The sequence below is a fragment of the Microvirga splendida genome (assembly GCF_016427565.1).
In the GTDB taxonomy this organism is placed as follows: domain Bacteria; phylum Pseudomonadota; class Alphaproteobacteria; order Rhizobiales; family Beijerinckiaceae; genus Microvirga; species Microvirga splendida.
Genome location: NZ_JAELXT010000004.1, coordinates 110,239 through 167,909, shown reverse-complemented (window position 1 = coordinate 167,909; position 57,671 = coordinate 110,239). Strand labels below are relative to the sequence as shown.

General features: G+C 63.9%; 42 protein-coding genes (2 of these 42 only partly in view). 13 read left to right on the top strand and 29 right to left on the bottom strand.

Annotated features, from left to right (window positions below; all coding sequences use genetic code 11):
• Positions 1–4,572, bottom strand: partial view of a peroxidase family protein gene (locus JAO75_RS06370; protein ID WP_199047621.1) — the 5' portion only. It extends 2,412 nt beyond the left edge of the window; only the first 4,572 of its 6,984 coding nucleotides appear in the window; its start codon is at positions 4,570–4,572; its stop codon lies beyond the left edge, outside the window.
• A gap of 505 nt (positions 4,573–5,077) precedes the next feature.
• Between JAO75_RS06370 and JAO75_RS06365 the strand changes: the two genes are divergently transcribed.
• Positions 5,078–5,746 (top strand): LuxR C-terminal-related transcriptional regulator, encoded by a 669-nt coding sequence (locus JAO75_RS06365; protein WP_199047619.1) that lies wholly within the window; start codon positions 5,078–5,080, stop codon positions 5,744–5,746.
• Positions 5,747–6,067: 321 nt separating this feature from the next.
• Positions 6,068–8,932 carry a peroxidase family protein gene (locus tag JAO75_RS06360; protein WP_199047617.1) on the top strand — a complete coding sequence of 955 codons (2,865 nt, stop codon included), beginning with the start codon at positions 6,068–6,070 and terminating at the stop codon, positions 8,930–8,932.
• 129 nt (positions 8,933–9,061) lie between these two features.
• Here the strand turns inward: JAO75_RS06360 and fdhD are convergent, their stop codons facing one another.
• The 3 genes from fdhD to JAO75_RS06345 form a co-directional block, all read right to left on the bottom strand.
• Positions 9,062–9,877, bottom strand: a complete 816-nt coding sequence (fdhD, locus tag JAO75_RS06355) for a formate dehydrogenase accessory sulfurtransferase FdhD (RefSeq protein WP_199047616.1) — start codon at positions 9,875–9,877, stop codon at positions 9,062–9,064.
• Positions 9,874–12,186 (bottom strand): FdhF/YdeP family oxidoreductase, encoded by a 2,313-nt coding sequence (locus JAO75_RS06350; protein WP_199047615.1) that lies wholly within the window; start codon positions 12,184–12,186, stop codon positions 9,874–9,876. Before JAO75_RS06350 ends, fdhD begins: the two co-directional genes overlap by 4 nt.
• Positions 12,187–12,289: 103 nt before the next feature.
• A complete protein-coding gene (locus tag JAO75_RS06345) occupies positions 12,290–13,372 on the bottom strand; it encodes a D-TA family PLP-dependent enzyme (RefSeq protein WP_199047614.1) in 1,083 nt (360 codons plus the stop codon).
• Between the two features lie 341 nt (positions 13,373–13,713).
• Here JAO75_RS06345 and JAO75_RS24665 point away from each other — a divergent pair, with 341 nt between their 5' ends.
• The 5 genes from JAO75_RS24665 to JAO75_RS06320 all read left to right on the top strand — a co-directional run bounded on the left by JAO75_RS24665 (position 13,714) and on the right by JAO75_RS06320 (position 20,743).
• Complete coding sequence (locus JAO75_RS24665; protein WP_210340179.1) at positions 13,714–13,908, top strand: hypothetical protein; 195 nt, start codon at positions 13,714–13,716, stop codon at positions 13,906–13,908.
• A 101-nt stretch (positions 13,909–14,009) separates the two neighbouring features.
• Positions 14,010–15,344 carry a poly(ethylene terephthalate) hydrolase family protein gene (locus JAO75_RS06335; RefSeq protein ID WP_199047612.1) on the top strand — a complete coding sequence of 445 codons (1,335 nt, stop codon included), beginning with the start codon at positions 14,010–14,012 and terminating at the stop codon, positions 15,342–15,344.
• Between the two features lie 270 nt (positions 15,345–15,614).
• The gene (locus tag JAO75_RS06330; protein ID WP_199047611.1) at positions 15,615–17,402 is read left to right on the top strand and encodes an adenylate/guanylate cyclase domain-containing protein; all 1,788 of its coding nucleotides are present in this window, start codon (positions 15,615–15,617) and stop codon (positions 17,400–17,402) included.
• A gap of 33 nt (positions 17,403–17,435) precedes the next feature.
• Positions 17,436–18,644, top strand: a complete 1,209-nt coding sequence (locus JAO75_RS25340) for a phosphatase PAP2 family protein (RefSeq protein WP_199047609.1) — start codon at positions 17,436–17,438, stop codon at positions 18,642–18,644.
• A gap of 38 nt (positions 18,645–18,682) precedes the next feature.
• Entirely contained in the window at positions 18,683–20,743 is a 2,061-nt protein-coding gene (locus JAO75_RS06320) for a S8/S53 family peptidase (protein ID WP_199047607.1), read from the top strand.
• A 31-nt stretch (positions 20,744–20,774) separates the two neighbouring features.
• On the opposite strand, the gene JAO75_RS06315 is transcribed toward JAO75_RS06320, so the two are convergent.
• Entirely contained in the window at positions 20,775–21,125 is a 351-nt protein-coding gene (locus JAO75_RS06315) for a DUF2934 domain-containing protein (RefSeq protein WP_199047605.1), read from the bottom strand.
• Positions 21,126–21,304: 179 nt separating this feature from the next.
• Here JAO75_RS06315 and JAO75_RS06310 point away from each other — a divergent pair, with 179 nt between their 5' ends.
• The gene (locus JAO75_RS06310) at positions 21,305–21,532 is read left to right on the top strand and encodes a hypothetical protein (RefSeq protein WP_199047603.1); all 228 of its coding nucleotides are present in this window, start codon (positions 21,305–21,307) and stop codon (positions 21,530–21,532) included.
• 67 nt (positions 21,533–21,599) lie between these two features.
• Here JAO75_RS06310 and glgB read toward each other — a convergent pair whose 3' ends face one another.
• From glgB to otsA, 4 genes are all read right to left on the bottom strand, one after another.
• Entirely contained in the window at positions 21,600–23,804 is a 2,205-nt protein-coding gene (glgB, locus tag JAO75_RS06305; RefSeq protein ID WP_199047601.1) for a 1,4-alpha-glucan branching protein GlgB, read from the bottom strand.
• A complete protein-coding gene (gene treS / locus JAO75_RS06300; protein WP_199047599.1) occupies positions 23,801–27,115 on the bottom strand; it encodes a maltose alpha-D-glucosyltransferase in 3,315 nt (1,104 codons plus the stop codon). The genes glgB and treS overlap by 4 nt, the downstream gene beginning before the upstream one ends.
• A gap of 5 nt (positions 27,116–27,120) precedes the next feature.
• A complete protein-coding gene (locus tag JAO75_RS06295; RefSeq protein ID WP_343234564.1) occupies positions 27,121–30,399 on the bottom strand; it encodes a maltotransferase domain-containing protein in 3,279 nt (1,092 codons plus the stop codon).
• A gap of 272 nt (positions 30,400–30,671) precedes the next feature.
• Positions 30,672–32,237, bottom strand: coding sequence for an alpha,alpha-trehalose-phosphate synthase (UDP-forming) (gene otsA, locus JAO75_RS06290; RefSeq protein ID WP_199047595.1), 1,566 nt, complete (start codon positions 32,235–32,237; stop codon positions 30,672–30,674).
• A gap of 301 nt (positions 32,238–32,538) precedes the next feature.
• On the opposite strand from otsA, the gene JAO75_RS06285 reads away from it, so the two are divergent.
• Both JAO75_RS06285 and JAO75_RS06280 read left to right on the top strand, forming a co-directional pair.
• Positions 32,539–35,022, top strand: coding sequence for a glycogen/starch/alpha-glucan phosphorylase (locus JAO75_RS06285; RefSeq protein WP_199047593.1), 2,484 nt, complete (start codon positions 32,539–32,541; stop codon positions 35,020–35,022).
• Between the two features lie 100 nt (positions 35,023–35,122).
• Complete coding sequence (locus JAO75_RS06280; RefSeq protein ID WP_199047591.1) at positions 35,123–35,380, top strand: hypothetical protein; 258 nt, start codon at positions 35,123–35,125, stop codon at positions 35,378–35,380.
• A gap of 124 nt (positions 35,381–35,504) precedes the next feature.
• Here JAO75_RS06280 and JAO75_RS06275 read toward each other — a convergent pair whose 3' ends face one another.
• The 11 genes from JAO75_RS06275 to JAO75_RS06225 form a co-directional block, all read right to left on the bottom strand.
• Entirely contained in the window at positions 35,505–36,272 is a 768-nt protein-coding gene (locus JAO75_RS06275; protein WP_199047589.1) for a sulfite exporter TauE/SafE family protein, read from the bottom strand.
• Positions 36,273–36,275: 3 nt separating this feature from the next.
• The gene (locus tag JAO75_RS06270) at positions 36,276–38,279 is read right to left on the bottom strand and encodes an alpha-glucosidase (RefSeq protein WP_199047587.1); all 2,004 of its coding nucleotides are present in this window, start codon (positions 38,277–38,279) and stop codon (positions 36,276–36,278) included.
• Positions 38,280–38,286: 7 nt separating this feature from the next.
• On the bottom strand, positions 38,287–39,051 hold the full coding sequence (locus JAO75_RS06265) for an SDR family NAD(P)-dependent oxidoreductase (RefSeq protein WP_199047585.1): 765 nt from the start codon (positions 39,049–39,051) through the stop codon (positions 38,287–38,289).
• Positions 39,052–39,063: 12 nt separating this feature from the next.
• Complete coding sequence (locus JAO75_RS06260; RefSeq protein ID WP_199047583.1) at positions 39,064–39,945, bottom strand: SMP-30/gluconolactonase/LRE family protein; 882 nt, start codon at positions 39,943–39,945, stop codon at positions 39,064–39,066.
• A complete protein-coding gene (locus JAO75_RS06255) occupies positions 39,942–40,829 on the bottom strand; it encodes an aldose 1-epimerase (RefSeq protein ID WP_343234566.1) in 888 nt (295 codons plus the stop codon). The genes JAO75_RS06260 and JAO75_RS06255 overlap by 4 nt, the downstream gene beginning before the upstream one ends.
• A gap of 21 nt (positions 40,830–40,850) precedes the next feature.
• The gene (locus tag JAO75_RS06250; RefSeq protein WP_199047581.1) at positions 40,851–41,660 is read right to left on the bottom strand and encodes an HpcH/HpaI aldolase family protein; all 810 of its coding nucleotides are present in this window, start codon (positions 41,658–41,660) and stop codon (positions 40,851–40,853) included.
• Positions 41,661–41,670: 10 nt separating this feature from the next.
• The gene (gene araD, locus JAO75_RS06245) at positions 41,671–43,404 is read right to left on the bottom strand and encodes an L-arabinonate dehydratase (RefSeq protein ID WP_199047579.1); all 1,734 of its coding nucleotides are present in this window, start codon (positions 43,402–43,404) and stop codon (positions 41,671–41,673) included.
• 12 nt (positions 43,405–43,416) lie between these two features.
• Positions 43,417–44,271 carry a carbohydrate ABC transporter permease gene (locus JAO75_RS06240; protein WP_199047577.1) on the bottom strand — a complete coding sequence of 285 codons (855 nt, stop codon included), beginning with the start codon at positions 44,269–44,271 and terminating at the stop codon, positions 43,417–43,419.
• A 4-nt stretch (positions 44,272–44,275) separates the two neighbouring features.
• The gene (locus tag JAO75_RS06235; protein WP_199047575.1) at positions 44,276–45,214 is read right to left on the bottom strand and encodes a carbohydrate ABC transporter permease; all 939 of its coding nucleotides are present in this window, start codon (positions 45,212–45,214) and stop codon (positions 44,276–44,278) included.
• 79 nt (positions 45,215–45,293) lie between these two features.
• Entirely contained in the window at positions 45,294–46,553 is a 1,260-nt protein-coding gene (locus tag JAO75_RS06230) for an ABC transporter substrate-binding protein (RefSeq protein WP_199047573.1), read from the bottom strand.
• A 61-nt stretch (positions 46,554–46,614) separates the two neighbouring features.
• Entirely contained in the window at positions 46,615–47,691 is a 1,077-nt protein-coding gene (locus tag JAO75_RS06225; RefSeq protein WP_199047571.1) for an ABC transporter ATP-binding protein, read from the bottom strand.
• A 253-nt stretch (positions 47,692–47,944) separates the two neighbouring features.
• Here JAO75_RS06225 and JAO75_RS06220 point away from each other — a divergent pair, with 253 nt between their 5' ends.
• Positions 47,945–49,003, top strand: a complete 1,059-nt coding sequence (locus JAO75_RS06220; RefSeq protein ID WP_199047570.1) for a LacI family DNA-binding transcriptional regulator — start codon at positions 47,945–47,947, stop codon at positions 49,001–49,003.
• A gap of 113 nt (positions 49,004–49,116) precedes the next feature.
• Positions 49,117–49,971 (top strand): alpha/beta fold hydrolase, encoded by an 855-nt coding sequence (locus tag JAO75_RS06215; protein ID WP_199047569.1) that lies wholly within the window; start codon positions 49,117–49,119, stop codon positions 49,969–49,971.
• A 21-nt stretch (positions 49,972–49,992) separates the two neighbouring features.
• On the opposite strand, the gene JAO75_RS25155 is transcribed toward JAO75_RS06215, so the two are convergent.
• The 5 genes from JAO75_RS25155 to JAO75_RS06195 form a co-directional block, all read right to left on the bottom strand.
• Positions 49,993–50,118: a hypothetical protein gene (locus JAO75_RS25155; RefSeq protein ID WP_281433490.1), complete on the bottom strand. Its 126-nt coding sequence runs from the start codon at positions 50,116–50,118 to the stop codon at positions 49,993–49,995.
• Positions 50,119–50,137: 19 nt separating this feature from the next.
• Positions 50,138–51,877 carry an ATP-dependent zinc metalloprotease FtsH gene (ftsH, locus tag JAO75_RS06210; RefSeq protein WP_246742387.1) on the bottom strand — a complete coding sequence of 580 codons (1,740 nt, stop codon included), beginning with the start codon at positions 51,875–51,877 and terminating at the stop codon, positions 50,138–50,140.
• 147 nt (positions 51,878–52,024) lie between these two features.
• Complete coding sequence (locus JAO75_RS06205) at positions 52,025–52,300, bottom strand: GNAT family N-acetyltransferase (protein WP_199047567.1); 276 nt, start codon at positions 52,298–52,300, stop codon at positions 52,025–52,027.
• Between the two features lie 90 nt (positions 52,301–52,390).
• Positions 52,391–52,981 carry a GNAT family N-acetyltransferase gene (locus JAO75_RS06200; RefSeq protein WP_199047566.1) on the bottom strand — a complete coding sequence of 197 codons (591 nt, stop codon included), beginning with the start codon at positions 52,979–52,981 and terminating at the stop codon, positions 52,391–52,393.
• Between the two features lie 125 nt (positions 52,982–53,106).
• The gene (locus tag JAO75_RS06195) at positions 53,107–53,568 is read right to left on the bottom strand and encodes a hypothetical protein (RefSeq protein ID WP_199047565.1); all 462 of its coding nucleotides are present in this window, start codon (positions 53,566–53,568) and stop codon (positions 53,107–53,109) included.
• Positions 53,569–53,718: 150 nt separating this feature from the next.
• Here JAO75_RS06195 and JAO75_RS06190 point away from each other — a divergent pair, with 150 nt between their 5' ends.
• Positions 53,719–54,297 (top strand): hypothetical protein, encoded by a 579-nt coding sequence (locus JAO75_RS06190; RefSeq protein WP_199047563.1) that lies wholly within the window; start codon positions 53,719–53,721, stop codon positions 54,295–54,297.
• Between the two features lie 23 nt (positions 54,298–54,320).
• Here JAO75_RS06190 and JAO75_RS06185 read toward each other — a convergent pair whose 3' ends face one another.
• The 4 genes in view from JAO75_RS06185 to JAO75_RS06170 are tightly spaced (at most 55 nt apart) and all read right to left on the bottom strand, a layout consistent with a single transcriptional unit that may run on beyond the window.
• The gene (locus JAO75_RS06185; protein WP_199047561.1) at positions 54,321–55,580 is read right to left on the bottom strand and encodes an RluA family pseudouridine synthase; all 1,260 of its coding nucleotides are present in this window, start codon (positions 55,578–55,580) and stop codon (positions 54,321–54,323) included.
• Between the two features lie 42 nt (positions 55,581–55,622).
• Positions 55,623–56,009 (bottom strand): fluoride efflux transporter CrcB, encoded by a 387-nt coding sequence (gene crcB / locus JAO75_RS06180; protein ID WP_199047559.1) that lies wholly within the window; start codon positions 56,007–56,009, stop codon positions 55,623–55,625.
• A gap of 9 nt (positions 56,010–56,018) precedes the next feature.
• Positions 56,019–56,711, bottom strand: a complete 693-nt coding sequence (locus tag JAO75_RS06175) for a tetratricopeptide repeat protein (RefSeq protein WP_199047557.1) — start codon at positions 56,709–56,711, stop codon at positions 56,019–56,021.
• A 55-nt stretch (positions 56,712–56,766) separates the two neighbouring features.
• Positions 56,767–57,671, bottom strand: the 3' portion of a protein-coding gene (locus JAO75_RS06170; protein WP_199047555.1) for a replication-associated recombination protein A. It continues 403 nt past the right edge of the window; 905 of the gene's 1,308 nt are visible here — the last part of the coding sequence; its start codon lies off the right edge, out of view; it ends in the stop codon at positions 56,767–56,769.

Below are 57,671 nucleotides of genomic sequence, written 5' to 3'. Positions count from 1 at the left end.
AGCAGTTCCTGCTGCGTCTACCGGCGTGAAGGTGGCGTTGGTTGCACCAGCGATGTTCTCCCAGTCATTGATCCCCATGACCTGCCACTGGTAGGTGAAGACCGTGTTGGCCGGGATCCCGTTCTCATCCTGGATGCCGCTCGTGTCCACCGTCAGCGTCTGCCCCTCGGTCGGGGTGAGGTCGCTGATGACAGGTGCGCCGGCCGCCGGGACGTTGATCAGCTGGTTGATGTCGTACTCCACCGTGCCGCCGTTTCCGTCGGAGAAGCGCAGCTTCTCGATGTTCCACAGCTTGTCGGTGCCGTCGGACACGAGGTTCGTCCCCGCCGGTACGTCGTTCGCGTCGAAGCCCGTATGGGAGACCCTCACCGAACCGTCCGCGTTTCTGGCGAAGGTGTAGTTCTCCACCACGTCCCAGTAGACAGCGACGTCGTTGGAACCGGCACCATCGGCCTTCACAATCTCGCGGACGATCGAGAGCTGGCTTGGCTTGAGCACGCCCGTAAGCATCAGCGTGTTGAGCGTCCTACCGCCAAACCCCGGCTCCTGATTGGGATCCTCGACCAGCTTCCCGTTCACGAAGTCGGTAGCGAGGTAGACCTTCCCATTCATCTGCTCGGCTGTGTATTCCGTTCCATTGTGCATGATCCGGATGCGGACGTTGAGCCAGCTGTCGCCATCGATGACGTCGTCGCCGCCACGTCCCTCGATGACGTCATTGCCGCCGCCGCCGAGAAGGATGTTGCCGGATACGAAGCCGACATCATTCGGATTGCCGGTTTCGGGCTTTGCGAAGTCGCCCAGGAGCGCCCTAAGGTTAGCGATTCGATCGATACCCTCCTGCGTGAGTTCGTTGTTGCTGAAGTCCGAGGCTTCCACATTGGCACCCGGGATTGGAGGGGCCTCGCCATCACCGAACTCCGAGCGGTTGTCGCCCTTCAGCACGTCATTGTTGTCCCAACCCGAGAGAGCCTCGACCTGGTCGAAGCGGTCGCGGAGAATGTCGGCTTCGTCAGTGGTGAAGATCGGCGTCAGCAGGTCCGAGTCGGCATTTTCCGAGTTGAACTTGTGGATAGCCCAGTCGAAGCCGAACATGCCCTCGTTGCGCATGACGCTTTCGCCCTGAACCATGATGTCGTCGCCGGATTCGGCGTCGAAATCATGCTCGTTCTCACCGGCAAACATGACGTCGTGACCGATGATGGTGGAGTTGAAGTTCAGCTCGGAGTTGTCGCCGGCGGTCGTATCAAAGCCATCGCCAGCCTCGATCCAGTCGTCGCCCTCGTTGCCGAGGAGGAAGTCACCGCCCTCGCCGCCGAGGATGAAGTCGTTGCCGAGGCCACCGAACACCTCCTTGCCGTCGGGTCCGGCGATCAGGTAGTCACTCCCTTCGTTGCCGAAGACCAGGGCCATGCCGCTGCCGCCATGGATGACGTCATCGCCCTCCTCGCCGTGGAGCATGTCGACTTCACCGATATCCGTGCCGGAATTGGTGATGATGTCGTTGCCCTTGCCACCATGGATCTTGTCGACCCCGTACCCTGCCTCGATGGTATCGTCGCCACCCAGACCCCAGACCGAGTCGTCACCGCCGCCGGCTACGATCTTCTCGGCATTGTTCGTGCCCTGCATGAGAACGTGATCGAGGCCGTTGTAGCGGAGATAATCGACGACTCCATCACCGTTCGTGTCGAGACGCTCGACAAGCTTCGAAACGGCCTCGAGGTAGGGATCGTCGTGTTTGGGATCGACATACTTGAACTTGTCCTGCATTGCCTTGTCGACATAGAGGACATGGTCAGGCACCGAGAAGATGTCGCCGGGCAGTGCGTAGCCCAACTCCCCAAGGTCGGTGTTGTTGAGCACCATCTTGGCGAAGGAGTTATTTTCCAGCTCGTTCAGGAAGTTCAGACCCTGGACGCGCGACAGGTAGTAGAAGCGGTCGCCGTTCTGCAGGTTTTCAAGCTGGAGCTCGAAGATGAACGAGAAGGTCGAGCCCAGCATGCCGCCGAACGCCATCTTCTTCTCGGCCATGCCGCCGACCCAGAGGTCAACATCCTCGAGGCCGCCGAGCTTTCCTCCTGCATATGCACCAGTCGCGTTCAGGAAATCCAGGCGGTCGGTGTAATTCACACCGCGGATGTTGATTCCGTTACTATCGTCGCCGTCTCCAAAGACCAGAGCCATAGCCGCATCGCGCTTCTGTTCCGCCGTCGTGGCGGACGTTATCGACGCATGCGTGCCATAGGCTGCGATGAAGTTCACGATCGAGGCCGGGTTCTTCAGGTTGAGCGCGAAATCGGACCAGCTGGTGTAGGGATCGAGCTGGGTATCCCCGTTCGCCTTCACCTGGAACTCACGACGAGCCTGGTTCAGCGGCGGGATCCCGGTGTCGCGGCCACGGGCAATGTTGAGTGCCGCGAGGTCGAGCGGGATGCCGAGGAGCTGATTCCGGAGCACGCCGGTGACGAACTCGTCGATCTCGTTGCCGACTTGGCTGGTCATGCCGCGAACGATTGCGCCTGCAGCCTGATCGTGGGAGACCGTATCCGACCCGAATGCCAGCGGATTCAGGAAGGCGTCAAACAGCTTCATCTCATTGAGATTGCCGTCGTTGTCGATGAGGTCGACCGTCTCACGAAGCATCGAGTGGCCGAAGCGGTAAACAACGTGGGCGAACTCGGCAAAGATTCCCGGATTGACGTCCACCGATGCGTTGAACACGAAGGCATCGACGTCCGGCTGGACTTTGCGGGCGAACTCCTCGAACACCAGGTGCTGATACTGCATCTCGGTCGTGAAGCGCGCTGCTTGGAACAGACGCGCACCGTCCCATTTGAGCGCATCAAGGCCCTCCTGGGTCGTAGGTATGGCGGCGACCGGCTCGCGAAGCCACTCGTTCAGGAAGGCGACGTCCCCAGACTCAAGGGCCTTGGCCTTCACCTGCTCAACAACGTGGTTGTGCTCCGAGTGAAAGACATGGTGGACTGCGGAAAGACCGATGTTCTCGTTGCCGCGCCCGTCGCCGGTGATGTAGTGAGCATCGAGCATCTCGCTATCGTAGAAGCGCGAGAGAGGGATGTATTGCGGGTTTTGCGAACTGACCGGAAGATTAGGGTTGAAGTCCGGGTTGATCGCACCCAGGTACCGCTGGTTGGTCGAGCCTTCCGGCAGGCTCGGGTCGAAGTTGGGATTGTCAACGAGGGTCTGACCAACCCCTATTACGCCGTCATCGTCGGCGTACATCTTCTGGCCGCGGTCATTCATAGGAGCCGCTGCATGCGCTATGTCATCCAGGAAGGCGTGGCCTGTCCGGATGGCGCCTGCGGTCGAGATCGGGGCTGCCGGGTCCCCTTCCACGATCACGTCGGCGTTGGCACCCGTGCCGCCCGGCAGGTTGTCGGCGCCGAAGCTCATGACGATCTGCGGATAGCCACGGTCACCTGGAATGAAGTTGCCGTATTCGTCCATGACGAAGAGCGGGATGTTCGTGACATCGGCGTCGGTAAGCTTGATGCCGAGAACATGCTCAGCCTGCCACTTCACTTCGGCCCAAGTCGGCATTCCTCGTGTGCCCGAAAGCAGATTTCCGGTCGCAACCGGTCCATCGGGAGTCGCTTCATACTCCCGCATGAAGAGTTGCTTCGACGAATGGGAACTGTAGGTCTGGTTCTGGTCGACCCAAGCCGTCGTCGTGTTCTTGGCGTCTGTCGGTGAGCGGGTGAGCACCATAAAATTGGTAGGGCTGCCCTCGACGTAGAGCGGATCGTCCGGCTGGAGCGGGATGTAGATCGTGCCGTTGCCGCCCTTCTGGACAAGATCGAGACCGTGATCGAAGAACTGGCCGAAGAGAGTGAACCAGCTGTTGTAAGGCGCCGAAAGGCCCTCGTCCGGCGCCACGTTGGGGAGAACAACGCTGCCGTTTTCGACGACGACGCCGTATTGCTCCAGTTTAGCCGCGAGGTCTCCCTCGGCGGTAACGATGGCAGCCGGATCGCCGCTCTCTTCCGCAGCATCAAGAGCGGCTTTGGCCAGTCGGATCGTGTTCAGCGCCGGCATCAGGGCGGCACCGGTGACGCCAGCATAGGTCAAGGCGGCGTAGATCGCAGCCGGATTATCCAGCGTCTGGTCGACGATCAGGTTGGAGATGATGCGCGGGTCGGCATCGACGAGCGTTCCCCCTCCGAGCCCCATGGACTGCGGCGACGGCCGGCCCATCTCACCGTAGTTGCCGTCGCTGAAAGTAACGGCATTCGGCGATCCCTGTCCGAAGGTGACGCTGTCACCATCATTGTCATTGCGCCAGTACGGATTGGTGATGCGCAGGAATTCTACGTCGGCCGCGCCCCATTCGTTTCGCCCGGCGACCATATTATTGTAGCTGCCATCGACGGTGCGCAGGCCATAGGGGGAGAGCGTCGTCGGCACGGCCGGGGTCCCGGATCCGTCGGTGACCACGTTCCCGGCAGCATCCACGCGGATCTGATCGAGCGGCGTCCCCGCTGCATGGGCTTCGGCGATTTTGATCTGCTTCAGGATGAACTCGAGATCGTGCTTGACTAGATTGACCATGACTGTCCCCTCCGGTTGCTTGCCGCAATGTTGGCGGCACCTGGACACATTCTGGTCAGATTCAGAGATCGTTAACTACACGGGCTGAAGTCCTAGGACCGGTTCAGGTACTAAGGTCCTACTGTGGTCTGCCCGTACCTGGGACTTTGGTCGGAAGACCGATCATAGGTCTATGCCTAGTGCCTTTCCACCCGTTTGTGGGAGCGCACCGGAGCTGAGCAATCTGCTCTCGACATTATGCCTATGAATATATTACCTTCGTTTCCTGCTTTGTTGTACGTTGTTTGAGGCGCTCAAATCCCTCCGACGGGCAGAATCTTCTACCCACTCTGAGTTAATCCCTAAGAGGTGTTACGATCCTGTTCCCGCGATTTATAGTTATTGCTAAGTATTTTAAGGATTTATTATCCTAGGACTAATGGCGGTGCGACTTCCAAGCACCGATAGGCAACTGAAAATTTGCCTAGTCCATCGGACGGAACTCTATTGGAACTGGGGGGCTCCAATGAAAGAAGGCTTTCGTGTTTGCGTTGTGGCCAGGCAACCGCTCTTCCGCGATGGTGTTGTCCTCGCCTTGAACTCCCAGATCGATATTGAGGTTGTCGGTCACGGGTCAACGATCGAGGATGCAATCAGGCTTTCGGAAGAGCGCACCCCTGATATTGTCGTCATCGATGCTGGCGCTTTCTGTCCGAGCATGGAGGCTGTTGAGACGCTTCTGCAGCAGAACACAAAGCTCGGCATTCTGCTTCTGGCCGACACTGCGGAGGAGGAGCACGTTTATACGGCTCTGAAACGTGGAGTTCGCGGCTATATTCTGAAGGGTGCCAGCAGTGCGGAGCTGCTTCAGGCGGTCGCTGTGCTGGGCCAAGGACAAAGCTTCATCTCGCCGAGCCTAGCGGCGAAACTCCTTATCCGCTCGGGCCCTCTACAATATGTGGAGGTAAAGGCGAGCAGCCCCAATCTCCCGCACCTTACGCCGCGTGAGCGACAGATCCTCTCCATTCTCGTTCAGGGCCGGAGCAATAAGGAGATCGGCAACACGCTCGACCTGAGCGAAAAGACGATCAAGCACCATCTGACCAACATTCTTCAGAAACTGCGCGTCCGCAATCGTGTTGAGGCAGCCTTGATGATGTCCAAGTATGTGCCGCAACATCAGACCCTCTCCTGAGGCGACTGGACGATGCAGGCTCGGCCGGTTGCATGCCACCATGCGGGCAGGAGCATGAATGCGCAGCATCCCGCCCTTGCAAGTCAGGGCAGCTCTTGCGATCTTGTGCAGCCGCCGCCTAATGTCACTCTAAACTGGGCGGCCGTTGAGATCGACAATATCAGCTGGATCGACAGGCCTTCCTGAGCCGTTGCATTTCCCTTCCGACCTTCGTCCGACTTCCCCTCAGACCTTCGCCCGCGCGACGTCAGCCCAACTAGCCTCCATCGAGATTGCCTTCCAGCATGGTCGAACCATTCGGCCAAGCACGGAGGGAGTACGATGGCTTTGCAACTGGACAACGAGGACCTTCAGGACCTTCTTCATCTCGTCCGGACAGGACAGCTCCGTGATTCCAGCGGATACGGGAATAACACCGGCAATCCGAACTGGGGCACGGCCGGACAGCAATTCATCCGGCTGACCGATCCGTACTACACCGACGGCGCGACAGGCATTCGGACCACCGTGAACACGCCGCGCGAGATCTCGGACATCGTCTCAAACCAGGACAACAACGGCGACGGGGTCGAGGAAAGTATGCTGAACGCGTTCGGCGGCAGTGCATTCCTGACCTTCTTCGGCCAGTACTTCGACCATGGTCTCGACTTCGTTCCCAAGGGCCAGCCGGGCTCCGTTCAAATCGGCTCGGACGGCTTCCCGATCACCGCTTCGCGGGCGAACTATGCGCCCGGCACCGGCATCAATCCAGACGGACTTGCCAACACCGGGGACGAGGTTGCGGCTCAACATGTCAACATGACGTCGCCCTATGTGGACCAGAATCAGGTCTACGGATCTCACGAACAGGTCACGGACCTTCTGCGCAAGTGGGAACAGGGCCCGAATGGCCCGAAGCAGTCGGCCTACATGCTTACAGGAGAAATCGACGGCTCCGGCCGCGCCCTGCTTCCGACTCTCAATCATGTCCGCGAGAACTACCGCATCATGACCGGCGGGCAGGAGCTGACCTCGGAGGACGTCTCGAACTTCGACGGCACCGGGCACGCCCTGCTGCTGGACTTCATCCCTCAGTTCGTCGGGAACAACCCGGCCAATGGCTACGACCTCGACAAGATCGGGAACTACTACATCACAGGCGACGGGCGGGCGAACGAGAACGTGATGCTCACGTCCATGCACACGATCTGGGCACGCAATCACAACTACTGGGTCGACCAGCTCAAGGCGCGCACCAACGGCGCCTGGACCGAGGAAGAGTATTTCCAGGCGGCGCGCATCATGAACACCGCCGAATACCAGCGGGTCGTGTTCACAGAATTTGCCGACGCCATGGCAGGCGGCATCGACCCGGGCGAGAACGAGCACGGCTTCGACGGATACGATCCGACCGTCGATGCTTCCATCTCGGCGGAGTTCGCTCACGTAGCCTACCGCTTCGGCCATTCCATGCTCAATGAGACTGTGAGCTACAAGGATGCCAACGGTCAGATGCACGACATCTCCCTCATCCAGGCCTTCCTGAGTCCGGGCAGGGTGGCGGAGCTCGGCATCGACGAACTGCTGCTAGGAGCCACGGGTGTCGCGCATCAGGCTATCGATGTGGACGTCGTCAACGCTCTGCGCAACCAGCTCGTCGGCCGGCCGCTCGATCTTGCCGCCCTCAATATCTTCCGCGGGCGCGATACAGGCATTGCACCCTTCAACTCCGTCCGTGAGCAGCTCTATGAAAAGACCGGCCTGGCGAGCCTGCGGCCCTATTCCGGCTGGGAGGATTTCCAGAAGCGGAACAGCCTGTCGGACAGCTTCATCAACCAGCTGAAGGAGGCCTACCCAGAAGGCTTCGAGGCCATGGATCTGTGGGTTGGCGGCCTGGCGGAGAAGGCGACCAAGGGGCAACTCGGCTCGACCTTCGGCTACCTGTTCCTCGAGCAGCTCGACCGCCTGCAGGATGGGGACCGCTTCTACTACCTCGAGATCCTGGACGACAGCCTGTTCGAGGACAGCGGACAGACCTTCGCCGACATCATTATGCGAAACACCAGCATTACGGGCCTGTCCAATGTGTTCCACGTCTCCTCGAGCGGCGAGACCAGCGGCAGCCGTGTTCCCAATGAGGAGCCGCCGGAGGATCCTGTCTACCATGCCCCGACTGACATCGCGCTGTCGAACAGATCGGTAAAGGAGAACTCCGCGGCCGGAACGATCATCGGCGCCCTCTCCGCCGTCGATGCCGATGCAGGCGATACGTTCACCTACACCCTGTCGGGGCCGGCAGCAGAGCTCTTCAAGATCGTGGGCGACAAGCTCGTGGTCGCCGAAGGCGCCAAGTTGGATTACGAAGCAGCCAAGTCTCACGAGATCACCATCAAAGTGACGGACAATACCGGACGCTCGTATTCCGAGACGGTCACCATCAACGTGCAGGATGTCGCGGAGCCGAAGCCGGAAGTGCCGAAGCCGCCTCAACCTCCGAAGAACCTTGAGGTCAAGGGCACCCGCGGCGACGACGATCTCTACGGCGGTGCCGGCAACGATCGCCTGTATGGCGACAAGGGCAACGACACCCTCGACGGCAAGGCGGGCGATGATCGGATCTACGGCGGCGACGGGGAAGATCTCCTTCGCGGCGGATCCGGAGCAGACCGGATGTGGGGCAACAAGGGCAACGACACCTACGAGGTCGATAACCGACGGGACAGCGTCACCGAGAGCAGGGGCGAGGGTGTCGATACGGTCAGGGCATCGATCACCTATTCTCTGGGCAAGAACGTGGAGAACCTGATCCTGACCGGAAGTCAGCATCTCAACGGCACCGGCAATGACCTCGACAACTGCCTCACGGGCAATTCCGGCAACAACCTCCTCAAGGGCGGCAGTGGCCAGGACATCCTGAAAGGCGGTGAAGGCAACGATATCCTTATGGGCGGCAAGGGCAATGATCAGATGACCGGCGGCTCGGGGAAGGACATCTTCGTGTTCGAGCGCTCCGGCCACGACACCGTCACCGATTTCCGTGACGGCGAGGACAAGATCAATGTCAGCCGCCTCTCCGGTGTCGATCGCCTGTCCGATCTTGCCATATGGCAGACCGGGAACGATACCGTGATCTGGCATAAGTTCGACGTGATGATCCTCAAGGGGGTCGTTGCATCCGATATCGGCACCAGCGACTTCATCTTCTAACGCTTGCCGTCGCAAGAACGGCTCCGCCGGGCGTGCGATACCAGCACCCGGCGGAGTTTCCCTCCGAGTGGCTTGGATGATCGGGGAGCGCGGGTTTCCTTGGAAGGAGGCGCCAGGCGCTTTCCCCTGCTAGGGCCCGATTCGCTGGATGCGCTCGGGGTGGGTGAAGACCTCAAAGGAATCCTCACGCGCCACGGCCACCAGGGTCAGCCCGCAATCGTCAGCTACCCTGACGGCCAAGGCCGTGGGAGCGGAAATCGCGACAATGACCGGGGCGCCCATGCGGGCTGCCTTCTGCACCATCTCCACGGATACGCGGCTGGTGAGAAGCACCAAGCTGCCGGAACAGAACTCGTTGGCTCGTGCGAGGGCGCCAGCCAGCTTGTCGAGCGCGTTATGACGCCCGACATCCTCGCGGATGGCGATCAGACCCTGCTCAGGTCGCCAGAGAGCCGCAGCATGGATGGCCCTCGCCTCCCTGTTGAGCTGCTGCGCACGGGCCAGATCGGACATGGCGGCGGCAATGGCCCATGGAGGCAGATGGAGAGCGCCGTGCACTTTCGATGCCGGTTTGACCGCCTCCGCCAGGGACTCGATGCCGCATAATCCGCAGCCGACCGGCCCTGCCATAGCGCGCCGCCTGGCCCGGTAAGCTTTGCTGCGGACGTCCTGCAGCCACATCCTGATCTCGCAGCCAAGATCATGCTCGACGATCTCCATCGAGAGCAGATCGTCCGGCTTGGCAATAATCCCTTCCGACAGGCTGAAGCCGAGGGCGAAATCCTCCAGATCGGCCGGGCTGGCCATCATCACGGCGTGAGTCGATCCATTGTAGGTGAGCGCCACCGGGACCTCCTCCGGCAGAACGCGGTTCCCGGCGCTGAACATCCCCTTGTCCACGGATGTCTGCGGCAAGCGGATGATCGGATGCAGGTGAAGGTTCATTCCGCTGCCTCCGGCACATGCTTCTGCTGAAGCGCGATGCGGATCGGGATCGACTTCGCCGCCGGCACCTTGCTCTTGTCGGCATGATGCCAGACCGGGATCAGGGGATTGCACTCCGGATAATAGGCCGCGCAGCATCCCTCGGGGATGTCGTACGGTGTGACCCGCAATCCGCTCACTTGGCGCACGACACCGTCATCGACAGCCGTGGTGAGGGTGACGGTATCCCCCTCCTCCAGGCTCAGGCGGGCGATGTCGTTGCGGTTCATGAACAGCACCATGCGGGTGCCCCTGACGCCCCTGAACCGGTCGTAATAGCCATAGACCGTCGTATTGAACTGGTCGTTGGAGCGCACCGTCATGAGCTTGAAGATGTCGCGATCGTTTTCGGCGATACCGAGGTCCGCCTCAAGGCTTTGCGGCACGATGAAGTTCGCCTTGCCGGTCTTGGTCTTCCAGCGCCGCTCGCGGGCGGCGATCGGGCGATGGAATCCGCCGGGCTTCCACATGCGCTCGTTGAAGCCGCGGAAGTCCTCCGGGTAGGTCTCCTCGATGGCGTCGCGCACCCGCGAATAGTCGGCCACCCAATCATCCCACGGCACCTTGGGATTGGGCGGAAGGGTCGCCTTCGCGATTTCGGCGACGATGCGTGGCTCGGACAGGAGACTAGGGCTCGCGGGCTTCGCGATGCCGTTGGAGCCATGGATGCAGGCGGTGGAATCCTCGACCGACACGGCCTGAGGTCCTGTTGCCTGCTCGTCGATCTCGATCCGCCCGAGGCATGGAAGGATGTAGGTGATTTCGCCCGGAATGAGATGATTGCGGTTGAGCTTGGTCGATATCTGGACCGACAGGCGCAGGCGCGTCCATGCCTCTTCTAGCGCTGCCGTCTCCGGAGCCGCCCGCACAAAGTTGCCGCCCAGCGCCACGAAGGCTTTAACCTCGCCCTTCATGATGCCCTCGCAGGCCTCCACTGTGGTCATCCCCTTCCAGCGCGGCGGCTCGAATCCGTACTGCTCCTTGAGCTTGTCGAGGGGAACGAGTTCAGGCTTCTCTGCGATCCCGACCGTACGCTGCCCCTGCACGTTAGAATGGCCGCGCACGGGGCAGATGCCGGCGCCCGGTCGGCCGATATTGCCGCTCAGGAGCAGCAGGTTGACGAGCATCTGCACGTTCTCGACGCCCGCCTTGTGCTGGGTGAGCCCCATGCCGTAGATGCCGATGACCGACTTCGCGCTGGCGTAAGCCGTCGCCGCTGCCTCCAGGGTCGACCGGGAGAGGCCCGAGCGGCGCTCCAGCTCCGGCCACTGGGCCTGCCGGGCGGCCTGCGCGAATTCCTCGAAGCCGTGGGTGTGCTCGGCGATGAAGGCGTGGTCGAGCACCGGCTTTCCGCCGGTTGCCCGCGCCTTGTCGTCAGCCTCGATCAGGATCTTGGCCAGCCCCATGAGGGCCGCTACGTCGCCGCCGATCTTCACCTGGTGGTACTGCGAGGAGATGCGCGTTTCCGAGCCGGTCAGCATCTCGGTGGGCGCCTGCGGGTTGGTGAAGCGCTCCAACCCGCGCTCCTTCAGCGGATTGAACGTGACGATGGGTACGCCGCGCTTCGACGCCTCCTGGAGCGGATGCAGCATGCGCGGGGAGTTGGTGCCGACGTTCTGGCCGAAGAATAGGATGCAGTCGGTCAGGGCGAAGTCGTCGAGGATCACCGTGCCGACGGAAACACCGATGCTCTCCGGCAGGGCCACGGAGGTGCTCTCGTGGCACATGTTGGAGGAATCCGGCAGATTGTTGGTGCCGTAGAGCCGGGCGAAGAGCGCCCACATGTAGGATGTCTCGAGCGAGGCGCGGCCGGAGGCATAGAGCACCACCTGGCGCGGATCGAAGCCTTTCAGCTCCTTGCCGACTTCCTGGAAGGCCTCATCCCAACCGACGGGGACGTAGGTGTCGGACGCCGCGTCATAGCGCATGGGGTGTGTCAGACGCCCGGCCTCTTCGAGATCGTGATCCGACCACGTCCGCAATTCGGCCAGCGTGTGCTTGGCGAAGAACTCCGGCGTGACCCGCTTGGTGGTGAGTTCCCAGGCTGTCGCCTTGGCGCCGTTCTCGCAATACTCGAAAGGATGCGGGTCGGCCGGCTTCGCCCAGGCACAGCTCACGCAGGCATAACCGTCAGGCTTGTTCTGTTTGAGCAGAATGGCGTTACCGCTGACGAGCCGCCCCTCCTTGGCCAGGATGCTCTCGACGGAACGGACGGATCCCCATCCGCCTGCAGGACCTGGATAGGGCTTGATCTTGGGCTCATCGCTCATCGTGGGCAGCCTCCCGCTTGCCGCCGTTGATCCGCGGCATTCGACCTAGCTTACGTAAATGACCGGGAGGCGGGCCCGTTCAAGTAGGCTGGGGCTCCCCGGGTCAGGTCAGACGTCCACGGGCCGCGACGGGCAGCTCGCCGACGATCTCATTCCCGCGGACCGTCACCAGGCGGTCCACCATGTTGACCACGACGCACACATGATTGGGAATGACCCGGACGATGTCGCCCACATTCGGGCGGTCGTTGCAGCCCGACAGGTCCAGGAAGCCATGCTCCTCCGCGAACCGGGCGATCTTCGCCTGCGGATGCTCGAGGATGAGGCCATGCCCCTCCAGACCGCCCGTGTCGCTCGTGAGGGTCTTCGATCCGGAATCGAGAATGCCCCGCTCCGCTCCCGCCCGGCTCACGACGGTGGCATAAACCGTCAGGGCACAATCCTGCAGTTGCGCGAAACCTGCCGCCAGCATCATCCGGTCGTTGAACACCGATGTTCCGGCCCGGTGCTCGGTGACGCCCTTGATCCTGCCGAGGTTCAGAAGGTTGGGCGTCCCGCCGGACGATACGATTTCTGGATCGAGACCAAGGTCACGCACCCCGGCCATGGCTGCATCGAGGAATGCCTGTGTCTCGTTCACGGCATTCTCCGGCGGATACAGCATGAAGCCGGCGAACGAGAGGCCCGGCCGGGAAGCGATGTCTTTCGCCAGGGCCACCGCCTCCGCGACCGTCTCGACACCGGCCCGCCTGCGCCCGGTGTCGCACTCCACCACCACGCCCAGGTTCCGCCCGGCGATCCTGGCGGCCTCCGGCAGGCCTGCCACCACGGTGGGATTGTCGGCCGCGACGGTCATCTTCGTCCGGGACAGGAGCCTGCCGAGGCGGCCGATCTTCTCCTCGCCCAGAATATTGTAGGCGATCAGAATGTCGTCGTGCCCGGCCTCGGCCATGATCTCCGCTTCGCCGATCTTCTGGCAGGTGATGCCTCGGGCTCCGGCATCCCGCTGCATGGATGCGATGACGGGGCTTTTGTGCGTCTTGATGTGAGGCCGGTTGGCCACGCCGGCCGCGTCGCACAGCCCCTGCACCCTTGCAATGTTGCGCTCGACCACATCCAGATCGACCACAATCGCGGGCGTCCCGAACTCGCGCGCAACCTTGGCCTTGAGATCGTCGATGCTCATGTCTGCCCCCAGTCGTTTCCCAAACTCCCGGACACGATAGGCCAATGCGCCTGCGCTGTCCTGCCCCGTCTGTTGACGGAACAATGCTGCATTTCAAATGCCCGATTTTCGTTGTTAACTTTCTCTTAATTTCGGCCAGCATCCCGCTATATGTGAGATCATCCTGGGCTAAGATCGCCCCGACAGATGCCTGCAGAGGTGGTCTTGTGCTCTACCCGCTGACTCAGAACCCGCTCATTCGAGTCTTGGATATCCTGGGGCGTGATTTCGCCTCTCATCCTCCGGCCCCGATGCCGCCTGTTCTCGGCCCCAAGACGGGCTTGCCACGAAGCGCGGAGGAGATGGCTCTGGAGAAAGGCTTCAGCAGTATCACCGACATGCAGTGCAGGATCGCGGAGGTCGAACTCGGCCTCTACTCGCGTTCAGCCGCGTTGCGGCAATGGTACTACACGGATGGATCCAAGGGCGGATTGGAGGCCTTGATCAACGCCCAGTACAAGTTCTTCGCGCCGCAGACGGCTGCAGATTCTCCTTGAGACGTCTTCATCGTGTCACAGGGCGATGTTTGATCGGCGCTCCGGAGGCGACCAGCCGGTTGGTACCCACCGCGTATCTCAATCACCCAGGAGGAACCCTCGTGAGAAGTGCAGCCTTGGCGACCCTGATCGTGCTTGCCATTCCCTTCCCCTCATCCGCGCAGGACATGACGCACGACAATCGCATTGACCTGATCCGCCCCGATGCGCCGGCCCTCGCCAAGCATGGCGAGCACGGGATCGGCGTCCGCACCATCGAGGTGACCAACAAGAATCAGATCGATGTCCTGAAGGCGACGGCCGGCCAGGAGCCCCCGCGCTACGACCGCAAGCTCACCCTGGAGGTCTGGTACCCGGCCGAAACGGACGGCAAGCAGTCGGGCGACTACCCCGGAGTGTTCCTGCGTGACGGCAAGACCCAGGTCACCCTCCATGGCAAGGCAGTGCGCGACGCCCAGCCCAAGAAAGCGGCCGGCAGCCCCTACCCGCTTGTGATCATCAGCCATGGTTACCCGGGCAACCGCTTCCTGCTCAGCCACCTTGCGGAAAATCTCGCGACAAAAGGCTATGCGGTCGCAGCCATCGACCACGCGGATTCCACCTATACCGATCAGGGCAAGTTCGGTTCGACCCTGATTAACCGCCCCCTCGATCAGGTCTTCGTGCTCAACGCCATCGATCAGCTGTCGAAGGAGAACGGTCATTTCCTGAACGGGCTGGTCGACACCTCCCGCACCGGATTGATCGGGTATTCGATGGGCGGTTACGGCGCGGTGATCACCGCCGGCGCCGGCGTCAGCAAGGAAGCGGTGGCCTACGATTCGGGCGTGCCCGCAGGCATGCTCTCCGTGCACCTGGCTGGATCCGAAACCCACAAGCAGTTGCCGGACAAGCGGATCAAGGCCGTGGTGGCCATCGCTCCCTGGGGGATGCAGCGCGGCTTCTGGAATCAGGAGGGGCTCACCGGAATCACGACGCCGATCCTCTACATCGCGGGCAGCAAGGACGATGTCTCAGGCTATGAGAAAGGCGTGCGCGCGCTCTTCACCGGCAGTGTGAATGCGGATCGTTATCTGCTGACCTTCGAGAACGCCAACCACAACGCCGCGGCCCCCATTCCGGCGCCAGTTGAAAGCTGGCAGATGGCAGAAGGCGGAAGCTCCACGCCCTTCAACCACTATGCCGACCCGGTGTGGGACACGGTCCGCATGAACAACATCACGCAGCACTTCGTCACCGCCTTCCTGGGGCGCTACATCAAGGCGGACACCGAACTCGGCAGCTACCTGGATCTGCCCGTGGAACGGGCGAGCGAAGGAGTTTTCGCGGCCAACAAGGACGGCTCCTTCAAGCCCGAGCACACCTACTGGAAAGGTTTTGCAAACCGAACCGCCGCAGGCCTGACCCTGGAGCATGGCAAACGCAGCGCCAACTGATCGCATGGCTTCTGATGGAAGGGCCCGGCCGCTTGCCGGGCCTTTTTCTGTTTGCAGGGCTCCGGACAGGGGACGGAACGCAGCCGGCCGGTGCCGGCGCGACGGACCAAGAACTCTTCCGTCGCGTCCAAGTCGTAGGTTGGTTACTCACTCCTGGACTGTCAAACCGGGCCTGAATGCGTTAGGATTAAACAAAAAAGACTTCCAACATCGTCTGTCATTCCAGCTGAGCCACTCTGTGGACAGGAACAATGTTGCGAGCTTTTTTCGATGCAGATTGGCCAGCAATCCGACGATCCGTTCCCTGCCGCCATACGGGCGCAGCGAGCGGTCCTGATCCTCGACGTGGTCGAATCCGTTCGTCTTGTCGAGCAGGACGAGGCGGAGTTCGTTTCGCGCTGGCTGGCCTTCGTCGAGCACGTTCGGAGCCGCATTCTTCCTGATCACGGCGGGCACTTCACGAAAGGCCTCGGCGACGGGATGCTGCTGGACTTCAACGATGTGCGCTCGGCCATCGCCGCGGCCTTCGCCATCCAGCAGGAACGCGACCGACAGAACCAGCGCCTTCCTCCAGCCCAGCAGATCATGCTCAGGATGGGCATAGAGGTCAGCGACGTGATCATCGATCAGGCCGATCTCTATGGACGTGGCGTCAGCCGGGCGGCCCGCATCCTCACCCTTGCCGGTCCAGGCGAGATCGTTATCTCGGCCAATGTGCGCGACCGGCTCACGGCCGATCTCGATGCCGATATCGAGGATCTCGGCGAATGCTATCTCAAGCACATGCCGCAGCCCGTGCGAGCTTACCGTGTCGGGCCGCCTGGACCACGGCCTGTGATCGAGGCGGGCTATTCCATGGGAGACCTTCTTCCGACGCTCGCCGTCGTTCCCTTTACGACGCGCGATCCCGAGGACGAGCACCATGTTCTGGGGGAAGTGCTTGCCGAGGAGCTTATTCAGGACCTCTCGCGCTCTCCCGAGTTGCACGTGATCTCGCGCCTGTCGACCACCGTGTTCCGCGGCAGGGAGGCGTCCCTGACCCAGGTCAGTGCCAATCTCAACGCAGATTATGTGCTTTCCGGTCTTTACCGGGTCCAGAACCGGCAAGTCGTTGTGGAGGCCGAGCTGGCAGACGCAAAGTCGGGGCAGGTTTCATGGGCCTCCCGTTACAAGGGCCAGCTGAGCGCCATCATTTCCGGCAAGCGGGACCTGATCGACGAGATTGCCGCAAACGTGAACGCCGCCGTCATGGTAAGTGAACTGCAGCGGGCGCAGTCCCAGGCCCTTCCCACCCTGAAGAGCTATACATTGCTGCTGGCCGCCGTCGCCCTGATGCATCGGCTCTCCCCTTACGACTTCAACGAGGCACGCAGGCTCCTCGAGGCTCTCATCGAGCGGGCTCCGCGCCAAGCCATTCCCCGCGCCTGGCTCGCCAAGTGGCATGTCCTGCGGGTCCAGCAGGGCTGGTCGGATGATCCACATCAGGATGCGCAGCTCGCCCTGCGCTGTACGAAGCAGGCCTTGGATGTCGATCCGCAATGCTCCCTGGCGCTTGCCGTCGATGGGTTCGTTCATACGAACCTTCTGAAGAAACTCGATACGGCGAAGGAGCGCTATGAACTCGCCCTCCTGAACAACCCGAACGACTCCCTCGCCTGGCTGCTCAAGGGTACGCTGCACGCCTTCAAGGACGAGGGGCAGCAGGCTGTGAGCTGCACCCAGCGCGCGCGGAAGCTGTCGCCGCTCGACCCTCACCGCTACTTCTACGACTCACTCGCGGCGACCGCTCACCTCACGGCTCATCAGTTCGACCGTGCCCTGAAGCTCGCGCAGCGCTCGCTCAAATCCAACTGCACCCACACTTCGACCCTGCGCGCCCTAGCCATCGCCCAGTGGCAGCTCGGAATGCACGACGATGCTCGCCGCACGGTGGGACGGCTCATGCAGCTGGAGCCGCATCTCACGATCCGCAGCTGGCGCGAGCGCTCGCCCAGCACCGGCTACAGGATCGGGGAGGAATGGGCGTCCGTGCTGCAGCAGGCAGGAGTACCTCAGTAGCGGCGGTTTTCGGCAAAGAGGGAGTGGACCAACGTGAGCTACTTTTCGACAGGTATCGGACCCCTCGGTGGTGTCGGCGGGGTGGGTGGAGTTGGAGGCGTCGGCGGGGTCGGCGGCGTTGGGGGTGTCGGCGGCGTGGGAGGCGTCGGGGGTGTGGGAGGTGTTGGCGGTGTCGGAGGTAGCGTCTACGATTCGCCCCTCATGAGCGATGCCCTGATCCGCAGCCGTGACGGGATCGTTGGGCAATGGCGCGCACCGGGAGCAGTCCCCGGGGAGCTCGACCTGGAGGACAGCGACAACCTGGATCGCTGGTCCCCCTGGGTCCGAGCCGCAATCATCGACGCGGAGATGGTCTCACGCCTCGGCTTCACCATGGAAGACGCGACCGTGAACCCCCGGCACATGGCGGTCTGGCACCTCGAAGTTCCGGCGCCTGCCGGAGACGACGCGCCCGCGCCGGTCTGCAAGCCCCTGATCCTGATGGCCCGTCCGACGGAGACGATCTTCAAGGCACAGCTCACTCTCGTGAACCACTATGCCGAACTCCGTCCCGACCGGCAGACCGAGATCCTGACGCAGATCGGCGGCGGGATGGCCTTTCTGAGCTCCATCGCTCAGCTCCACCCGGACCGGACGCCCCGGACCCTGGAGCTTCTGTCAGCAATCCTGCGCCTTGCGCTCTTCGTGCACCTGCGCGTGAAGCAGGGCCTCGCCTGCCGGCGGCCGGTCGAGTACTCCCCGCAGATCCAGCCGATGATCGTCACGCCGGCCCATGGCGCGCTGCCGAGCGGACACGCCACGGAGGCGTTCGCGGCGGCCCTGGTGCTGTGGAGCCTGATGAAAGCCTCGGGAAGGCCCGGATACAACAGCGCAGACTGGCGCACCCAGCTTCTGCGCCTCGCGGCGAGGATCGCCATCAACCGGACCGTCGCAGGCGTGCACTTTCCCGTCGACAGCGCCGCCGGCGCAGTGCTCGGCCTGACCCTCGGACAGTACTTCGTCAGCCGCTGCTCCGGCGCTGACGGCTACACGGCGTGGCGCTTCAACGGCACCAAGTACCCCCAGGATGCCGACTTCATCTGGCACGATCTCTATGACGTGACGACGGAGACGCTCACGCCGATGCCGAGCGCCACGGGCTACTCCGTGGAATACGCGGCCAACGATCAGGCAATCGACTCGCAGCACCAATCTTATGTTCTCGCCTGGCTCTGGGACAAGGCGCAGGCGGAATGGACCTGAACACGCACTTGTCCATTCCTTGAAAGCAGGAGCGCCCCATGGCCTGGAAGCGCGTACCACCGAAGATCGATCCCGTCGCCCGATCCGTTCTCGATCCTTACTCACACTGGGCCCTGGGCCCGGGCCTGCAGGACTTCCTGCTGCCGTCCGTCAGGGAGCAGAGCGTCCCGGTTCTCCTGCGCCGCAAGACGGAGCCCTGGGATGAGAAGGCCTGGGCGCTCTGGCGGGATGCCGCTGGAGATGCCGACATGCCGGAGCGGCCGCCTCGCAGTGCAGAGCCCTTCGACGTCCGGCTTCTGTCGCTTTCCAAGACACGCCGGCTGGTCGAGGATCGGACGTTTCGACACCTCTTCGAAGGACTGGAGCGCTTCACCCTCGGACCGCCCCTGCCCTCCTCGTCGGCGGCTTCCCGTGACGCCAGAAAGGCCCGTCCCCTCCAGTCGCCGTCACCGGGCGTGACGCCGAACACCGTGGTGGTCGGCATCATCGACGACGGCATTCCCTTCGCCCATGAGCGCTTCCGCAAACCCGACGGCACGACCCGCATTGAATATGTATGGGTGCAGCACGGCACAGCGAGCAATGTACCCATCGGTTTCGACAACGGCTTCGAGATCGACAAGGGGGAGATCGACAACCTCCTCGCGACCTGCCGGCAGGGGGATTTCATCGACGAGGATGAGATCTACCGTCGTGCCGGAGTTGCCGACTTCACCCGGGAGGGCCGAAAGAGCCTGGCATGGCGCGCCTCTCACGGGGCCCATGTGATGGATCTCGCCTGCGGGTGGGATCCGGACGAGGCGCCCGACTGGCGGATCGTCTGCGTTCAGCTGCCGACCGCGACCACGGCCGACTCGTCCGGGGCCAGCCTCGCGCCCTATGCCGTCAAGGCTTTGGAATACATCCGCGACAGAGCCCAGGCGATAGCAGGGCGGGGCCGGAGCCTGCCGGTCGTGGTCAACTTCAGCTACGGGCTGCTCGCCGGGCCCCATGACGGCACCCATGAGATCGAGCTCGCGTACGACCAGATCCTGCGCGACCACAACACCACGCCAGGCAACAAGCCGATGCGGGTCGTCATTCCTTCCGGCAACAGCCATCTGGCGCGCGCCCACGCAACGGTCGCGTTCCAGGCTGCCGGCGATCAGGCGACCCTGCCCCTGCGCGTGCTGCCCGACGATCTCACCCCGAGCTTCGTCGAGATCTGGCTCCCGCCTGCAACTGCGGCAGGAAACCGGGTCGAGCTGACCGTCGCAACCCCGCAGGGCGATGTCAGTCCTCCGCTCGAGGAGGGCGACACTTATATTCTGCAATACGATGTCGGCGGGAAGGTGCTCTGCGAGGCACGATACCATCTTTCCTCTGCGCCGACGGGGCGCGGCATGTTTCTGATTTCCCTCCAACCGACCACGCGGCTCGAGTCAGAGAACTCCCCCGTTCCCTCCGATCCGGTTGCTCCGGCGGGGTTGTGGAACCTGTCCCTGAAGAACCTGTGGCTGTCATCGCACGAGCCTGTCGAAGCCTGGGTTCAGCGGGATGATGCCCCTGTCGGCTACCCGCGCCGGGGGCGGCAATCCTACTTCGATGTTCCCAGTTACGAGATCTACGGTCACGACGGCGATCTTCTCGAAGAGGACGATCCCGCATGCCCGGTGAAGCGCGAGGGCTCCATCAACGCAATCGCCACGGGCCGGAACACCATCGTGATCGGCGGCCTGCTGCGCCGGGAGCTGCGGCCGCCTGCCTATTCCGCAGGCGGGCCGGTCACGACGCCGGTCGGCGCTGCCTTGCCGCATCGGTGCGGGCCCGATGCGCTGACGGTGAGCGACGATTCCATCGTTCGGGCGGGTGTTCTCGCAGCCGGGACGCACAGCGGCTCCGTCGTGGCCATGAACGGCACGAGCGTGGCCGCGCCGCTGATCACCCGATGGATTGCCGGCGAGCTTGCAGCCGGGCGCCGCGGGAACAGGCGGGCGGTCTGGAAGCTGGCTTATGGCTATGAGCTTCTTCCGTTCCCCCTGCCGAGGCCGTCGCCCGAGAGAGGCGGAGCCGGACGAGCGCCGCTCCCGCCCGTCCGCCCGGCCAGGATCGAAAGGTGAAGGACCTCAGGAGCCCCTGTCGCCCAAGCCTCTAGGATGTGCGCTTGCGCCGAGGCTTCTTCTGGGCGCCCCCTTCCCCGGCCGGCTGCTCATTGTTGGCTTTCGCCCCTTCAGCAGCGGCTGCGGGAGGCGCCTCTTGCGCTGTCGCGGAGGACCGTTCGGACTGACCCTCGTTCAGCTCACGCTCTGCCCTGTACCAGTGATCCTGCGGGTCGCCGGCGCGTCCTTCCCTTTCCCATATCTCGTAGGCTCTCTGGCGGATGCTCTCATCGCTCACGCCAGATTGCTTCTTGCCGCCGTTCTTCGCGTCGTCGAAAATCTGACGCCCGAGATCGAGTCCGATGCGAGGCGTCGCATCTGGTCCGGTTTTGTCCTGGGTCATGATGGTTCCTCTCGTTCAGACGGGAGGTCAATGCCGGGTGTGGGAACATGTTTCATCATGAAAGCGGGGCCGGCACCGTTGGGCCGCTGCCGTCTCGATGCAGACACCGCTCACAAAACGGTTTCTTCGTTTTCCCGCCAAAAAGTTCGGTACTGTAGGGAGCCGAAAGGGAGGCCTGCATGACCAAAGAGGACCTGGCTCAGAAGCTCGACAACCTGGATCCTGGAACGACCCTCACGGTCCCGGAAGACGCGCTGGCACACATGTTCGGGGAGGTGACGCTGTCATACGAGTCTCAAGGCCCGCTCCGACGGATCGCCGACTTCGCCCTAGAACACCGCTGCACGTTCTCGTTCCATGAACATGAAGGGGCGGTCCCCTGCTTCCAGAAAGACGACGTCTTCTGAGGCGTTGCAGGCCCTCCCGGTCTCCGCACCCGAATAAACATCTCGGGCTTGCGCCGCTTCGGATCGCTCAGCCCAGCCGCAACAGAACCGTGCTCAAGGGCGGAAGCACGACGCTCAGGGAGAAGGGGCGTCCGTGGGACGGAATCTCCTCGGCCTGCAAAGCGCCGCCATTCCCGAGATTGCTGCCGCCGTAGATCCCCGCATCGGTGTTGAGGATCTCATGCCAAGTCCCTGCTTTAGGCACTCCGATGCGATAGGACATTCTCGGAACAGGCGTCATGTTGCTGACGGCCAGGATGAGCGAACTCCCATCCCGCGCCAAGCGCAGCATGGCGAAGACCGAGTTCCCGGAATCGTCCACCACGGCCCACTCGAAGCCGGCGGGATCGTTGTCGGTTCCGTGCAGGGCCGGCTCGGCGGCATAGATGCGGTTGAGATCGCGGACGAGGCGCTGAACTCCCGCGTGCCGCGGATTGTCCAGCAGCTCCCAGGAAATCGAAGCGTCGTGGTTCCATTCCCGATCCTGGGCAATCTCGCCACCCATGAAGAGCAGCTTCTTTCCAGGATGAGCCCACATGTACCCGAAATAGGCGCGGAGGTTGGCGAACCGCTGCCACTCGTCGCCGGGCATCTTCCGGATCAGCGATCCCTTTCCATGCACGACCTCGTCATGCGACAGCGGTAGGATGAAGCGCTCGGAATAGGCATAAACCATGCCGAACGTAAAGGCTCCGTGGTTGTAGCTTCGGTAGACGGGATCCTGCTCCACGTAGTGAAGCGTGTCGTGCATCCATCCCATGTTCCACTTGAACGTGAACCCGAGACCGCTCTCCTCCGTAGGCTTGGTCACCCCCGGGAATGCAGTGGATTCCTCAGCGATGGTGATCGCCCCCTGGCAGCGGTGGGCCACGATGCTGTTGAGGTGCTTGAAGAACTCGATGGCCTCGAGGTTCTCCCTGCCTCCGTATTTGTTCGGAATCCACTCGCCCGCCTGGCGGCTGTAGTCACGATAGAGCATCGATGCGACGGCGTCGACGCGGAGTGCATCGATGTGGAAGCGCTCGAGCCAGTGGAGCGCGCTTGCGATCAGGAAGCCCTTCACCTCGTTTCGCCCAAGGTTGTAGATCAGGGTGTTCCAATCCTGGTGGAAGCCCTCCCTTGGATCCTGATGCTCGTACAGGGCCGTGCCGTCGAACTGGGCAAGACCCCAGATATCGGTGGGGAAGTGAGCCGGGACCCAATCGAGGATCACGCCCAGGCCGGCCTCGTGGCAGCGGTTCACAAATTCCGCGAAGTCTTCCGGTGTTCCGTAGCGCCCGGTGGGAGCGAAGAGTCCGAGGGGCTGGTAGCCCCATGAACCTCCGAACGGATATTCCGTGATCGGCAGGAGCTCGATATGGGTGAACCCCATTCCCGAAACATACGGGATCAGACGATCGGCCAATTCGGTCCAGTCCAGGCTGCGATTGCCTTCCTGCTCCAAGCGCATCCAGGAGCCGGCATGGACCTCGTAGACCGAGATGGGTGAGGTCTCGCTCTGACGTGCGCCTCTCGAGCTCATCCACTCGGCGTCGGTCCAGGGGAACGGCTCGGAGCGCGCAACGATGGATGCCGTTCCGGGAGCGGCTTCGCCTGCGCGCGCGACAGGGTCCGCTTTCTGGGGCAGCAGCTGACCATGGGGGCCGACCATCTCGTACTTGTAGCGCTCACCGGGGCCGAGGCGCGGAACGAAGAGCTCCCAGATTCCAGCCTCCCCGCGCAGGCGCATGGGATTGCGCCGCCCATCCCAGCTGTTGAAGTCTCCGACCACGGAGACGCGCCGGGCATTGGGAGCCCAGACCGCGAAACGCACGCCCGGCACGCCCTCAACGGTCATGGGCTGGGCGCCGAGCACGCGGCTGAGTTCATAATGGGTTCCCTGCCCGATCAGATGCAGGTCGAGATCCCCGAGAAGCAGGCCGAAGTTGTAGGGATCCTCCATTTCCTGGATGGCATCGGGCCAGTGGATCCGCAGCCTGTATCGGGCATCGTGGCCGACCAGCCCGGCAAAGACCCCGTCGGCATGCACGAGACGCAGCCGGGTGATCTCATTCGTGTCCCGCGTCACAGCCTCGACGGATGTGGCACCCGGCATGAAGACGCGAACGGCATCTCCCTTGCTCGTCGGGTGCCGGCCGAGGATCGAGAACGGATCTCCATGCCTCCCCTGGACCAGGGCCTGGACGCCGGCTCGGTCGATGCCGGCGAGAAGAGCGTCGTGTCCGGCCATCATTCGCGACCTCCATTGCCCGCCTTCACGAGACGCTGCGCAAGGTCGGACAGACCCCGGAGCGGGATGGTCAGCCATTTCGGCCGGTTGGAAGCCTCATAGTGGATCTCGTAGGCCGCCTTCTCCAGCAGGAACAGGTCAAGGAGTGGGCCGCCCCGGTCCGACGAGAGTCCGAGCTGCGGAGCCTCGGCGGTGGCATCCCAGTAGGCGCCCAGGAACGCCTCCTGGGCTCCTGCATAGAAGTTCCCGAGCAGGGATTTCCGGATGTCGCGGAACTGCGCAGAGGAGATGTCGTCATCGGGCATCGACGCGGTCACGGTTACGTAGTCCAGCGAGCGCAGCAGCCCGGCGACGTCACGGAGCGGGCTTGTCTTTGCACGCCGTTCCTCGAGCTCGCGAACGGGTTCGCCTTCGAAGTCGATGATGTAGGCGTCACCATGCGCGACGAGAACCTGACCGAAGTGGAAGTCGCCGTGGATCCGCGTCAGCAGCGTCCCGCGACCTGCTTCCGCAAGGCGGTCGACAGCCTCGATCAGCTCGTCACGCTTTTCCAGAACACCGGCCGCGAGTGCGGCGGCTTCAGGATCAAGCTCGTCGCCCATCCCGCCCAGGATGTCGAGGGCAGAGACGAGCTGATCGCGCGCTCTGTTCTTCCAGACCTTGATGTCGTCCGACCCGGCCTGAACAGGCGCAAAGGCCTGATCGTCCGTCGGTGCGGCCAAGGCCACATGCAGCTCCCCAAGACGCCGTCCTACGACTTCGGCGAAATTCTCGAGAGTTGTGAAGATGCCCTCCTCCGGGACAGCGTCGTTCTCGATCAGCTCGTACTCGTCGAGGGTTCGCTTCAGGTTTTCCAGCATCCAGTTCCAGGCGTCGCCCTGGTTGCGGATGGCACCCTGGACGATCACGAGCGTATGAGGCGTCCCATCCTCCGAGACACGGAGGATCTGCCCCAGCAGAGGGGCCGAGTTTTCATATCCGACCTTCGTCAGATACTGCGTCATCTCCGCCTCCGGATGGACGCCGGGGAAAACACGCCTGACGAGCTTGATCATGGCAAGATCGCTGACGATCAGCGAGCTGTTCGACTGCTCGGCCGAGAGCCAGCGGATCGGAGCTTCCGGCGTAACCTCCATGCAGTCCAGCTGGGAGGTGCCCTCGAAGCGGATCTCCCCATCCGGCGTCTTTACCGTAGACCTCTCGCACAGGGCCTGCAGGGCAGCATGTGCCCAGCGGTCGACGGCAAAGCCGTCCGTCAGGAAGCCCACGCGCGGTCCTCTGCGGACCCGGGCCAGAGCAAGCTGCTGCGGCAGCGGCAGCCCGCCGGCGCTCTCCCATGCGATCCCGAGCGGCATGAAGTAGCGCTCGGTCCGCTTGCCGACACTCACCTCGATCTCGGACATCACGACATCGTCGGCGAACGGCATCGGCACGGTCCACGGGATACGCGCCTCGTTCAGCGTCTCGTTCTTGGAGGCAAACCAGCGCCGGATCGGCAGGTAGGTCGGCAGGATGTCCCGGGCGACCGTCTGCAAGTGCCGCTCGTCCATGCTGCCCTGCAGACCGCCTCGCAGAACCAGGGTCTCGAACTCGCCCAGCTGCTCAGGAGGTGCCGTCCGCCATTGCGGACTGTCGGTTTCCGTCGTCAGCTGGAACCAGTAGAAGCCATAGGGCGGGAGCGTCAGAAGGTAGGTCAGCTGGCCGATGGGCGGGAACGGAGACGGACCGGTCATCTCGACAGGAACCCGGCCGGCGAAGGCCGAGAGATCGAGCTCGACGGCCTGCGGCGTTCGCGACAGGTTCGCGACGCACAGGATGGTCTCATCCTCATGTTCGCGCAGGTAGGCCAGGACCTTGCGGTTGGACGGGTAGAGAAGCCGGAACGTCCCGCGGCCGAAGGCGTGATGGTTGCGGCGGAGCATCAGCATCCGGCGCATCCAGTTCAGGAGCGAATGCTGATCGCGGCTCTGGGCTTCGACGTTGACCGACTCAAAACCATAGATGGGATCCATGATGGCCGGCAGCACGAGGCTGGCCGGATCCGCTCTGGAGAACCCGCCGTTCCGGTCCGGCGACCATTGCATGGGCGTGCGAACGCCATCCCGGTCGCCAAGATAGATGTTGTCACCCATCCCGATCTCATCGCCGTAATAAACGACGGGGGTTCCGGGCATGGACAGCAGAAGGGCATTCATCAGCTCGATGCGCCGGCGATCCCGCTGCATGAGAGGCGCAAGCCTGCGCCGAATTCCGAGATTGATGCGGGCGCGCTTGTCGGCCGCGTAGGTGTTCCAGAGGTAGTCGCGCTCCTCGTCGGTGACCATCTCGAGCGTCAGCTCGTCATGGTTCCTCAGAAAGATCGCCCACTGGCAGTTCTCCGGGATCTCAGGCGTCTGGCGCAGGATATCCGTAATCGGGAAGCGGTCTTCCTTCGCGATGGCCATGTACATGCGCGGCATCAGCGGGAAATGGAAGGCCATATGGCATTCGTCGCCGTCGCCGAAATACTCCTGCGTGTCCTCCGGCCACTGATTGGCTTCCGCCAGCAGCAGCCGGTCCGGGTAAGCGGCATCGAGCGCGGCGCGGACCTTCTTCAGGACCTCGTGAGTCTCAGGAAGGTTCTCGTTGTTGGTGCCCTCCCGCTCGACGAGATACGGGATGGCGTCGAGCCGCAGCCCGTCGATGCCCATGTCGAGCCAGAACCGCATGACGCTCAGAACTTCCTTGAGAACGCGCGGATTGTCGAAATTCAGATCCGGCTGGTGCGAATAGAAGCGGTGCCAGAAATAGGCTCCCGCCGCGGAATCCCAGGTCCAGTTGGACTTCTCGGTGTCCAGAAAGATGATCCGGGTTTCCGGGTACTTCTGATCCGTGTCGGACCAGACATAGAAGTCGCGCTCACGGGAGCCCGGCTTTGCCTGACGGGCACGCTGGAACCAGGGGTGCTGGTCGGACGTGTGGTTGATGACCAGTTCCGTGATGACGCGCAGGCCTCGGGCATGGGCCTCGCGGACGAAGGTCTTGAACTCCTTCAGGGTCCCGTAGTCAGGGCTGACATCGCGGTACTCGGCGATGTCGTAGCCGTCATCGAGCCGCGGAGACGGATAGAAGGGCAGAAGCCAGATGGTGTTGACGCCGAGAGAGGCGATGTAATCCAACTTGGCGAGCAGGCCCGCGAAATCTCCGATGCCGTCGTTGTTGGCGTCGAAGAACGACTTCACGTGCAGCTGGTAAATGATCGCGTCCTTGTACCAGAGCGGATCAGTTCCCAGGGAAGTTTCGCTCTTGAGGGACGTGTCGTTCTTCTTGAGCATTCTTGTCAGTCCTTAGGGGCAATACGCCAGATCGAGAAGGGAAGTTCGCCCGGATCGCAGCGGATGCGCTGGTACTTGCCCGACCAGGTGAAGCGGTGGTGACGCACGAGATCTTCAACATCCAAGGAGCCGTGGTCCGGGAGGCCGAACTTCCAGAGCGGCAGTTCCACGTCGGCTTCCTGCACGTTGTGCGGGTCGAGGCTGACCGCTATGAGCAGAACGTTCTCACGCCCAGGGGTCGCCTTCTCGTAGAAGAGGATCTTGTTGTTCCAGGCGTCGAGGAACGACACGTTGAGATGGGAATGCAGGGCCGGGTTGTCGTGCCGGATCCGGTTCAGGATCGAGATCTCCCGGATGATGTTGCCGGGCCGATCCCAGTCCCACGCGCGGATCTCGTACTTCTCGCTGTCCGCGTATTCCTTCTTCTTGACGTCCGGCCGCCCTTCGCAGAGCTCGAAGCCGCTGTACATTCCCCAAAGCCCGGAGAGCGTCGTCGCCAGCGCAGCGCGGATGAGATATGAGGAGCGAGGCGCGTTCTGCAGAAAGTCCGGATTGATGTCCGGGGTGTTCACGAAGAAATGCGGGCGGAAGAAATCCTTCGGCGCCGTCTGCGAGAGCTCGGTCAGGTACTCCGCCATCTCCCACTTCTCATTCCGCCATGTGAAGTAGGTGTAGGATTGCGAGAAGCCGATCTTGGCGAGCCGATACATGATCTTAGGCCGGGTGAAGGCCTCCGACAGGAAGGCCACGTCCGGGTGATCGCGACGCACCTCCCCGATCAGCCACTCCCAGAAGGGAAACGGCTTCGTATGCGGATTGTCGATGCGGAAGAGTTTTACACCCTGCTCGACCCAGAGCAGGATGGTGTCGCGCAGCTCCAGCCACAGGGACGGCATCGCGCCCTTGGCGTAAAAGTCGACATTGACGATATCCTCGTACTTCTTGGGAGGATTCTCGGCATACTTGATCGTCCCGTCCGGTCGCCAGTCGAACCAGTCCGGGTGCTCCTTCAGCCATGGGTGGTCCGGCGAGGCCTGAACCGCGATGTCCATCGCCAGCTCCAGGCCGTGATCGGCTGCGGCAGCGACGAGGCGGCGCAGGTCCTCGAAGGTGCCGAGCTCGGGATGAATGGCATCATGGCCGCCAGCTTCGGAGCCGATGGCATAGGGACTTCCCGGATCGTCGGGCCCCGCCGTCAGGCTGTTGTTCCGTCCCTTCCTGTGCGTTCGGCCGATCGGATGGATCGGCGTCAGGTAGAGCACGTCGAAGCCCATATCGCGGATGTAGGGCAGCTTGCGGATCACGTCGTCGAACGTGCCGTGGCGGTTGGGATCGTCGCTCATCGAGCGCGGGAACAGCTCGTACCAGCTCGCAAACCCAGCCGCCGTTCGCTCCGCATCGACAGGAATCGTCCGGGAGCGCACCATGAACGGCCGCCGGTCCGCTGCCGTCATGATCTCCGATGTCTCCGGCGCCAGCAGGATCTCGAGACGGGTGTCGTAATCCGCATCGACGAGCCTGTCGGCCAGAGTGCGGACGCGCTCGGCGATGTCGCCTTGAGCCTCGGACCTCGCCTCTTCGACCAGAAGGCGCCCCTCCTCCAGTTCCAGGGTCACGTCGAGGCCGGCTGCGTATTTCTTCTCCAGCTCTGACCGGAAGATCGCGAAGGGATCACGCCAGGCCAGAACGGCGAATTCATGCCGGCCCAGCCGCTCCAGCGGGAGCTCCGCGCTCCAGCGGTCATTGACCAGCATCGTCATGCGGGTTTCGCGCCATTCCGCCTCGTCGACGGCCCTCCAGGCCAGTGCGGCCGACAGGGGGTCATGGCCGTCGCCGAAGATGTCGGCTTCCACCCTGACCACTTCGCCGACGATCCGCTTGACCGGGAACTCGCCGCCATCCACCGCAGGCGTGACATTCTCGATGACGAGCCGCGGTGCCGCGACCGCCTGCTCGACAGCCGGCACGGAGACTGCGCCTGTCACCGGCCTCGGGGGATGTCCTTCCAATACTCTCACCTCGCCTGGCTGAAGTCTGACCACGCTCGTGGGCGTGAGTTCGAGCCCGCCCTCGCCCACTTCGCGAAAGGGCATGAACTGGGCGCCTGTCTCTGAGACCAGGAACGCACCCGTGGCCTGTGCGGTCCGCCGGAGATCGGCATTCGCGACGATCAGGCGGGCAGCCTTGCTCTGCCGCACATCCTCCTGATCAATCCTCAGCAGGGCGGTCACGGGGGACGCGCGCCCCACGACGAGATGCAAGGGCTTACGCGCAAAGCCGCCGTCGTTGCGGGCAAGCAGCTGATTCGCGGCGCGGATCTCTCCCGTGAGGTCGAAGCTGCCCCGCTCACGCAGCCCTCTCAGCCCCATCCCATCGCCGCGGGTCGGGTCGAGCCTGTCCCGGCAGCCGAACTCGAAGCCCATGGGAACGAGAAGGCCGTCGCCTACGGAAGCGGCAAGCCTCAACGCGCGGGTTGCGCGCCGCTCCAGCACATTGAGAGGCTCCACCTCATGGGTAATGCGCTTCTCGAAGGGAACCTCCGGAAATGCGATTTCGTAGCCGATGCCTCTCAGCTGCTCATGCTCGTCCGCGATCCAGCTGTCCTTCAGGTCCCACCAGCACAGCGAGGAAAACGTCCCGTCGAAGCCGGCACTGCCGAGCGTCTGCCTTGCCTGGAAACTCGCGCCAGGGGTCCAGGCGAGGAAGCGCACCCCAGGTACATCGCCTCTGGCGTCCGCGATGAAGCGCCTCAAGGCGGATGGCGGCACCCTGTCCCAGTGCAGGCAACGAAAGCCCCTGATCCCTGCGGCGGCGAAGGCCCGCAGGCGCTCAGCCAGCATTCTCAGATGCGGATGATCGTCCGCATCGCCGTCGAACGGAACAAGGACCGCTTCCCTCTCCGTGGGATCCTGCCGCGGATCGAGGGTATCCGGATTCGAGGCGGCGAGACCGAGCTCGCGGGCGAAGATGCTGTCGGCGGCCACCCGGTCGATCACGACGTCGAGCATCAGGGCGAGCTTGCGTGCGCTGGCTTTTTCCGCAAGCCGGGCAAGACCTTCGGTCGCATCGGCATGTGCGAGGACCGGGTGCAGCCGGGTCATGTCATGAGGCAACAGGATGCTGCCGCCGTGCCCCGGCTCGAACGGCGGGGCCATCAGGACAGTATCGAAGCCTAACGCGGCGGCATGATCGAAGATGTCATCCCAGTTGTCCAAGGACCCGGCCAGCAGCGGATGCACGTAGTAAATGCGCGGAGCCTTCCAGCTCGCGCCTTTCGTCCGCACCGTTTGTGAGCTTGCAAGGAGACTGTCTGCTGGTGACACGGTTCGGCCCTGTCGCTGTTCGATCGGATCTACCTGGGGCGAGCTCACCGCCGGCACCGAAACAATCGAGCCTTGACCGGCAGAGCCTCCCTGTCGGAAACAGCCCCCCTTGCCTTTAGTTCCTGCCGGCATCCACATCACCTCGGTACGCTCAGCGACCCTGTCTCGCCCGGCGCAGCACGGCGGCAAAGACGAGGCCAGCCCTCAGCTGGCGCAGTATCGCCCCTAGGAACTCAGTTGCTTTCCGCACCCGCCGGGACAGGCGCTGCCGGGCCGTGATCCGGGGCGCCGCTCAGGCTCGAGAGGAAGCGCTGGCACCACGCATCGACCGTGTTGACCCTCAGCTGACCCATCATGGATTCCCACCGCTCCCGTCTTTCCTCACGCGGCATCTGGAGAGCCCGTGCGATCGCTGCAGCGCAGGCTTCCGTGTCATAGGGATTGACGAGAATGGCGCCGTTGAGTTCGTGCGCCGCGCCTGCAAAGCGCGACAGGATCAGGACGCCGGGGTCATCGGGCTGCTGAGCCGCGACGAACTCCTTTGCAACGAGGTTCATGCCGTCCCGCAAAGGTGTCACGAGGCCGATCCGGGACATGCGGTACAATCCCGCAAGGGCCGCGTGCCCGATCGTTCTGTTCACGTATCGGACGGGGGTCCAATCCACCTCGCCGAGGCTTCCGTTGGTCCAGCCCGCCTGCTCCGCAATCTCGCGTTGCATCTGCTGGTACTCGGGAACGTCCGAGCGCGACTTCGGGGTGATCTGGAGATAAGTAACCCGGTTGCGAAAGTCCGGGTTCGATCGGATGAAGCACGAGAAGGCCTCGATCCGTTGCTTCAATCCCTTCGAGTAGTCGAGCCGATCCACCCCGATGATCAGGTCGCGGTTTCCCATGCTCGCCGTGGTCCGGCGCACGAGCGAATTCTGCTCCGCATTGGCAGCCGCACGGGCGAAGCCCTCGGTATCAATCCCGACCGGGAAGGCGCCGATCCGAACCTTATGACCGTCGATCTGGTGCTCTCCGGCGCCAATAGGAGAGCCGATGTTCTCGCGGACCAGGCAGCGCTGAAAGTTCTCCGCATCCTGGGGTGTGTGGAAGCCGACCAGATCATAGGCGCCGAAGCCCTGGAGAAGCTGCTGGTAGGCCGGCAGGGCGCTGGCCACGTCGGAGGGCGGCCACGGAATGTGCAGGAAGAAGCCGATCCGGTTCCTGAATCCAAGGCGGCGCAGCTCAGCCGCCAGGGGAATGAAGTGATAATCATGAACCCAGATGACATCATCCGGCCGCAGCAGCGGCGCGAGAGAGGCTGCAAAGGCTCGGTTGACGCGGAAGTACCCTTCAAGCTCCTGCCGCTCGATCTGCACGAGATCCAGCCTATAGTGGCAGACCGGCCATAACGCACGGTTGGCGAAGCCCGCATAATACTCGTCATAATCCTGCTGGGAGAGATCCAGAACCGCGAAGGTGATGTTGCCGGACTGCGAAACCTTGGCTTGGTCGGAGGGCTCCTCGACCGTCTCGCCCGACCAGCCGAACCAAAGGCCGCCGCTCTGCTTCAGCGCCCCTTCGAGCGCGACGGTCAGTCCGCCTGCCTTGCCCGCGCCATCGTTGGGCAGGGGCACCCGGTTTGAAACGACGACCAGGCGCTGCTGACGCGATGCGGATGATTCTCTCTTGCGGGAACCCGTCCGGGGCGATCTCCTGGCTTTCTCCACGGAAGCGTCCGGCGTCTCGGGACGGCTCTCCAGCGGGAACGCCCGATCCTGTGTTTCTCGCGTGATGTCTGGGACGTCGGCCATGACCTGACCTTGAGCGAATGGTGAAGGTTAAACCATCCGGACCTGAGGCAGTTCCCGACGCCGGCAAATAAGCTGTGCAGCAGTCCCGACGCCCGTAGAACAAGCTTGGCACCAAGGGAAACCCTGTCTGAACTGCGGCGCGGCGTCACGCTCACTGCGTGATTTGATAACTATTGTTGAGTATCATTCTGAAGTTGCTATCGGTCTGGCAAAAGGATGCCGACAAAATACAGGCGAGAATGCTTCTTGCTTGATAATTGAAGATTAGGGGTTGCCTGTGGAGAGTTTCGATCAAAGCCTTTTGCCCTCCTCCGCTCAGCGTGACGAGGCTCAGTCCTCATACGCGGCCAGTGAGACTGCACAGCCGACGGCGACCAGCGAAACGGACGCATTCCAGCAGGCGATCCTGGCGAAGCTGACCTATGACGTCGGCACCAATCCGGCCCATGCGACCGACCACGACTGGTTCACCGCCACGGCCTTGGCCGTGCGCGACCGGGCCATGGACCGGTGGATGGTGTCCAAAGGGTTGAACCAGTCGGTCCACAAGCATGTCTGCTATTTCTCGCTCGAGTTCCTGATCGGGCGGCTCCTGTCGGACACCCTGAACAATCTTCGCCTGACCGACTGCGCGAGGGACGCCCTCGCCGGGCTCGGCGTCGACCTTGACCGTATCCGGACGATGGAGCCGGATGCCGCCCTCGGCAACGGCGGCCTCGGCCGGCTCGCGGCCTGCTTTATGGAGAGCATGGCCAGCCTCGAGGTTCCGGCCTACGGTTACGGGATCCGCTACGAGCACGGACTGTTCCGCCAGGGCCTGAGCGATGGATGGCAGCAGGAGCTTCCGGAGGACTGGCTCGTCCGGGGAAACCCGTGGGAGTTCGAACGCTCGGATCTGGTCTATCAGGTGCCGTTCGGCGGCTTCGTGGAGGAACTGGCCGCATCGGACGGGCCGGCACGCTCCGTCTGGAAGCCCGCCGAGACGGTTCAGGCCGTTGCTTTCGACACCCCCGTGGTCGGCTGGCGCGGGCGCCACGTAAACACCCTGAGGCTCTGGTCCGCACGGGCCGCCGAGCCGCTGCGGCTCGATGCCTTCAATTCAGGCGACCATGTGGGCGCTCTCGCCGACCGGACCCGGGCCGAAGCGATCTCCCGGGTGCTTTATCCCGGTGACGAGACGGAGGCGGGCCGGGAGCTGCGCCTGCGCCAGGAATTCTTCTTCACCTCGGCCTCCCTGCAGGACCTGCTGGCCCGGCACACCCGGCTGCATGGGGATCTCCAGGCCCTGCCGGAGCATGCGGCGATCCAGCTCAACGACACCCACCCGGCCCTCGCCGTGGCGGAGCTGATGCGCCTCCTGGTCGACGAGCGCCATCTGTCTTGGGACGAAGCCTGGGCCATCACGACCAGGACGCTGAACTACACGAACCACACCCTCATGCCGGAGGCTCTCGAGCGCTGGCCCGTGTCGTTGATGGAGCGGCTTCTCCCGCGTCATCTCCAGATCATCTACCACATCAACTGGCTGCACCTCGAACCCCTGATCCGCCGGTCGGCCGATGTGGAGCTCATCAAATCCGTCTCCGTCATCGACGAAGACCAGGGCCGGTATGTCCGCATGGGCCACCTGGCTTTCATCGGCGCCCACAAGGTCAACGGGGTCTCGGCTCTCCACACCGGCCTGATGCGCCAGACGGTCTTCCGCGATCTGAACGCCCTCTACCCGGGTCGCATCGTCAACAAGACGAACGGCATCACCTTCCGGCGCTGGCTCCATCAGGCCAACCCGCAGCTGACGCAGATCCTGACCCAGGAACTGGGCGAGGCAGTGCTGGACGATCCGGGTGCGTTGATCAGACTGGAGAGGCTGGCGGATGACGGCGCCTTCCAAGAGCGCTTCAGGAACCAGCGCCATGCCGCGAAAGTGAACCTGGCCCGGATCGTGGCCGAGCGAACGGGAGTGCAGATCGACCCGAACGCCCTGTTCGACGTCCACATCAAGCGCATCCACGAGTACAAGCGCCAGCTCCTCAACATCCTGGAGGCGGTCGCCCTCTACGATGCCATGCGGTCCGAGCCGGAGCGGAACTGGGTGCCGCGGGTCAAGATCTTCGCCGGCAAGGCCGCGGCCAGCTACCACCGCGCGAAGCTCATCATCAAGCTGGCCAACGATGTCGCCAGGGTCATCAACTCCGATCCTGCCATCGCGGGCCGCCTGAAGGTGGTTTTTCTTCCCAACTACAATGTCAGCCTCGCCGAGGCGATCATCCCTGCCGCAGACCTGTCCGAGCAGATCTCGACGGCCGGCATGGAGGCCTCCGGCACCGGCAACATGAAGCTCGCCCTCAACGGTGCGCTCACGATCGGTACCCTGGACGGAGCAAATATCGAGATCCGCGAATGCGTCGGAGACGACAACATCTTCATCTTCGGAATGACCGCCGAAGAGGTCGGGGCCTACCACAAAGCCGGGCTGCACCGTGACCGGGCAGGATGGTCGCCCCGGTTCGAGCGAGCCATCAACCTGATTACGGCAGGCACCTTCTCACCGGACGATCCCCGTCGGTTCGACTCCCTGGCGCATGCCCTGTCGTCCGATGACACATTCATGGTGGCTGCGGACTTCGACTCATACTGGGCAACCCAGCGCCGGGTCGACGAGTTGTGGCAGGATCCCTTTGCGTGGAGCCGCGCCAGCGTGCTGAACACCTCCAGGGTCGGCTGGTTCTCGGCGGATCGCACGATCCGCGAATATGCCGAGGAGATCTGGAAGATTTCCGTCTGACGGACGGCCCGGAATGGAACTTTGATCCCGGTCTCACCTTAAGGATTGAAATAGCCCGTCAAGAGACGAGGGGTTGATTGGTAGCCTCACGGAGCCTGCCATGATCTACAAGTTCGAAGTCGGCCAATCCGTTGTTCCGGCCTGCCCCCTGCGGCCAAGCCGGAACACCTATGTCGTCTTGAAGCAGCTGCCCCTCACCTCCTATGAACCGCAATATTGGGTCCAGGGCGTCAGAAGCGGGGTGGATTGCATCGTGTGCGAGTCCCAGATCGAAGCCGCTGACGATCACCGGCCAAGCGTGTCGTTCGCAGCCATGGGAACCCTGGAGACGGGAATTCAATCCGCCAAGCGCTCATAATGTGCTTGGCGCAGACACTCGTGAGCTCCCAATAGCGTGAACGCCCGAGCCGGGAACGAAGCCCGGCTTTGTCGGGCTTTTTGCCGTTACAACCCTCGATCTACGGCCTCCACTTGCGCCGTCATCACGAAGCCATCAACAGGTGGATGACGGCAGGCGCTCCGAGAGATACACCCGAGAGGAAGAGAAGAACGAACACGATGCGGCGCATCACGGTTGCCGAAATGGGGGGCGGCCAACGCCGTGCCGCGTAGGTCGCGACCATGACCGCCGGAATGGCAAGAAGGCCCGTGAGGTTCGAGGCGGATGGCAGATCGCCCGAAAATACCACCAAGCCGATACGGAAGACGGCATTGAGCGCGAAGACGGTGACGAGGGTCTCGCGGATCTTCGCCAAGGGGATGGGCTGGCGGTAGAAATGATAGACGAGCGGCGGTCCGGCGGTGGAAAACAACCCGCCCATGAGGCCGGCAATCGTGCCGAAGAACAAGAACGACGCATCCCTCGACTGTCTCGCTAGGGGCTCCGGCTTTCGCGCCAGCTGCAGGCTGGAGACGATGATCACGAGCCCGAGGATCAGGCGCAGGAGGTCGGCCCGGGTTCCGGCAAGCCATTCGAGCAGCCAATAGCCGACGAAGAGCATCGGGATGCTGGCCGCCATGACGAAGCCGAACTCCCGCCACGCCACATCGCGCCAGCCCTTCAGCAGCATCTGCGTGGCGTTCACGAGGGTCAGCACGCTCACGATCATGGCGGCATCGGGCAGAGACAGGAGGCCCGTCAATCCGACGCCACCCATGGTGATGAGGCCGAAGGCAAAACCGGTGAGGGTCTGCGCGTAGGCCGCGGCGCCCGCCAGCAGGAGAAAGCCGATGAGCTCCGCAACCGACATCGCTCAGATGGTCCTAAGGCCGGCGAACAGCTCCTCGAACTGCGACCCGGCCCGATAGAACACCGGCGGCTGGCCGAAGGGTGCAGGGACGGTCACGTCCCTGCCGCCCGAAAAAGTCTCGGCGGTCCAGACATGGACCCACTCCGCTCCAGCCGGCAGGTAGGTGCTCCACTCGGTCTTTTCGGCCTGTGAGACGGGGGCCACGAGCAGGTCTGCGCCATAGAGATATGCGTCCTGGATGGCATAGGTGCGAGCATCATCCTCGAAGTGGAGGAAAAGCGGCCGCTGCACCGGCAGGCCCTGCGTGGACGCCTCCGCCACGAGGGATTTCAGGTAGGGAACCAGATGCACGTAAACCTGCGTCATCCGGGCGAAATGGGCCAGCACCTGCGGATCCTGGTCGATCTGCAGGTTGTCTCGCGGGCGATTGCCCTCGTGGGTGCGCATCACGGGCGTGAAGGCCCCCATCTCGGCCCAGCGCATGATGAGTTCGGTCGTGCGCACATTGCCGAAGAGGCTGGTATAACCCCCGATATCCGAGTGATGGTAGGCATTGCCGAGAAGCCCTGACGAGAGCGCGCCGGAGATGACCGTCACGAGACCGTCGTGGCGGGTGAAATCCACCGACTGATCGCCCGCCCACAGGAGCGGGCAATGCTTCTGCACACCCGTGAACCCGGCGCGCATGAAGAACAGGATCTCGCCGGTCTTTCCCCTGCTCTCGACGGCGCGGGCGTTCACCTCGGCCCATAGCGTCGGCCAGGCATTATGCATGACCTTCGCGTCTATGCCGTTGGCGAGCTTTACGTCGATGGGAAGATACTCGCCGAAATCGGCCATCCATCCCGAGAGCCCGAAATCGATCATGTTCTGGCCGATGACCCGCTCAGAAAACCATGCGGCGGCCTCCGGGTTCGTGAAATCGACGACGCCGCAATCGAACTCGCCGAAATCGACGAGGGCCGTTTTGCCGCTCTCGTCGGTCGCGAAGTAGCCCGCAGCCTCCGCCTCCGGGAAGAGAGAGCCGTCGACGGCGAGGTAGGGGTTTACATAGCCGAGGAAGCGGATGCCGCGATCCTCCAGTTCGGCGATGCGCTGGCGCAGCGCCGGATAGCGATCGTCATTGGCCTTCCAGTCCCAGAACAGGCGTGCGCCAAAGGAGGTGTGGCGCAACCCCACCCAATCTTCGCACCACAGGCCTGAGACCCTGGTGCCAGCAGCAACGATGCGCTCGAGCCGCTCGAAGGAGTTGGCTCCGTCTTTGAGCCCGATGATCGCACCGCCATAGACCCATTCGGGCAGCGGCGGCTGGCGACCGAAGCGGTCGGCCATGGCCTCGACGAGCGCGATGAAGGTCGGGCGGGCGGTCAGCTCGATGCGCTCCGGAACGGCCCAGATTTCGATCTCGTGGAAGCTGTCGCGGCGAAAATCGAAGGCCGAATAGGCAGTGGTCTCCACGTGCAGCGCATAGCGCCGCGACGAGAGATAGGTCGGCTGCGGATAGTTGGTGTTCCAGTAATCGCCGCCCGACTTGCCGGTGACATCGGCCTTGAAGGTGATCTCGGTGGTCTTGTCGCGCCCCACCCCAGGCTCGGAAGTCCAGAGAGGAAAGCGCCGGCCGCGCATGTCGAAATACGACATCTGCTCGCCGCCGCCCCAGACATGCTCGCCCTCCTCCGCGGCGATGCGCATCCAGAGCCGGTTGATGGCGGCATCGTTCGCTTGGAACGCGACCGTACCGTTGCGCTCGTCGCCCGACACCCGCAGGGTCAGGCGCGGCTTCTGACTTGGTACGGTCGAGAAGGCGATCTCGGAGCCGGACACGACCGCATGCGCGAGCGGCGTGCGCTCGATGACGTAATCCTCGATGTCGAAATTGCCGCGATACATGTCCATGCGCGCATCGCCCTGGCCGACGAACAGGCACGGGGCGTCGCTGCGGTGGCGCAGGATCGGCCTGCCGTCGAGGACGAGGTCGAAGCCGTCGGAGGTGGTCTGGATCTTCATGGCAATCTCAATTCTGGGTCAGGCCGGCATCGACGATGAAATTCGCCCCCGTGCAGCCCCCGCTCTCGTCGGAGGCCAGGAAGAGCGCCATCCTGGCTACATGGCCGGCATCGAGCCGGAACTTCAGGGCCTGGAGGTCGAGGAACTGCTGGTTCAGCTCCGGCGTCAGCCACAGCGCCTTCTGTCGCTCGGTGAGGATCGCGCCCGGCACGATGCAGTTCACCCGGATCCCGGCGGGTCCCAGCTCGCGGGCCAGGGTGCGGGTCATGCCGTTGATCGCCGCTTTTGCCGTGGTGTAGCCCACCATGCCGGGACGCCCGCGCATCCAGGAGATGGAGCCGAGCATGATGACCGATCCTGCGCCCCGCGCCGCCATGCCTTTCGAGACCGCCTGCGTGGCGAAGAACTGGTGATCCAAGTTGAGCGCCAGCGCGCGCCGCCAGTAATCGGGCTCCACCTCGGCAATGTCGTGGCGGTCGTCCTTGCCGGCATTGTTGACGAGCACGTCCACGCCGCCGTGATCGTCCTCAATCCGGGATAGTGCCTCGCGGAGAGCCGGAATGTCGGTGACATCGCAGGCATGGAAGCCCGCACCGGTCGCCTTCGCCAGGGCCTCGCCCGGCTCCTTCGCGATGTCGATGAAGGATACGCGCGCGCCCTGCGCGACGAAGGCCTTCACCATTTCCTCGCCGATCCCGGACGCGCCTCCGGTGATGACGACGGATCGGCCCGCGAGGGAACGATATTGGGCGGTGGTGTAATCGAACGACATGGCAATGCAGCCTTAAACGGAAAGATCGAATGTGTATTCGGGCAGTCCCGGCACGTCGACCGGCATGGTGAACAGGCTGCCGGAATGCGGAAAAGCCGCCAGCTCGGCCTCGGGCCGACCCGTGCGTGCGGAGGTCACGTACAGGGTTTTCAGATCGGGGCCGCCGAAGCAGACCATGGTGGGGCAACGGGCCGGAACGGGATACTCAGCCAACAGGCGGCCGTCCGGCGCATAGCGCTGAATGCGCCCGCCTTCGAACAGGGCGGTCCAGTAGCAGCCTTGCGCATCCACGGCAGCCCCATCGGGGCGGCCCCGGTCGGTCTCTGTCGGCTGGAGACGCACGAACAGGGTTTTATCGGTAGCCTCGCCCGTTGCCGGATCATAGGCGTAGCGCCACACCGTGAAGGTGGGCGTGTCGGAGTGGTAGAGGGTACGCCCATCGGGCGAGAAGGCGACGCCGTTCGACGTCAGAAGCCCGCCGGCAAGAGTTGAAAGCCCGCGGGAATCGTAGCGATAGAGATGCGCCTTGCCGCCATCCTTGGGCTCGTCGATGGTGCCCGCGAGATAACGGCCCGCCGGATCGACGCGCCCGTCGTTGAACCGGCTCGTGCGCTGGTCCTCCGGATTGTCGGCGAGCTTGCGCACCCGGTTACTATTGGCATCGAGCAGCCAAAGCCCCGAACGGAAGCCCGCGATGAATCCGCCGCCTTTCCTGAACCCGATGCACCCGATCTCCTCCGGCATCGTGAAGGTCCGATGCTCACCTGTCGCGGGAGCAAAGCGGTGCATCGCCCTGCCCTTGATGTCGACGAAGTAGAGCGCCTGCTCCTCGACGGACCAGATCGGGCACTCCCCGAGTTCGGCGCGAACATCCAAAGCGATGGTCAGGCTCACGACAGCACCTCCACGCCGAAGCGCACCTGCGCGCTCAGGCGCTCGCCGGACTGCAGCACCTTGAGGCCGTGACGGGATGGTTCGGGCCGGTTGATGGCATCGTTCATGTGGCTCACGGGCTCGACGGCAAAGAAATCCCGCTCCGCGGGGACATACACGACAAGATGGCCGAAGAGCGGATCGGCCTCGATCCTCAACGCGATGTTCTCCTGAGCATAGGCGATGCGGGCCGTTCCGTTCCATCCCGCAAAGCAGTTGTCGAGACGCGGCTCGCCCAGTTCGCGCATGGTTCGGTAGTTCCAATCATCCGGAACCGGAACGCCGTCCAGCGGAAGCGAATCCTCGCCGTTGGGATAGACACGCTCGGCCGCGAATTGCAGGCGAACGCCAGGGCGCTTGGGAAAGAACGGATGCAGCCCTAAACCGGCCGGCATGGCGCGGTGATCCTCGTTCTCCAGCGACAATGTCAGCACCAAGCCATCTGGTGACATCGCGAAGAGCTGCTCGGCCCGGTAGGCGAAAGGCCAGCCCTTGGCCTCGTCTCCGTCCGGACGGTGAGTCAGCGCAAGGCGGCAGCGTGCATCATCCGCTTCCACCACCTGCCACGGCCTCTGCCAGGCATTTCCGTGGATGGAATGTGGATGATCGCCGAAGTTCAGCGCCAGCCGATGCTCGACGCCCTCGAACGAGAAGCGCCCATGGGCGATGCGGTTGCTATAGGGAATGAGCGGATAGCAGCAGGTCTGCCGCACCAATCCCTCGCGCAAGGCCTGCTCGGGTATTTCCCGCATCAGCGTCACGCCGTCATGACGGAAGCCCGCGATGGCGCCTCCGATGGAGGGCGCCAGATCGAGACTGAGAGAACCGCTCCTGAGCGTGACGATCAGGACAACCTCCTCAAGGCTTCAATAGGCGGCAGCGGGCGCGGCCGGTGCCGGAGCGGCCTCGCCCCTGAGAGCGCCGAGCCACTCGGAGGCGCGGCTCGTCATCATGGCGAGGTCGGAGCCCATCGCCACGTAGCTGTAGCCGTAGCCGATGAAGCGGCGCACCATGTCAGGATTGGGGCCGACGATGCCTACCGGCTTTCCGGCATCGCGTGCCATCCCGGCCGCCTTCTCGATCAGCGCCTGAACGTCCGCGTGCGCGATGTTGCCGATGTGCCCCATGGAGGCCGCGAGATCGCCCGGCCCGACGAAGAGCGCATCGACCCCGGGAACGGCCGCAATCTCCGGCAGCCGCTCGATGGCCTCAGGCGTCTCGAGCTGGACGATCACCGCCACCTGATCGTTGGCCTGCTTGAGGTAATCGACAGCGCGCCCGAACCGCGAGCCGCGATGCACGGCAGCCACACCACGTATGCCTACGGGCGGATACTTGGCGAACGCAACCGCTAGGCGGGCCTCTTCGGCCGTCTGCACGAAGGGCAGCATGATCGTCTGGGCGCCTGCATCGAGCACGCGCTTCACGAGCACCTGATCGTTCCAGGCAAGCCGCACCACCGCATCGGCCGGGGTGCAGCCGATGGCGCGCAGGATATTCGCCAGATCCGACACTTCGATCGGCACATGCTCCATGTCGACGACGAGGAAGTCGAAGCCGCTGTAGCCCATGGCCTCGGCGGTCGCAGGCCCTGCCGCCATGAGCCAGGTGCCGAGCGGCGGCTTCGGCCCCTGTCCCTTGAGCCAACCTTTGAAGCGGTTCTCGATGCTGATCATGACGAAACCTTTAGAAGATGGACGGCTCGGCCACGAGGCCGCGTGTGGATAGGAAGTCGAAATCGCAGCCCTCATCTGCCTGAGAGACGTGGCGCTGATAGAGGGCCGCGAAGGAGCGCTCGTAGCGCAGGGCTCCGGGCTTCCACTCGGCTCGGCGGCGCTCCAGCTCCTTGTCATCGACCTTCATGTCGATGCGTCCGGCCTCCACGTCGAGTTCCACGAGGTCGCCTGTCTTGAGGAGCCCGAGGGGACCGCCGACCGCCGCTTCCGGCGCCACGTGCAGGATGCAGGTGCCGTAATGGGTGCCGCTCATGCGCCCGTCGCAGATGCGCACCATGTCGCGCACGCCCTGCTTCAGCAGCTTCTTCGGGATCGGCAGATTGCCCCATTCGGGCATGCCCGGCGCGCCGACCGGACCGGCATTGCGGAGCACGATGACCGTGTCTTCCGTAATGTCGAGATCGGGATCGTCGATGGTGCGGTTCATCTCGGCGGGATTGTCGAAGACCAGCGCGGGACCCACATGCTTGAGGAACTTCGGGTTGGCCGCCGAGGACTTCATGACGGCGCCGTTGGGAGCTAGGTTGCCGCGCAGGACCGCCAGCGTCTTGCCGCGCGAGAGAGGTACGACCGGGTTGTCCTCGCCCCGGATCACCTCGTCGTTCCAGCACTCGGCTCCGGCGATGTTCTCGCCGAGCGTCTTGCCGTTCACGGTCATGGCATCCTTGTCGAGATGGCGCTCCAGCTTCTTGAGCTGCGCCAGGATTCCGCCTGCGAAGTAGAAATCCTCCATCAGGTATTCGCCCGATGGAAAGAGATTGGCGCAGACCGGCACCCGGCCCGCCATGTCGGACATGTCGTCGAGGGTGAGATCGACGCCGGCGCGGCGCGCCATGGCGATCAGGTGAACGGCGGCATTGGTCGAGCCGCCGAGCGCCATGTAGGCCACGAGGCCGTTGCGGAAGCTCCTGGCATCGAGGAAGCGGGAGGGCTTCCAATCGTCCCAGATCATCTCGATAATGCGCTCGCCGCAGGCCGAGGCCATGCGCGGGTGGCCGCTGTCGGCGGCAGGAATCGAGGTGGCGCCCGGCAGGGTGAGGCCCATGGCGTCCACGATGGACGTCATGGTGGACGCCGTCCCCATGGTATTGCAGGTGCCGATGGAGCGGGTCATGCGGCTTTCGAGATCGACCCAGTCGTCCTGCGTGATGTTGCCGGCGCGAAGCTCGTCCCAGTATTTCTTGGTGTGGGTGCCCGCCCCGGTCTTGTGCCCGCGCCACTGGCCGTTCGACATAGGGCCGGCCGGGCAGTAGATTACCGGAATGTCCATGCTGATCGCCCCCATGAGGAGGCCGGGCGTGGACTTGTCGCAGCCGCCCAGCAGCACGGCGCCGTCGATGGGGTGCGAGCGCAGAAGCTCTTCCGTCTCCATGGCCAGGAAGTTGCGGTAGAGCATGGTGGTGGGCTTCACCATCACCTCGCCGACCGACAGCGCCGGCAGTTCCACCGGATAGCCCCCGGCCTGCCAGACGCCGCGCTTCACCGCCTCCGCGCGGTCGCGCAGGTGCGAATGGCAGGGGCTGAGATCGCTCCAGGTGTTGACGATGGCGACGACGGGCTTGCCGAGAAACTCCTCGCGCCGCATGCCCATCTGCTGCGTGCGCTGGCGATGCGCGAAGCCGCGCATGTCGTCGGATGCGAACCAGCGCTGGCTGCGCAGTTCTCCGATGGATCGGCGTGTCATTTCAAACGGTCCTTATCCCTTGATGCCGCCGGAGGTCAGGCCGGACACGACGCGCTCCTGGAAGATCACGATCAGGACCGCGACGGGCACGATGCCGACCACGAGCGCCGCCGAAATCACCGGCCAGGGGAACGCGAACTCGCCCTGGTAGAGCGTGATGCCCACGGGGAGCGTGCGCAGCATCGGGTTGGAATTGAACGAAAGCGCGAGCAGGAACTCGTCCCAGGCGTTCACGAAGGCCAGGATGCCCGCCGTGAACACGCCCGGCGCCGAGAGCGGCACCACGACCTTAAACAGGGCGCCGATGCGGGTGCAGCCGTCGATCATGGCGGAGTTCTCGAGATCGCGCGGGATGCCCTCGAAGAACGACACGAGGATCAGGGTGCAGACAGGCAGGCTCAGCACCGTATAGGGCAGGATCAACGCCACCCAGGTGTTGAGAAGGCCCAGCGCCCGCATGATCTCGAAGAGCGGCACCAGCAACGTGACGAGCGGGAAGGTCGAGACCGCGATGATGGCCGACAGGATGAGGTCGCGCCCGCGGATCTGAAGCCGTGCCAGCGCATAGGCGGCGAGCACCGAGACGAAGAGCGTCAGCGCGGTGGAGAGGATCGCCACCATGAAGCTGTTGAACAGGAACAGCAGCAGAGGCTGGTCCGTGAAGGCGCGCAGGTAATTCGCGACCGTCGGCGCATGGGGCAGCCAGGTGATCGGCTTCAGGGTCAGCTCCGACTCCGTCTTCAGCGACGTGAACAGAATCCACAGCGCCGGAAACATGCCGTTCACGACCAGGATGAAGCCGATCAGGATGCGCAGGGGCTTGCCGGAGAAGATCGAACGATTGTTGGCGGTGGTCTCGTGGCTCATGGTGTCACCCCCTGGCCCGGATCATGCGCAGATAGACGGCCGTCACGCCCATGGAGAGGACGAACATGACGACGGCGAGCGCCGAGCCGTAGCCGAGGTCGAGGAAGTCGACCGTGTTCTGATGAATGTACATGGCGAGCGTCGCCGTGGAGGTGCCCGGCCCGCCGCGTGTCATGGTGAACGGGATGTCGAAGGTCTGCAGCGCCGTGATGGTGCGGAAGATCAACGCCACGACGATGGCGGGCTTGAGCAGCGGCAGGGTGATCTCGAAGAACTGGCGCAAGCGCCCTGCCCCATCGACATCCGCAGCCTCGTAGAGGGAGCGCGGGATCGTCTGGAGGCCGGCGAGGATGATCAGCGCCATGAAGGACGAGGTCTTCCAGATAATCGTCAGGCAGATCGCCGCGAAGGCCCAGTTAGCCGAGTTGAACCAGATCACGCCCTCGAAGCCGATGCGGCGGAGCACGTCGTTCACCACGCCGTATTCGGAATGGAAGAACCACGCGAAGATGAGACCGGCGAAGGAGAGCGGCAGGGCCCAGGGGATCAGGAGCGAGAGGCGGACCGGCCATTTCACGTTGAACGGCAGGTTCGCCATGAGGGCCAGCGCCAGGCCCACGAGCAGCGCGCCCGGAACGGTGATGAGCGTGATGAGAACCGTGTTCCAGGTGGTTTCCCAGAACACAGGATCGTCCAGCATGAGGCTGTAGTTTTCGAGCCCTGCAAAGGACGCCGGAAGGCCCGAGGTGAGCGACAGGTTCTGAAAGCTGGTCCATATCAGCCGGCAGACCGGATAGACGATGATGAGGGTCAGCAGGAGCGCCGTCGGCAGCAGAAGCAGCGCGGCCAGGGTGCCCTCGCTCGGATCGAGGAACCGCGTCCACCACTTCGTGCCGCTCTCGTTGCGCGTGGTCACTAGGGTCGTTTCGCTGGCCGTTGCCATCGTCCTGGTCCTGCTCGGATGCGGTCACGGGGGACAGACGCCCGAAGGCGTCTGTCCAAGGTTTTAAAGATGACGGGCCTTAGCGCAGCACGCGGCGCAGGCGGCCTTCCATCTGCTCGGCGCCCTGCTCGGGCGTCTGCTGGCCGGCGAGCACGCCGTTGACGGTCGTGCGGATGATCTCGCTGACCTCGTTATAGCGCGGCGTCACCGGACGGGCTTTGGCGGTCTCGACGACCGGCTTGGCGCTCGCGAACCACGGAACCGCCTTCACGACGTCCACGTCCGAATAGACTTGCGGGAATTGCGGCAGGAGGGATGCGTTGATCGCCATGAACTCCGAGACGTCAGGGCTGGAGATGAACTGCACGAACTTCTGCGCCTCGGTCTTGTTGTTCGAGAACGCGGACACGCCCCATTCCCAGCCACCGAGGCAGGAGGCCGGCTGGCCGCCCTGCACGGCGGGCAGCTTCACGACGCCGACCTTGTCCTTCACGGCGGATTCGGCACCCTGGAACTGACCCCAGGCATAGGACCAGTTGACGGCGAACACGACGTTGCCGGCCTGGAACTCCTTGCGGGTGTCGTCGGTCGCCACTTCGGCGATGTTCTTCTTGGCGACGCCGCTGTCGACGAAGTCCTTCCACAGCTTCAGCGACTTCACGGCCGCTTCCTTGTCGAAGGAGAGCTTGCCGTCGGCAACGAGCTGCTTGCCCATGCTCCAGTACGGCAGGAGGAAGGTGCAGACCGCGCCTTCGATGGCCTTGCCCTGGAAGGACAGGCCCTGAAGGTTCGGGTCGTTTTCGGCCGCGGTGATCTTCTTGGCGGCGGCCGCAAGCTCCTCCCAGGTCTGGGGCGGCTGAATGCCGTGCTTCTCCAGCAGGTCCTTACGGTAGTAGAGGAACATGGCGTCCGCGAAGGCGGGCAGAGCCACGACCTTGCCGTCGACCGTATTGGCCTCCGCATAGGCCGGCAGGTAGCGGTCCATATAGGCCTTCACGTCCTGGCCGATCACCTCGTTGAAGGGCACGGTCCAGCCGGCGGCGGCGTATTGCGCCGGGCGGATGACGTCGAGGATCATGACGTCGAGGGAGGAGTCCTTCGCGGTCATGACGGTGTTGAGGTACTGCGCCTGCTGCTCGGAGGTGTTGCCGCCGGTCTCGATCGTGACCTTCACGTTCGGGTTCTTGGCTTCGTACATGTCGAAGGCCTTGCGCCACACGTCGGGGCGGTGCTGGCTCGAGACGAAAACCCGCAGGTTGGTCTGCGCGGTCGCGACGGATGCGGACAGCGTCATCGCCGCACCCGCCAGAAGCAGTGTCATGGTCTTGTTGAAAGTCATCGTTTCCTCCGTGGAAGTTTGACGATACCGGTTCCTCGCCGGCATTCCTTGTTGGCCCCGCCTATCGGGCGATGGCCCGTTCCGTTGCCGCATCGAACAGGTGGACCCGCGAAGGATCGACACCGATGGAGAGAGCCTCGCCCGGGCTCGGCCGCATCTCGGGCGCGACGCGGGCCGTCAGGGTGGACTGGCCGAGGGCGAAGTGGATGAGCGTGTCGGAGCCCAGCGGCTCGACGACCTGCACCTGGCCAGACAGCGCATGCCCCTCGCCGGCCGGCACAAAGTGCTCCGGCCGGATGCCGACGACCACATCGCGCCCCTCGAGGCCACCGACCTTGCCGGCGGAGTGATCGTGGAGCGGAATGCCGGCCCCGCCATCGAACGTCACCTGTCCGCCGCGGATCGTGCCCTTTGCGAAGTTCATGGCGGGAGAGCCGATGAAGCCGCCGACGAAGACGCTGGCCGGTGAATTGTAGACCTCGTCCGGCGTGCCGACCTGCTCGATCTCGCCGCCCTTCAGGATCACGATGCGATCCGCGAGCGTCATCGCCTCCACCTGATCGTGGGTCACGTAGATGATGGTGGTGCCGATGGCCTGATGGAGACGCTTGATCTCCGTGCGAACCTGGCCGCGCAGCTTGGCGTCGAGGTTGGAGAGCGGCTCGTCGAACAGGAACACCTGGGGGCGGCGCACGATGGCGCGGCCCATGGCGACGCGCTGGCGCTGGCCGCCGGAGAGTTGAGAAGGCTTCCTGTCGAGAAGCGGCGTGATTCCGAGCATCTCGGCCGCCTGGGCGATGCGGGGCTTGATCTCGGCCGATGAGATCCCGCGCACCTTCAGGCTGAAGGCCATGTTCTCATAGACGGTCTTGTGCGGGTAGAGAGCGTAATCCTGAAACACCATGGCGATGTCGCGCTCGCGGGGCGGAAGCTTGTTCACCACCCGCTCGCCGATCCGGATCTCGCCGTCGCTGATGCTCTCCAAGCCCGCGAGCATGCGCAGGGTCGTCGATTTGCCGCAGCCTGACGGGCCCACCAGCACCACGAACTCGCGGTCGGCAATTTCCAGATCAATGCCTTTGACGATTCGTAGGGAACCGTAACTCTTCTCAAGCTTCCGGAAGCTGACGGACGACATGCTCCCTCCCTGTTGCTTTGCGGCGGGCCAGACTCGGCACCCCTGCACACGCCTAGGACGAATCCCAGGTTTGTGGCTGATTGCGGCTATAATAGCGCTACGATCCTTCTTCTGCAAGCCGCCTTAAGAGAGGTGCTTCGAGGCCCAAAGGAGCGTGTGAAGAGCTATTACTGTCATATTTCATTTGAGAATTGTGCTTATGACACTATAGTCATAAACAGAATTTCTCGCAGCGCTACGAAAAGGAAGGCTGATGGACGCTCGCAGCAGCTTGCAGAACCGCACTCCTCGGAAGCGACGCAAGATGCAGCGCGTGACGATGATGGACGTCGCCAAGCTGGCCCAGGTCTCCCCTTCAACGGTCTCGCTCTACCTTCGCAAGCCTGCTGCCGTTTCTCCTGCGGCAGGCCAGGAAATCGCCCGCGCGATCTCCACCCTGGGCTACGTTCCCAATCTGGTGGCAGGGGGGCTCGCGGCTGCGTCGTCGAAGGTCGTCAGCATCATCGTGCCGTCGATCCGCAACGCTTTCTTCGCCGAGACGGTGTCGACCCTGCAATCCGAACTGGCGGCGGAAGGCCTGCAGGTGATCCTCGGCCACAGCGAGTATGGGGAGGATCAGGAGGAGGCGCTGGTGCGAACCGCCCTCGCCTGGGCTCCGGCCGCCGTGGTGCTGACGGGCCTGTCCCACAACGCCGAGACCCGCAAGCTTCTGCGGGCGAGCGGCGTTCCCGTCGTCGAGATGTGGGAGATCGGCGGGGAGCCCATCGACATGGCCGTCGGGTTCTCGCACCCGCAGGTGGGCGCGTCCGCAGCCCGGCATCTCCTGTCGAAGGGCCGCCGCCGCGTCGCCTTCCTGGGCGCCCGCATGCAGGAGGATCATCGTGCGGCCAAGCGCGCGAGCGGCTTCGTCGAGGAGGCCCGTCGTGCGGCGGAGCCCGCTTCCTGTGAGATCGTCAATCACCCCGGTGCCGCCACGGTCGAGGCCGGTTCGCTCCTGTTGAACCGGGCGCTGCAGCAGATTCCGGACCTCGACGGCATCGCCTGCTCCAACGATCTCATCGCCCTGGGAGCGCTCTTCGAGTGCCAGCGCCAGGGCATTGCCGTGCCGGACAACATTGCCGTGGTGGGCTTCGGAGATCTCGATTTCAGCGCCTCGTGCATCCCGTCCCTGACGACGATCCGCCCCTCGGGCGATCTGATCGGAAAGGAAGTCGCGCGCCTGATTCTCGCCGGCATCCACGGCGAGCAGCCCCCAGCCGCTTCCCGCATCATCGACACAGGGCACGTGCTCATCGAGCGGCGGAGCACCTGAGCGGAGCCGACACCCTGCATCATCGCTGAGCCTGTGCTCCGGCTCTGGCGTTCGCGCGCCATCTGCGGCAGCCTGTGCACACGAGGATGCAGTTTCGTGCAGGAGCCTTTCGCATGCCCAACAGCCTGATTGCAGCCCGAGACCGTTTCGCGGCTCGCCATTCCGAGCAGCGGATGGTCGTCAACGGCCGCGAATGGGGATATGTCGAGGCAGGCCGGAGCGGCCCGGCGCTGCTGCTCATTCCGGGCACGTTGGGCCGCGGCGACATCTTCTGGCAGCAGATCGAGGCCCTGGAGGGCCGCGCCCGCATCGTGGCCGTCACCTATCCCGCCAGCGGCGGCATCGTCGAATGGGCGGGCGATCTGGCGGACTTGTGCGGCAGGCTTGGCCTCGAGCGCGTCACGGTGCTCGGCTCATCGCTTGGAGGATACCTGGCCCAGTTCTTCGCAGCAGCGTATCCGCACAGTGCCGAGAGGCTCATTGCAGCCAACACCCTGCACTCGGTTGCAGGGATCGCGGAACGGCCGCCCTACTCGTCCGATCTCGACCATGCACCCATCGGGGAACTGCGCGCCGGGTTCGGCCGCGGCCTCGGCGTCTGGCGGGATACTCATCCGGAGCAGGCGGAGCTGGTCGATCTTCTGTTAGCCGAAGTTGGCGGACGCATCCCGGAGCCGGAACTACGCGCACGGCTGAAGGCTCTCAAACAAGGACCGGAATTGCCGCCCCTCGATCTGCCGCGGGAGCGGATTGCAACAATCGAGAGTGCCGACGACCCGCTCATTCCACCGCTCATGCGCGAGGCCGTGCGGGCCCGCCTGAACCCTTCGGTGGCGTACCGTTTCGAGTGGGGCGGGCACTTCCCCTATGTGGCTCGGCCGGAGCTCTACACTTCCCTGCTCGAAGAGCAGCTTGGGTTGTCCACCACCCACGAAAGTTGGGGCGATGGAGAGTTGCGGGCGCGTTAGCCGCACCGCCCGAACGTGGGTTCAGCCTTGCGGCTTGGCCCCGTGGCAGAGCTGCGGGGTGTTGATGCTCCAATTGCCGCACTTGTCGCAAGCCGTGACCAGAAGACCGAGGCCGACGATGAGAGCGGCGCGGACGAGCTGTTTCATGTGAAAGCCCCCACCCTGTTCAGGCTGCAAGCCTCGCTTGCTGCATGTGAACGATCCGGCGGACCTCGTCGCCCTCAATCGTCTCGTGCTCCAGCAGCGCCTCCGTCAGGGCATCGAGCGCATCGCGGTTGTCTTCGATGCAGACCTTGGCGGCCTCGTACATCTCGTCGATGATGCGCCGGATCTCCTGCTCGACCTCGCGCGGAAGGTTGTCGCCCGAGCGGGCGACGCGGACCATGCCGATGGCCGGGCTCATGCCCCACTCGGTCACCATCTTGGTGACGATGTTGGTGGCGTGTGCGATGTCGCTGGCGGCACCCGTCGTGACCTTTTTCGGGCCGAACACGACCTCCTCGGCCGCGCGGCCGCCCATGGCGACGATGAGATCGGCCTCGAGCTTCTCCACCGGGATGCAGAAGCGGTCATGCTCCGGCAGGCGCATGACGAGGCCGAGCGCCTGGCCGTGGGGAATGATGGTGGCGCTGTGCACCTGGTCGGAGGCCGGGAGCAGGGTCGCGCAGAGGGCGTGACCGGCCTCGTGCACCGCCACGAGGCGGCGCTCCTCGTCCGTGATGACGAGGGAGCGGCGCTCGAGCCCCATGATGATCTTGTTGCGGGCAGCCTCCAGATGCTCGCGGGTCACCTCCGTGACGCCTTCGCGCGCCGCGAAGATGGCCGCCTCGTTCAGGAGGTTGCCGAGATCGGCGCCCGAGAATCCGGGCGTGCCCTTCGCGATCGAGGCGAGGCTGACTCCGTGGGCCAGCTTCACGTTGCGGGCATGAACGTTGAGGATCGCCTCACGGCCGGAGATGTCGGGCAGTCCGATATGAACTTGGCGGTCGAAGCGGCCGGGGCGCAGGAGCGCCGGATCGAGGACGTCCACGCGGTTGGTGGCCCCGATGACGATCACGCCCGCCGTGGTGTTGAACCCGTCCATCTCCACGAGGAGCTGGTTCAAGGTGGCCTCGAACTCACGGTCGGCGGCCGATCCCCCGCCCCCGCGCTTGCGGCCGATGGCATCGATCTCGTCAATGAAGATCAGGCAGGGAGCCTTCTTGCGGGCCTGCTCGAAGAGCTTGGAGACGCGGCCCTTGGCGATGCCGATGAGCGGCGCCGAGAAGTCGCTTCCCGACACCACCATGAAGGAGACGCCCGCCTCGCCGGCCAGCGCCTTGGCGATCAGGGTCTTGCCCGTGCCCGGAGGCCCGACCATCAGCAGGCCGCGGGGAATTCGGGCCCCGACCCTGGTGAAGGCGTCCGAGTCCTTCAGGAAGGAAATGACCTCCTGCAGTTCGGCCTTGGCCTCCTCCTGGCCGGCCACATCGTCGAAGCGGTTCGGGATGCTGCGAACCACCTTGGGCCAGCGGGAGGTCGGCTTGAAGTCGGTCTGGATCGCCAGCATGGCCAGCACGGCCAGAACCAGCACGATCGGCACGACGATGCTCGCCATGTGGGCCGGGTCGAAGCCTGGTTTCTTGAAGTCGACCTCGGCCCCGGAGGCGGTGATCCGCTCGATATAGTCGGCGCTCACGAGACCGTTCGGTATGCGCACGAAGACGTTCCTGTCAGCCAGGGAGACCGATAGGCCGCCGCTCTCGATCAGGACCTTCTGGACCTTTTTCTGGCCCAGTTCGCGGGTGAACTCGGAATAGGTGATCTCGGCGACCGGCTGAGCCAGGTAACGGGGGGCGAGGAAGATGGCGGCCGCAATCACCAGGGCCAGAATGGCGGCCGGAACAGCCAAGCTTTTCTTTGACAAGATCTGTCTTGCTTTTTCGAGAACGTTTGTCACCGGCGGCGCCCCCATAGCGCAATTTAATTTTTTGGAGGAGCCGCTGTTTAGTTTATTTCGACGCAGTTCGCAGTACGGCGAATGGGCACACCCGATAAACGGAGGGTGCGTCGGTCAACCCAGGAGATCGCTGTACTCCTTGTGGCGGCGGATCCAGGTTCGCGCATAGCCGCACAGAGGGGTGATCGTCCTCCCCTCGGAGCGGGCGATTTCCGCCACGCCCTGCATGAGGTCGCTGGCAGCTCCGGTCCCCCGCAGGGGAATGGCGGCTTCCACGTGACGGATCACGAGATCGGACCCGCGCCGCTCGTAGGTCGCAAACGCAATCTCCCCGTTCCGCTCCAGTTCGAAGCGATGACGGTCCACGTTGTCCCTGACGTCACTGCTCATGGCTCGACTCACCTCACGAACACTGCTCAGAGTTCCAACGTGATCCGATGGGCAGCGTTCCGCAAGCGGCCAAGCTTGACCGGCATGACCTCATTCCGAAGCCATCTTCCGCTCGAGCCCGGCCTTCACCGCCGGCCACTCGTCGCGGACGATGCTGTAGACCGCCGTATCGCGGATGTGCCCGTCGGGCATGATCATGTGCTGGCGCAGGATGCCGTCGAGCTTGGCGCCGAGGCGCTCGATGGCGGCGCGCGACTGGTCATTGAGCCGGTGGGTCCGCAGCTCCACGGCGTTGCAGCCCAGCCCCTCGAACGCGTGCCGCAGCATGAGGAACTTCGCATGGGTGTTGACGAAGGTCCGCTGCCAGGATCTCGCGATCCATGTGGTGCCGATCTCGACCCGGTGATTGGCGGCGTCGATGTTCATGTAGCGGGTCGAGCCGACCACCCGGTTGCCCTCTTTCACGACAGTCGTGAACGGCAGCGCCAGGCCGGCCGCCTGCAGCTCCAGGGCTTTCTGTACATAGGCATCGAAGCCCTCCGGTCGCGGCACCGTCGTGGTCTTCTTCTCCCAGAGCTCTCCATCGGTGGCAGCCACGCCTAGAGCCGGAACATCTGCGGCGCTCAAGGGCCGAAGGGTCAGACGGGCCGTCGAGAGGGTTACGGGCTCGATATGCAGCATGATGGAGGCGCCTTTGTCCGGTCTGCAGCTTTGTCTCCGATTCAAGGCAAGCCTGCAACGGCCAAGGCAGCATCAGGAGACGACGGGTCTCCTGACGTGATGATCGACAGCCGGTGAGGTCCGCCTCAGCCCAGCAGATAGACGATCCCCGGCAGGCTCACGGCGAGAGCCGCCAACGCCCAGGCGCCCAAAGCCGATTCCCAGGCGACATTCCCGGTCGCGTTCCGCAATCTCTGTGCGCAGGTCGTGGCATCCATCGTGCGCCCGCTGAGGCACGAGCAGAGGGCGTAGTGGGCCTGACCGTCGGAGAGCGCGAAGTAGCGCATGGCATCGCCGAGCCTGTCGCTTGCAAGTCCGTCTGCGCGCAGGATCGGATCCTCATAAGCCACCGTGAGCGGAGAGTTGTCCTCGCGGATCAGCGCTCTCTCCGCCGGCGGCTTGTACTCGATCTCACCGAGGGGGGTCAGCGGGCGTTTCGGATCGCACTCGAGCAGGGCAATCCACCGCTGAAGTCGTTCGTCACGAGACAGGGGTCTCGGCTGAACGTCGGCTACGCTACGGAGCTGATCAAGATGCTTGTGTTCCATCGATCTCCTCCTTGCCGGAGCATCGGCCCAAAGGTGGCCACCACGTTTGGGCTCCATCCGATGCTGCGCTCGATGCGCGGCGAAAGTGCGACAGGTTGGGAGATGGAGCTGCTTCGGGTTAAGATGGAGCGATACGGGTGGAGATGGTCCATGGCAGGCGCGAGGAATGGTGGCGGTCGGTTCTGGAGGGCAGCGCCCTGGATGATCGCGGCGCTCCTGTTGCTGCTGCCGCTGATCGCGATGCAGTTCACCGATGAGATGAACTGGGACGAGACCGATTTCATCGTGTTCGGCGCCATGCTGCTCGCCGCCTGCGGCACCTATGAACTCGCCACCAGGGTGACGGGAAACACCGCCTACCGTGCCGCCGTCGGCGTTGCGGTCGTTGCAGCCTTCATCCTCATCTGGATGAACCTTGCCGTGGGCATTATCGGGTCCGAGGACAACCCGGCCAACCTCATGTATGCCGGCGTGCTCGCCATAGCGGTCTTCGGCGGCTTGATCGTGCGTTTCCGACCGCGGGGCATGGCGCACGTCTTGCTCGCGACGGCGCTTGCCCAGGCCCTGGTCGGAGTCATCGCTCTGAGCGCGGGATTAGGCTCCACCGGGGCGAACTGGCCACGGGTGATCGTGGTCCTGACCGGGTTCTTCGCCGCGCTGTGGCTCCTGTCGGCCTGGCTGTTCCGGAGAGCGGCCCGGGATCCGAATTCAGTCGGCGCAGCACCATAGGTGCGGAGGGTCGGCGCGACGCCCTAATCCTCGGGCGCCTCGACGATGGGATCGTACTGGCTCGTATCCAGGCCCAGCAGGTTGAAGCTCTGCTGCATATGCGGCGGCAGCGGCGCCGTCACATCGATGGGCTTGCCCGTCCGCGGATGGGCGATGACGATGCGGCGCGCCAGCAGATGCAGCTTGTTCTGGATGCCGCCAGGCAGCTCCCAGTTCTCGATGTCGAAGTATTTCGGATCGCCGACGATGGGATGGCCGATATGCGCCGCATGGGCACGAAGCTGGTGCGTGCGCCCGGTGACCGGCTTCAACGACAGCCAGGCCAGCTTCTGCGCCGCCGTGTCGATGACCGCATAATAGGTCAGCGCGTGGCTTGCGCCCTCGTCGCCGTGCTGGGCCACCTTCATGCGCGCATCGCCCTCCTCGCCTTCCTTGGCGAGATAGGTCGAGACCCTGCCCTGGCGCACGCGCGGCACGCCGGCGACGAGCGCCCAGTAGATCTTGCGCGTGGTGCGGGCGCGGAACGACTTCGCCATGGTAGACGCGGCAAAGCGCGTCTTGGCGATCACCAGGCAGCCCGCCGTGTCCTTGTCGAGGCGGTGCACGAGACGCGGCTTCTGCCCGTCTTCGCCGGTGAGGGAGTCGAGCATCCCGTCCACATGCCGCTTCGTGCCCGAGCCGCCCTGGACGGCGAGCCCCATCGGCTTGTTGATGATGAGAACGTCCTTGTCCTCGTAGAGCGTGATCGACTTCAGGAAGTCGCGTTCGTCCTGGTCCTTGGCCGCACTGCGGGCGACCGGGCGGGGCTGGTCGAGCTTCAGCGGCGGCACGCGGACCTTCTGCCCGGCCACGAGCCGCTCGTTGGGCTGGGCGCGCTTGCCGTCGATGCGCAGCTCGCCCTTTCGGACGATGCGCTGAATGTGGGTGAAGGCCAGTTGCGGGAACCGGGCGACGAGGAAGCGGTCCACCCGCATGTCAGCCTCGTCGGGCTCGACCACCAGGGTCTGCACGCCTGTCGCCAGAACCTCCTGGGCCTCTGCCCTGGCCTGGGCCCGGGTCGGCTTCTGCGGAGCCTCCGCGGCAGGGCGGCTCGGCTGGGGCCGCACAGCAGGCTTCTCGCGCACCGCCGAGGGTGCTCGCGTCTTGGCCGCTGCCGGTTTCGTGCTGCGCTGTTTCGCCGGGGCTGTCTTGCGCGCCGGCTTGTCCTCGCGCGAGCGAAAGCCCTGCCGCGAGCCCGACCGCCCGCCACGGGCACCATTCTGTCCTGAACCGCTTTTTCTCATGATGCGTGGGTACCAGAGCGCCGCGCGGGCGGCAATCGAGGTTTAAGCCGTCAGCGCCCGGATCAACGCGAGACCGGCGAGCAATCCGGCAATCGAAAGGATCACCGAAGCGCCCACGTAAGCCACGGCAAGACCCGTCTGCCCCCGCTCCCAGATCAGAACGGCATCCAGCGAAAAGGCCGAGAAGGTGGTGAAGCCGCCGAGGATCCCGGTGGTCAGGAAGAGCCGCAGGGGCTGGCTCCACCCCTCGCCTGCCCTGAAGGCGAGCCACGCGGCAACGGCTCCCATGAGGAAGGAGCCGACCGCATTCACCGTCAGCGTCCCCCAAGGAAAGGCCGTGCCGCACAGCCGGGCGCAGCCGAGATTCACCCCATGGCGCAGGGCTCCGCCGATGCCGGCACCGAGGAAGACGAGGAGATAGGAGAGCATGGCGCCAAGCTAGCAGCCTGCCTTCTGCCTCAACAAGGCCAGATCGCCCTCGACATTCTCCATTTGCTCCCCTCTGACCTGAGCGGCGAGCCTGCAGGACTCCTCGCGATTGCCGGACTGCAGCGTAGCCCAGGCCAGATTCATGCGCGGCACGGCCCAGTCGGGCGTGTCCTTCACGGCCTGTTCGAGAAGCGGCTTTGCCTCGGCGGGCCGGCCGGCGATCAGCAGCATTCGGCCGTGATCGGCGCGGAGGGACGGGGACGGCGACTTCATGCGTGCCGCCACCCGGAAGAGTTCGTCGGCGTAGACGAAGTCCTTGAAACGGGTCGCTACCACCATCGCGAAGCCGTGGTAGATTCCGCTCTGCTGCGGATCCAGCAGGTAGGCTTGATTGAAGCGCTTGGCGGCGGTCGCGATGTCGTTCTCACCCAGGAAGGCGCGCGTGCCGGCCTCGATGGCCGTGCCAGCCGCTCTCGCCCGGTCAGGAACCCTTTCCAGCACCGCAGCGACGAGTTTCCGATCGGCGACTTTCTGCCCCTCCGTCTTCTCCGCAAAGTTGAAGAAAGGCGCCTCATTGGCCGATACCGGGTAGGTCTTGCGGCTGACGCTGACGCCGGGCGCGACCTCGACATTCTGAGCCTGCGCCGGCGCGGAGATTGTGGCTGCCGCAAGCCAGATCAGTAAGGGGATCAGTCTCTTCATGGGTGCCTCCCTGCCCTGTCGATCCTAGCAGCAAGGAACCCAAAGAGATATAACGTTACTTGCGTCGCTCCTTCCGGAGCTTCTCCCACCAGTCCAGCCGCTTGCGGACCTCCCGCTCGAAGCCGCGGTCCACGGGCTCGTAGAAGGATTGGCGCCCCAGCTTGTCCGGCCAGTAATCCTGCCCCGAGAAGGCATCCGGCTCGTCGTGGTCGTAGGCATAGCCGTCGCCGTAGCCGATCTGCTTCATGAGCTTGGTCGGGGCGTTCAGGATGGTCTTGGGCGGCATGAGGGAGCCGTGCTCCTTGGCCACCCGCGTGGCGGCCTTGTAGGCCGTGTAAAGGGCATTCGATTTCGGCGCGGTGGCGAGATAGACCGCCGCCTGGGCCAGCGCCAACTCCCCTTCCGGCGAGCCGAGGAAGTCGAACGCGTCCTTGGCCGCATTGGCGATCACGAGCGCCTGCGGGTCGGCCATACCGATGTCTTCCACAGCCGCCCGCACCAGCCGGCGGGCGATGAAGAGCCGGTCCTCGCCGGCATCGAGCATGCGGGTGAGGTAGTAGAGGGCCGCATCGGGATCTGAGCCGCGGATGGTCTTGTGCAGGGCGGAGATGAGGTTGTAGTGCCCCTCCTGCCCCTTGTCGTAGATCGGCGCGCGGCGCTGGATGATCTCCTGCAACTGCTCGGCGTCGAAGACCTCGCCGGGCTTGGCCGAGCGCCAGACCTCCTCGGCCAGCGTCAGCACGGCTCGCCCGTCGCCGTCCGCCATGCGCACCAGGGACGCCCTCGCCTCTCCGTCCAGCGGCAGGCTTTTTTCCGTGATCTCCTCGGCGCGAGCCAGGATCTTCTGGATCGCCTCTTCGTCCAGGGATTTGAACAAAAGGACGCGGGCGCGGGAGAGAAGCGCCGCGTTCAGCTCGAAGGACGGGTTCTCGGTGGTCGCGCCCACCAGGGTGATCGTGC

What these genes read in the sequence shown, in the direction of transcription:
- JAO75_RS06310 (WP_199047603.1), top strand. Translation starts at nt 21,305, where the DNA reads ATGACCAAAGAGGACCTGGCTCAGAAGCTCGACAACCTGGATCCTGGA.
- JAO75_RS06250 (WP_199047581.1), bottom strand. Translation starts at nt 41,660, where the DNA reads ATGATCAGCATCGAGAACCGCTTCAAAGGTTGGCTCAAGGGACAGGGG.
- glgB (WP_199047601.1), bottom strand. Translation starts at nt 23,804, where the DNA reads ATGATGGCCGGACACGACGCTCTTCTCGCCGGCATCGACCGAGCCGGC.
- JAO75_RS06265 (WP_199047585.1), bottom strand. Translation starts at nt 39,051, where the DNA reads ATGTCGTTCGATTACACCACCGCCCAATATCGTTCCCTCGCGGGCCGA.
- otsA (WP_199047595.1), bottom strand. Translation starts at nt 32,237, where the DNA reads ATGGCCGACGTCCCAGACATCACGCGAGAAACACAGGATCGGGCGTTC.
- JAO75_RS06175 (WP_199047557.1), bottom strand. Translation starts at nt 56,711, where the DNA reads ATGAAGAGACTGATCCCCTTACTGATCTGGCTTGCGGCAGCCACAATC.
- JAO75_RS25155 (WP_281433490.1), bottom strand. Translation starts at nt 50,118, where the DNA reads ATGAAACAGCTCGTCCGCGCCGCTCTCATCGTCGGCCTCGGTCTTCTG.
- JAO75_RS06190 (WP_199047563.1), top strand. Translation starts at nt 53,719, where the DNA reads ATGGCAGGCGCGAGGAATGGTGGCGGTCGGTTCTGGAGGGCAGCGCCC.
- JAO75_RS06225 (WP_199047571.1), bottom strand. Translation starts at nt 47,691, where the DNA reads ATGTCGTCCGTCAGCTTCCGGAAGCTTGAGAAGAGTTACGGTTCCCTA.
- JAO75_RS06320 (WP_199047607.1), top strand. Translation starts at nt 18,683, where the DNA reads ATGGCCTGGAAGCGCGTACCACCGAAGATCGATCCCGTCGCCCGATCC.
- JAO75_RS06200 (WP_199047566.1), bottom strand. Translation starts at nt 52,981, where the DNA reads ATGCTGCATATCGAGCCCGTAACCCTCTCGACGGCCCGTCTGACCCTT.
- JAO75_RS06205 (WP_199047567.1), bottom strand. Translation starts at nt 52,300, where the DNA reads ATGAGCAGTGACGTCAGGGACAACGTGGACCGTCATCGCTTCGAACTG.
- JAO75_RS06185 (WP_199047561.1), bottom strand. Translation starts at nt 55,580, where the DNA reads ATGAGAAAAAGCGGTTCAGGACAGAATGGTGCCCGTGGCGGGCGGTCG.
- JAO75_RS24665 (WP_210340179.1), top strand. Translation starts at nt 13,714, where the DNA reads ATGGCTCTGGAGAAAGGCTTCAGCAGTATCACCGACATGCAGTGCAGG.
- araD (WP_199047579.1), bottom strand. Translation starts at nt 43,404, where the DNA reads ATGACACGCCGATCCATCGGAGAACTGCGCAGCCAGCGCTGGTTCGCA.
- JAO75_RS06240 (WP_199047577.1), bottom strand. Translation starts at nt 44,271, where the DNA reads ATGAGCCACGAGACCACCGCCAACAATCGTTCGATCTTCTCCGGCAAG.
- JAO75_RS06220 (WP_199047570.1), top strand. Translation starts at nt 47,945, where the DNA reads ATGGACGCTCGCAGCAGCTTGCAGAACCGCACTCCTCGGAAGCGACGC.
- JAO75_RS06315 (WP_199047605.1), bottom strand. Translation starts at nt 21,125, where the DNA reads ATGACCCAGGACAAAACCGGACCAGATGCGACGCCTCGCATCGGACTC.
- JAO75_RS06235 (WP_199047575.1), bottom strand. Translation starts at nt 45,214, where the DNA reads ATGGCAACGGCCAGCGAAACGACCCTAGTGACCACGCGCAACGAGAGC.
- JAO75_RS06365 (WP_199047619.1), top strand. Translation starts at nt 5,078, where the DNA reads ATGAAAGAAGGCTTTCGTGTTTGCGTTGTGGCCAGGCAACCGCTCTTC.
- JAO75_RS06230 (WP_199047573.1), bottom strand. Translation starts at nt 46,553, where the DNA reads ATGACTTTCAACAAGACCATGACACTGCTTCTGGCGGGTGCGGCGATG.
- JAO75_RS06350 (WP_199047615.1), bottom strand. Translation starts at nt 12,186, where the DNA reads ATGAGCGATGAGCCCAAGATCAAGCCCTATCCAGGTCCTGCAGGCGGA.
- JAO75_RS06275 (WP_199047589.1), bottom strand. Translation starts at nt 36,272, where the DNA reads ATGTCGGTTGCGGAGCTCATCGGCTTTCTCCTGCTGGCGGGCGCCGCG.
- crcB (WP_199047559.1), bottom strand. Translation starts at nt 56,009, where the DNA reads ATGCTCTCCTATCTCCTCGTCTTCCTCGGTGCCGGCATCGGCGGAGCC.
- JAO75_RS06195 (WP_199047565.1), bottom strand. Translation starts at nt 53,568, where the DNA reads ATGGAACACAAGCATCTTGATCAGCTCCGTAGCGTAGCCGACGTTCAG.
- JAO75_RS06345 (WP_199047614.1), bottom strand. Translation starts at nt 13,372, where the DNA reads ATGAGCATCGACGATCTCAAGGCCAAGGTTGCGCGCGAGTTCGGGACG.
- treS (WP_199047599.1), bottom strand. Translation starts at nt 27,115, where the DNA reads ATGCTCAAGAAGAACGACACGTCCCTCAAGAGCGAAACTTCCCTGGGA.
- JAO75_RS06280 (WP_199047591.1), top strand. Translation starts at nt 35,123, where the DNA reads ATGATCTACAAGTTCGAAGTCGGCCAATCCGTTGTTCCGGCCTGCCCC.
- JAO75_RS06215 (WP_199047569.1), top strand. Translation starts at nt 49,117, where the DNA reads ATGCCCAACAGCCTGATTGCAGCCCGAGACCGTTTCGCGGCTCGCCAT.
- JAO75_RS06330 (WP_199047611.1), top strand. Translation starts at nt 15,615, where the DNA reads ATGCAGATTGGCCAGCAATCCGACGATCCGTTCCCTGCCGCCATACGG.
- JAO75_RS06360 (WP_199047617.1), top strand. Translation starts at nt 6,068, where the DNA reads ATGGCTTTGCAACTGGACAACGAGGACCTTCAGGACCTTCTTCATCTC.
- fdhD (WP_199047616.1), bottom strand. Translation starts at nt 9,877, where the DNA reads ATGAACCTTCACCTGCATCCGATCATCCGCTTGCCGCAGACATCCGTG.
- JAO75_RS06270 (WP_199047587.1), bottom strand. Translation starts at nt 38,279, where the DNA reads ATGAAGATCCAGACCACCTCCGACGGCTTCGACCTCGTCCTCGACGGC.